General features: G+C 71.9%; 51 protein-coding genes (2 of these 51 only partly in view). 22 read left to right on the top strand and 29 right to left on the bottom strand.

The window, feature by feature from the left end; all coding sequences use genetic code 11:
• The 3 genes from HCK04_RS02980 to HCK04_RS02965 all read right to left on the bottom strand — a co-directional run.
• Positions 1–1,108 carry the 5' portion of a carboxyl transferase domain-containing protein gene (locus tag HCK04_RS02980; protein WP_142645331.1) on the bottom strand. The gene continues 491 nt to the left of window position 1, outside the view, so 1,108 of the gene's 1,599 nt are visible here — the first part of the coding sequence; it begins with the start codon at positions 1,106–1,108; its stop codon lies off the left edge, out of view.
• 168 nt (positions 1,109–1,276) lie between these two features.
• Positions 1,277–3,244, bottom strand: a complete 1,968-nt coding sequence (locus tag HCK04_RS40900) for a serine/threonine-protein kinase (protein WP_205829775.1) — start codon at positions 3,242–3,244, stop codon at positions 1,277–1,279.
• 50 nt (positions 3,245–3,294) lie between these two features.
• Positions 3,295–4,635 (bottom strand): FAD-linked oxidase C-terminal domain-containing protein, encoded by a 1,341-nt coding sequence (locus HCK04_RS02965; protein ID WP_260617056.1) that lies wholly within the window; start codon positions 4,633–4,635, stop codon positions 3,295–3,297.
• A 197-nt stretch (positions 4,636–4,832) separates the two neighbouring features.
• Between HCK04_RS02965 and HCK04_RS02960 the strand changes: the two genes are divergently transcribed.
• Complete coding sequence (locus HCK04_RS02960) at positions 4,833–7,586, top strand: immune inhibitor A domain-containing protein (protein WP_142645330.1); 2,754 nt, start codon at positions 4,833–4,835, stop codon at positions 7,584–7,586.
• Between the two features lie 143 nt (positions 7,587–7,729).
• A complete protein-coding gene (locus HCK04_RS02955) occupies positions 7,730–8,659 on the top strand; it encodes a diacylglycerol kinase family protein (protein WP_142645329.1) in 930 nt (309 codons plus the stop codon).
• A gap of 128 nt (positions 8,660–8,787) precedes the next feature.
• Here HCK04_RS02955 and HCK04_RS02950 read toward each other — a convergent pair whose 3' ends face one another.
• The 5 genes from HCK04_RS02950 to HCK04_RS02930 form a co-directional block, all read right to left on the bottom strand.
• A complete protein-coding gene (locus HCK04_RS02950; protein WP_142645328.1) occupies positions 8,788–9,675 on the bottom strand; it encodes an SWIM zinc finger family protein in 888 nt (295 codons plus the stop codon).
• Positions 9,676–12,864, bottom strand: coding sequence for a DEAD/DEAH box helicase (locus HCK04_RS02945; RefSeq protein ID WP_142645327.1), 3,189 nt, complete (start codon positions 12,862–12,864; stop codon positions 9,676–9,678). It abuts the gene before it with no gap.
• Between the two features lie 217 nt (positions 12,865–13,081).
• On the bottom strand, positions 13,082–13,489 hold the full coding sequence (locus HCK04_RS02940) for a VOC family protein (protein ID WP_142645326.1): 408 nt from the start codon (positions 13,487–13,489) through the stop codon (positions 13,082–13,084).
• Positions 13,486–13,926 carry a MarR family transcriptional regulator gene (locus tag HCK04_RS02935; protein WP_312845715.1) on the bottom strand — a complete coding sequence of 147 codons (441 nt, stop codon included), beginning with the start codon at positions 13,924–13,926 and terminating at the stop codon, positions 13,486–13,488. The genes HCK04_RS02940 and HCK04_RS02935 overlap by 4 nt, the downstream gene beginning before the upstream one ends.
• A gap of 67 nt (positions 13,927–13,993) precedes the next feature.
• On the bottom strand, positions 13,994–14,638 hold the full coding sequence (locus tag HCK04_RS02930; RefSeq protein WP_168065593.1) for a TetR/AcrR family transcriptional regulator: 645 nt from the start codon (positions 14,636–14,638) through the stop codon (positions 13,994–13,996).
• 90 nt (positions 14,639–14,728) lie between these two features.
• On the opposite strand from HCK04_RS02930, the gene HCK04_RS02925 reads away from it, so the two are divergent.
• Complete coding sequence (locus HCK04_RS02925) at positions 14,729–15,877, top strand: FAD-dependent monooxygenase (protein ID WP_142645323.1); 1,149 nt, start codon at positions 14,729–14,731, stop codon at positions 15,875–15,877.
• A gap of 53 nt (positions 15,878–15,930) precedes the next feature.
• Here HCK04_RS02925 and HCK04_RS44060 read toward each other — a convergent pair whose 3' ends face one another.
• The 3 genes from HCK04_RS44060 to HCK04_RS43350 all read right to left on the bottom strand — a co-directional run bounded on the left by HCK04_RS44060 (position 15,931) and on the right by HCK04_RS43350 (position 17,783).
• The gene (locus HCK04_RS44060) at positions 15,931–16,665 is read right to left on the bottom strand and encodes a GNAT family N-acetyltransferase (RefSeq protein ID WP_142645322.1); all 735 of its coding nucleotides are present in this window, start codon (positions 16,663–16,665) and stop codon (positions 15,931–15,933) included.
• A gap of 196 nt (positions 16,666–16,861) precedes the next feature.
• Positions 16,862–17,191: a GNAT family N-acetyltransferase gene (locus tag HCK04_RS40895; protein WP_205829774.1), complete on the bottom strand. Its 330-nt coding sequence runs from the start codon at positions 17,189–17,191 to the stop codon at positions 16,862–16,864.
• Between the two features lie 466 nt (positions 17,192–17,657).
• On the bottom strand, positions 17,658–17,783 hold the full coding sequence (locus tag HCK04_RS43350; protein ID WP_260617109.1) for a hypothetical protein: 126 nt from the start codon (positions 17,781–17,783) through the stop codon (positions 17,658–17,660).
• Positions 17,784–17,858: 75 nt separating this feature from the next.
• Between HCK04_RS43350 and HCK04_RS02910 the strand changes: the two genes are divergently transcribed.
• Positions 17,859–18,125: an MFS transporter gene (locus tag HCK04_RS02910; RefSeq protein ID WP_142645320.1), complete on the top strand. Its 267-nt coding sequence runs from the start codon at positions 17,859–17,861 to the stop codon at positions 18,123–18,125.
• Positions 18,126–18,229: 104 nt separating this feature from the next.
• Positions 18,230–18,493: a hypothetical protein gene (locus HCK04_RS02905; protein WP_142616906.1), complete on the top strand. Its 264-nt coding sequence runs from the start codon at positions 18,230–18,232 to the stop codon at positions 18,491–18,493.
• 154 nt (positions 18,494–18,647) lie between these two features.
• Here HCK04_RS02905 and HCK04_RS02900 read toward each other — a convergent pair whose 3' ends face one another.
• The 3 genes from HCK04_RS02900 to HCK04_RS02890 form a co-directional block, all read right to left on the bottom strand.
• Entirely contained in the window at positions 18,648–19,049 is a 402-nt protein-coding gene (locus tag HCK04_RS02900) for a cellulose binding domain-containing protein (protein WP_142645319.1), read from the bottom strand.
• 100 nt (positions 19,050–19,149) lie between these two features.
• The gene (locus tag HCK04_RS02895) at positions 19,150–21,564 is read right to left on the bottom strand and encodes a glycoside hydrolase family 9 protein (protein WP_142645318.1); all 2,415 of its coding nucleotides are present in this window, start codon (positions 21,562–21,564) and stop codon (positions 19,150–19,152) included.
• A 152-nt stretch (positions 21,565–21,716) separates the two neighbouring features.
• Entirely contained in the window at positions 21,717–24,170 is a 2,454-nt protein-coding gene (locus HCK04_RS02890) for a glycoside hydrolase family 48 protein (protein WP_260617054.1), read from the bottom strand.
• Positions 24,171–24,596: 426 nt separating this feature from the next.
• Between HCK04_RS02890 and HCK04_RS02885 the strand changes: the two genes are divergently transcribed.
• Together HCK04_RS02885 and HCK04_RS02880 are read left to right on the top strand one after the other, a co-directional pair.
• On the top strand, positions 24,597–24,995 hold the full coding sequence (locus HCK04_RS02885; RefSeq protein ID WP_142645316.1) for a phage holin family protein: 399 nt from the start codon (positions 24,597–24,599) through the stop codon (positions 24,993–24,995).
• Complete coding sequence (locus HCK04_RS02880; RefSeq protein ID WP_142645315.1) at positions 24,992–26,083, top strand: DUF3618 domain-containing protein; 1,092 nt, start codon at positions 24,992–24,994, stop codon at positions 26,081–26,083. The genes HCK04_RS02885 and HCK04_RS02880 overlap by 4 nt, the downstream gene beginning before the upstream one ends.
• A gap of 149 nt (positions 26,084–26,232) precedes the next feature.
• On the opposite strand, the gene HCK04_RS02875 is transcribed toward HCK04_RS02880, so the two are convergent.
• Positions 26,233–26,799, bottom strand: coding sequence for a CGNR zinc finger domain-containing protein (locus HCK04_RS02875; protein WP_142645314.1), 567 nt, complete (start codon positions 26,797–26,799; stop codon positions 26,233–26,235).
• 89 nt (positions 26,800–26,888) lie between these two features.
• Here HCK04_RS02875 and HCK04_RS02870 point away from each other — a divergent pair, with 89 nt between their 5' ends.
• From HCK04_RS02870 to HCK04_RS02805, 14 genes are all read left to right on the top strand, one after another.
• Positions 26,889–27,401: a carboxymuconolactone decarboxylase family protein gene (locus HCK04_RS02870; RefSeq protein WP_205829773.1), complete on the top strand. Its 513-nt coding sequence runs from the start codon at positions 26,889–26,891 to the stop codon at positions 27,399–27,401.
• Positions 27,398–28,303: a phosphotriesterase gene (locus tag HCK04_RS02865; protein ID WP_142645313.1), complete on the top strand. Its 906-nt coding sequence runs from the start codon at positions 27,398–27,400 to the stop codon at positions 28,301–28,303. Before HCK04_RS02870 ends, HCK04_RS02865 begins: the two co-directional genes overlap by 4 nt.
• Before the next feature lie 90 nt (positions 28,304–28,393).
• Complete coding sequence (locus HCK04_RS02860) at positions 28,394–28,912, top strand: MaoC family dehydratase (protein ID WP_142645312.1); 519 nt, start codon at positions 28,394–28,396, stop codon at positions 28,910–28,912.
• Positions 28,912–30,072 (top strand): acyl-CoA dehydrogenase family protein, encoded by a 1,161-nt coding sequence (locus HCK04_RS02855; protein WP_142645311.1) that lies wholly within the window; start codon positions 28,912–28,914, stop codon positions 30,070–30,072. The genes HCK04_RS02860 and HCK04_RS02855 overlap by 1 nt, the downstream gene beginning before the upstream one ends.
• Positions 30,069–30,503, top strand: coding sequence for an HIT family protein (locus HCK04_RS02850; protein WP_312845714.1), 435 nt, complete (start codon positions 30,069–30,071; stop codon positions 30,501–30,503). Before HCK04_RS02855 ends, HCK04_RS02850 begins: the two co-directional genes overlap by 4 nt.
• Before the next feature lie 25 nt (positions 30,504–30,528).
• The gene (locus HCK04_RS02845; protein ID WP_142645310.1) at positions 30,529–31,434 is read left to right on the top strand and encodes a haloalkane dehalogenase; all 906 of its coding nucleotides are present in this window, start codon (positions 30,529–30,531) and stop codon (positions 31,432–31,434) included.
• 173 nt (positions 31,435–31,607) lie between these two features.
• On the top strand, positions 31,608–32,786 hold the full coding sequence (locus HCK04_RS02840; protein WP_142645309.1) for a histidine kinase: 1,179 nt from the start codon (positions 31,608–31,610) through the stop codon (positions 32,784–32,786).
• Positions 32,787–32,886: 100 nt separating this feature from the next.
• Positions 32,887–33,483, top strand: a complete 597-nt coding sequence (locus tag HCK04_RS02835) for a Uma2 family endonuclease (RefSeq protein WP_142645308.1) — start codon at positions 32,887–32,889, stop codon at positions 33,481–33,483.
• Between the two features lie 110 nt (positions 33,484–33,593).
• Positions 33,594–34,343: a LytTR family DNA-binding domain-containing protein gene (locus HCK04_RS02830; protein WP_142645307.1), complete on the top strand. Its 750-nt coding sequence runs from the start codon at positions 33,594–33,596 to the stop codon at positions 34,341–34,343.
• An 18-nt stretch (positions 34,344–34,361) separates the two neighbouring features.
• Positions 34,362–34,796, top strand: coding sequence for a hypothetical protein (locus HCK04_RS02825; RefSeq protein ID WP_205829772.1), 435 nt, complete (start codon positions 34,362–34,364; stop codon positions 34,794–34,796).
• A gap of 7 nt (positions 34,797–34,803) precedes the next feature.
• Complete coding sequence (locus HCK04_RS02820) at positions 34,804–36,318, top strand: cation acetate symporter (protein ID WP_312845713.1); 1,515 nt, start codon at positions 34,804–34,806, stop codon at positions 36,316–36,318.
• A 195-nt stretch (positions 36,319–36,513) separates the two neighbouring features.
• On the top strand, positions 36,514–36,858 hold the full coding sequence (locus tag HCK04_RS02815; RefSeq protein WP_185948907.1) for a DUF485 domain-containing protein: 345 nt from the start codon (positions 36,514–36,516) through the stop codon (positions 36,856–36,858).
• On the top strand, positions 36,855–38,465 hold the full coding sequence (locus HCK04_RS02810; protein ID WP_142645305.1) for a cation acetate symporter: 1,611 nt from the start codon (positions 36,855–36,857) through the stop codon (positions 38,463–38,465). The genes HCK04_RS02815 and HCK04_RS02810 overlap by 4 nt, the downstream gene beginning before the upstream one ends.
• A gap of 186 nt (positions 38,466–38,651) precedes the next feature.
• On the top strand, positions 38,652–39,251 hold the full coding sequence (locus HCK04_RS02805; RefSeq protein ID WP_142645304.1) for a TetR/AcrR family transcriptional regulator: 600 nt from the start codon (positions 38,652–38,654) through the stop codon (positions 39,249–39,251).
• A gap of 21 nt (positions 39,252–39,272) precedes the next feature.
• Here the strand turns inward: HCK04_RS02805 and HCK04_RS02800 are convergent, their stop codons facing one another.
• The 13 genes from HCK04_RS02800 to HCK04_RS02740 form a co-directional block, all read right to left on the bottom strand.
• Entirely contained in the window at positions 39,273–40,844 is a 1,572-nt protein-coding gene (locus tag HCK04_RS02800; protein WP_142645303.1) for a wax ester/triacylglycerol synthase family O-acyltransferase, read from the bottom strand.
• Positions 40,845–41,135: 291 nt separating this feature from the next.
• Entirely contained in the window at positions 41,136–42,215 is a 1,080-nt protein-coding gene (locus HCK04_RS02795) for an LLM class flavin-dependent oxidoreductase (protein ID WP_142645302.1), read from the bottom strand.
• Between the two features lie 241 nt (positions 42,216–42,456).
• Positions 42,457–43,797: an NtaA/DmoA family FMN-dependent monooxygenase gene (locus HCK04_RS02790; protein ID WP_142645301.1), complete on the bottom strand. Its 1,341-nt coding sequence runs from the start codon at positions 43,795–43,797 to the stop codon at positions 42,457–42,459.
• Entirely contained in the window at positions 43,794–44,906 is a 1,113-nt protein-coding gene (locus HCK04_RS02785; RefSeq protein WP_142645300.1) for an LLM class flavin-dependent oxidoreductase, read from the bottom strand. The genes HCK04_RS02790 and HCK04_RS02785 overlap by 4 nt, the downstream gene beginning before the upstream one ends.
• Before the next feature lies 1 nt (position 44,907).
• The gene (locus HCK04_RS02780; RefSeq protein WP_142645299.1) at positions 44,908–45,939 is read right to left on the bottom strand and encodes an aldo/keto reductase; all 1,032 of its coding nucleotides are present in this window, start codon (positions 45,937–45,939) and stop codon (positions 44,908–44,910) included.
• A gap of 14 nt (positions 45,940–45,953) precedes the next feature.
• Positions 45,954–47,000, bottom strand: coding sequence for an aldo/keto reductase (locus tag HCK04_RS02775; protein WP_142645298.1), 1,047 nt, complete (start codon positions 46,998–47,000; stop codon positions 45,954–45,956).
• Positions 47,001–47,016: 16 nt separating this feature from the next.
• Positions 47,017–48,306 (bottom strand): acyl-CoA dehydrogenase family protein, encoded by a 1,290-nt coding sequence (locus tag HCK04_RS02770; RefSeq protein ID WP_205829771.1) that lies wholly within the window; start codon positions 48,304–48,306, stop codon positions 47,017–47,019.
• Complete coding sequence (locus HCK04_RS02765) at positions 48,303–49,325, bottom strand: LLM class flavin-dependent oxidoreductase (RefSeq protein ID WP_142645297.1); 1,023 nt, start codon at positions 49,323–49,325, stop codon at positions 48,303–48,305. The genes HCK04_RS02770 and HCK04_RS02765 overlap by 4 nt, the downstream gene beginning before the upstream one ends.
• A gap of 79 nt (positions 49,326–49,404) precedes the next feature.
• On the bottom strand, positions 49,405–50,643 hold the full coding sequence (locus tag HCK04_RS02760) for an LLM class flavin-dependent oxidoreductase (protein ID WP_142645296.1): 1,239 nt from the start codon (positions 50,641–50,643) through the stop codon (positions 49,405–49,407).
• Between the two features lie 10 nt (positions 50,644–50,653).
• Complete coding sequence (locus tag HCK04_RS02755) at positions 50,654–52,318, bottom strand: ABC transporter ATP-binding protein (RefSeq protein WP_142645295.1); 1,665 nt, start codon at positions 52,316–52,318, stop codon at positions 50,654–50,656.
• The gene (locus HCK04_RS02750) at positions 52,315–53,190 is read right to left on the bottom strand and encodes an ABC transporter permease (protein ID WP_142645294.1); all 876 of its coding nucleotides are present in this window, start codon (positions 53,188–53,190) and stop codon (positions 52,315–52,317) included. Before HCK04_RS02750 ends, HCK04_RS02755 begins: the two co-directional genes overlap by 4 nt.
• A gap of 19 nt (positions 53,191–53,209) precedes the next feature.
• Positions 53,210–54,154, bottom strand: coding sequence for an ABC transporter permease (locus HCK04_RS02745; RefSeq protein ID WP_142645293.1), 945 nt, complete (start codon positions 54,152–54,154; stop codon positions 53,210–53,212).
• 64 nt (positions 54,155–54,218) lie between these two features.
• Complete coding sequence (locus tag HCK04_RS02740; protein ID WP_142645292.1) at positions 54,219–55,934, bottom strand: ABC transporter substrate-binding protein; 1,716 nt, start codon at positions 55,932–55,934, stop codon at positions 54,219–54,221.
• Positions 55,935–56,332: 398 nt separating this feature from the next.
• Here HCK04_RS02740 and HCK04_RS02735 point away from each other — a divergent pair, with 398 nt between their 5' ends.
• Positions 56,333–57,403, top strand: coding sequence for an LLM class flavin-dependent oxidoreductase (locus tag HCK04_RS02735; RefSeq protein ID WP_142645291.1), 1,071 nt, complete (start codon positions 56,333–56,335; stop codon positions 57,401–57,403).
• A 57-nt stretch (positions 57,404–57,460) separates the two neighbouring features.
• On the opposite strand, the gene HCK04_RS02730 is transcribed toward HCK04_RS02735, so the two are convergent.
• Positions 57,461–57,671, bottom strand: the final stretch of a protein-coding gene (locus tag HCK04_RS02730; protein WP_142645290.1) for an SAM-dependent methyltransferase. Its footprint extends 605 nt past the window's final position; 211 of the gene's 816 nt are visible here — the last part of the coding sequence; its start codon lies beyond the right edge, outside the window; it ends in the stop codon at positions 57,461–57,463.

The raw sequence follows: 57,671 nt of genomic DNA, 5'->3' as shown, positions 1-57,671 counted from the left end.
GCAGGAAGACCAACGGCGTGCGCGTCTGGTTCGCGAGCTGGATGAACTGGGCCGCCTTCTGCGACTCCGCGCCGAACAGCACGCTGCTGGCGTTGGCGAGGACCCCGACCGGGTGGCCGTGGACGCTCGCCCACCCGGTGACCAGGCTCGGCCCGTAGAGCGGCTTGAACTCGTCGAAGTCGCTGCCGTCCACCACCCGGGCCAGGACCTCGCGGGGGTCGAAGGGGACCTTCAGGTCCTCCGGCACGATCCCCAGCAGCTCGTCCTCGTCGTACAGCGGCTCCGCGTAACCGGACGCGGGAACGTTCCCGGCCTTGCGCCAGTTGAGCCGCCGCACGATGCGGCGGCCGATCCGCAGCGCGTCGAACTCGTCGGCGGCGAGATGGTCGGCCAGCCCGGAGGTCCGCGCGTGCATCTCCGCGCCGCCCAGCGACTCGTCGTCGGACTCCTCGCCGGTGGCCATCTTCACCAGCGGCGGGCCGCCGAGGAACACCTTGGCCCGCTCCCGCACCATGACGACGTGGTCGCTCAGGCCCGGCACGTACGCGCCGCCCGCGGTGGCGTTGCCGAAGACCAGCGTGATCGTCGGGATCCCCTCGGCCGACAGCCGGGTGAGGTCGCGGAACACCTGGCCGCCGGGGATGAAGATGTCCTTCTGCGACGGCAGGTCCGCGCCGCCCGACTCCACCAGGTTCACGTACGGCATGCGGTTGCGCAGCGCGATCTCGGCGGCGCGCAGGGTCTTGCGCAGCGTCCAGGGATTGGACGCGCCGCCGCGCACGGTCGGGTCGTTGGCGGTGATGACGCACTCGACGCCCTCGATCACCCCGATGCCGGTGACGACGCTCGCGCCGACGGGATACTCGGTGCCCCAGGCCGCCAGCGGCGACAGCTCCAGGAACGGCGAGTCGGGGTCGACGAGCAGTTCGATGCGCTCGCGGGGGAGCAGCTTGCCGCGCTCCCGGTGCCGTTCGACATATTTGGGCCCGCCTCCGGCGACGGCCTTGGCGTGCTCGGCCTCCAGCTCGGCGAGCTTCGCCAGCATGGCCTCGCGCCGCGTGCCGTACTCGCCGCTGGAGGTCTCCAGCCGGCTCACGAGCACCGTCATCGCACCACCGAACCGAGTTCTGTCACCTGATGATCCTCCGTGGTGAGCCGCCGTCACGTCAACGGGCCGGGCCCGGCCTCCTGCCCGGCCCCGGTGGCTTCGGGACCAGGCCGTGTGGGTTCGGGATCAAGCCCTGTGGTTCCGGGATCAAGCCCTGTGGTTCCGGGATCAGGAGCAGTGCGACCACGCGCTGCTCCAGGAGGCGCTGCCGTAGCCGCCGCCCCAGATGACGCACTTGCTCTTCGCGGCCAGCCGGATCGGGCCGGCATACGTCGTGTAGCTGCCGGAGTCGCTGTTGGACGACCCGTTCTGGACCTTCAGCACCGCGCTCATCTTGATCTTCCCGGGCACGACGTACTTCGACATCGTGATCACACAGTTGTAGCCGTTGGACGCGTTGTAGAGCAGGTATGTCGTCGCCGAGCCGAAGGAGTGCGAGTCGATGACGCTGTAGCCGCTCCCGCACACGCCCGCGGCGGTGTACGGGTTGGGCTTGGGCGCCGCGGTGGTCTTCGCCGCGGTCGGCTTGGGTGCGGCGGTGGTCTTCGTCGCGGTGGGCTTGGGTGCGGCGGTGGTCTTCGCCGGGGCCGGGGTGGTCTGCGCGGGCAGCGGGTTGGTCTGCGTCGGTGTGGTGGCCTTGTGGGTGGGCTTGGCCTGGGCCCGTGCCGTGCGGGAGGGCGACGGCCGCGCCTGGCGGGTGCGCGCCGGGGTGGCGCCCGGCTTCGGCGCCACGGTCTGCCGGTGTGCCGAGGGGCTCGGCGAGGGCTTCCCGCCCTTCGGCCGCGCGGGTTCGGTGACCAGCTCGGACGGCTGCGGGAGGGGCACCTCGACGTCCTGGGACTCGATCACCGCGGGCGTCGCGGTGGGGCCGAGGGCGTCCTCGGACGAGATCTGCTTGGCGGACACCCACGTCGGCACGAGGAAGGCCGCCGCCGCGAGGGCCGACACGCCGACCGCGGCCGCCGTCCACGTCAGCACGGGCCGCCGCGTGGGAGATCCGGGCGGCGTGGGCGCTCCGGCACCCCGCGGCCCGGCAGCGGGCGCGTGAGGTCCGGGCGCCTGCGGTGCCTGTGGTCCGGGTGCATGCCCGGGTGCCTGTGGTCCGGGTGCCTGCGGCCCCGGCCCCTGCGCCCCGGCCGGCTGCGGTGCCTGCGGTGCCTGTGGTCCGGGTGCCTGTGGCCCCGGCGCGTGGGGTCCGGGTGCCGGTGCGGGGCCGTGCGGTCCCGGTATGGGGGCGTGCGGTGCGGCGGCCTGCGGTCCCGCCGGGGGCGCCTGCGGCCCGGTCGCGTAGGGTCCCGGCGCCTGCGGTGCGGCGGCCTGCCGTACGGGAACGGTGGGCTGTCCGGTGAGCCGCGCGACCACGTCCTCGGCCGAGGGACGCAGCGCGGGGTCCTTCGACAGGCACGCGGCGACGATGTCGCGCAGGGGTGCCGCGAGGTCGCCCAGGTCGGGCGGCGTGTTCAGGATCCGGGTGATCACCGAGGGGATCGAGTCCGCGCCGAAGGCGGGCCTGCCGGTGGCGGCGAACACCATCGTGACGCCCCAGGCGAACATGTCGGCGGACGCGCCCGCGGTGCCGCCGGAGAGCACCTCGGGGGCCAGGTAGGCGGGCGTGCCGATGGACGCGCCGGTCGCGGTTGACTGGGGCGAGTCGGGCGCCCTGGCCACCCCGAAGTCGATGACGACCGGGCCCTCGGGCCCCATCAGGACGTTGGCCGGCTTGAAGTCGCGATGGGTGATGCCCGCCCGGTGGATGGCGGCCAGCGCCGTCGCCGTGCTGATGGCGAGCCGTTCGAGCGCGGCGCCCCGGCGCGGCCCCTCCCGGTCGACGAGCTGCCGCAGCGAGGGCCCGGACACGAACTCGCTGACGATGAACGGCTGATTGCCGGCGAGGTCGGCGTACAGCACAGGGGCAGTGCAGAAGGGCGCGACCCGCTGCGCCAGCGCGACCTCGCGCAGGAACCGCTCCCGCGCCTCCGGATCGGCCGTCAGACGGGTGTGCAGCAACTTGACCGCGACCTGCTCGCCCGCCGGCCCGCGCCCGAGGAAGACGACTCCCTGGCCGCCTTCACCGAGCCGGTCGACGAGCGTGAACGGGCCCAGGCGGTCGGGATCCCCAGCCTCTAACGCCACCATCGCCCCCGATTACCACGCAACCTGACAATGGCACCAAACGCTACCAGTGGTCAGATGGCCTTACCGGGGTTGAGGATGTTCAAAGGGTCGAACACCTGCTTGATGCCCTGGTGCAGTTCGGCGGCCACCGGGCCGGTTTCGAGGCCGAGCCAGCGCTTTTTCAGCAGGCCGACGCCGTGTTCGCCGGTGAGCGTGCCGCCGAGGTCGAGCGCGGCGCGGAAGACCTCGTCGGCGGCGGCCCACACCTCTTCCGGCGGCTCGGCGAGGCCGCGGTCGAATATGAACACCGGGTGCACGTTGCCGTCCCCCGCGTGGGCGACCGTCGCGATCAGCACGCCGTGCCGTGCCGCGGCCTCCTCGATCGCGGTGATCATCTCGGGGAGCACCGAGCGGGGCACGCACACGTCCTCCACGAGGCACTGGCCCAGCCGCTCCTTGGCGTGGTAGGCCAGGCGCCTGACGCCGATCAGCTCGGCGGCCTCCTCCGGCGTGGACGACACCGCCACGAACGACGCGGCGCCGCACAGCGCGGCCATCTCGTCCGCCGAGCCCTCGGCCTGGGCGATGAGCATCGCCCTGGTGGACGGCTCAAGCCCGATGTTCTTCCAGTCGTCGATGGCCTGCAGCGTCGTGCGGTCCATGAGTTCGAGCATCGACGGCCGGCAGCCCGCGGCGACGATCGCCGAGACGGCCGCCGCGGCGTCGCGCAGCGAGGTGAACTCGGCGGCGATCGTGGCCAGCTCGCCCGGGGCCCGCCGCAGCCGCACGGTCGCGGCCGTGATCACGCCGAGCGTGCCCTCCGAGCCGACGAACAGGCCGGTCAGGTCATATCCGGCCACGCCCTTCATCGTGCGGCGGCCGGTGTTCAGCACCCGCCCGTCCGCCAGCACGACCTCGAGCCCGAGCGTCGAGTCGCGGGTCACGCCGTATTTCACGCACCGCAGCCCGCCCGCGTTGGTCGCCAGGTTGCCGCCGATGGTCGAGATCTCGTACGACGAGGGGTCGGGGGCGTACATCAGGCCGTGCTCGCGGGCCGCCCGGTCGAGGTCGGCGGTGATGACGCCGGGCTCCACGACCGCGATCTCGTCCTGCGGCGACAGCTCGCGGATCGCGGTCATCCGGGCGAGCGACAGGACGACGCAGCCGTCGACGGCCGTCGCCCCGCCGGCGAGCCCGGTGCCCGCGCCGCGCGGGACCACCGGCACGCGGTGCTCGGTCGCCCAGCGCATCGTGGCCACGACGTCGTCGCGGGACCGCGCGAGCACCACGCCGAGCGGCCTGCCCGGCGGCACGAAGGTGCGGTCCCTGGCGTACGAGTCGACGACGTCGGGATCGGTGAGGACTCGCCCGTCCGGCAGCGCCGCGGCGAGCGCGGAAGTCAGCTCGTTCACGTCTGGACTTTACGGCACTGTTCGGTATCAGGTCCCATCCGGAATTATTAACGGTTTTCGGTACAGATCACATTTTGACAACCATGCCGGATCGCTCTTTACCCGGCCTTTACCCCCTCGTTTAAGGTCCCGCATGCGCGCTCATCCCGGCGCGCTGTGCATGGGTGTCCGGGGAACCCGGACGGGAAGGGATCTCGTTGTCCAGAAGAATCCGGCGTCTCGCCGCGATCGTGCCCGCGCTCGGGCTGGCGGCAGGAGGTCTGGCCGCAGCAGGCGCGGCTGCGGCGCCCACGGCGGGCTACCAGCCCTCCGCCAAGGACCACTACATCAACTACGCGCCGCCGCGCGTTCAGGGCGACTTCACCACCACCGAGGAGAAGGTCCCGTCCCAGGGCGTCAAGCGCACCGCCGCGCTGGCGCGGGCGATCGACCACAAGTTCGCGAGCGGCAACCCGGTCGCGGCGCGGGTCCTGGCCAAGCATGAGAAGCAGGCGATCAGGACCGGGAAGAACCCCTTCGACTTCATCTACAAGAAGGCGAAGACGACCCGGACCGCCAAGCTCCTCACGCTGCTGGTCGAGTTCAACGACCAGGCCAACGACGACTTCTCCGGCTGGTCGCACCCGAGGACGATCGACGACGTCGACGACTGCATCACCGAGCCGCCGGGCACCAAGCTGAACGGCCCGCTGCACAACACGATCCCCAACCCCGCCACCGCCGGCGGTGGGGGCAAGGACAACAACTCCATGTGGGTGGCCGACTTCAACACGGCCCATTACAACAACATGCTCTACACCTCCAAGGGGATCACGACCCGGGTCCGTCCGGACCTGAAGGACCCCCGGGACGGCAAGAAGGGCATCGACATCTCCGGTTCGACCCTGAAGAACATGTACGAGGAGATGTCCAAGGGCGCCTACACCGTCACCGGTCAGGCCGTCGGCTGGCTCAAGGTGCCGCACTCCGAGGCGTGGTACGGCGCGGGCAAGTGCCACACCTACCCGCAGGACATGACCGGTCACCCGGACAACCCGCGCGGCCCCGCCCAGCTCGCGATCGACGCGGTCAACGCGCTCGTGCAGTCGAACCCGAACTTCCCGTGGGCCGACTACGACGTCGAGGACACCTCCGACGCCGACGGCGACGGCAACTACGACGAGCCGGACGGCGTCATCGACCACCTCGTGCTGATCCACGCCGGTGAGGACAAGTCCGGTGGCGGCGGCGCCGAGGGCACGTTCTCCCTGTGGGCCCACTCCAGCGACGTGGCCGGCGGATACACGGTGCCGGGCACGAACATCAAGATCTCCAACTACATCCTCCAGCCGGAGGACGCGGGGGTCGGCGTGTTCGCCCACGAGTACGGCCACGACCTCGGCCTGCCGGACCTGTACGACACCACCGGCGCCGGCGACTCCGACGTCGACTTCTGGGACCTGATGTCGAGCGGCTCGCACTCCGGGCCGATCTTCCAGTCCCTGCCCACCCACATGGGCCTGTGGGACAAGTGGGTGCTCGGCTGGGCCAACCCGAAGGTCATCGAGCCGGGCGGCAAGGACCAGCTCCTGGTGGTCGGCCAGACCTCGCGTACGCCCAAGGGCACCGAGGACGGCGTCCGGATCAACCTGCCGGACAAGCAGAACATCATGTCCGTCCCGCACAGCGGGACGAACATGTGGTGGTCCAACAGCGACCAGGACTGGGCCGACAACAAGCTGAGCAGGACCGTCGACGTCCCGGCCGGGTCGGACGCGAAGTTCTGGTGGTGGAGCGACTGGGGCATCGAGACCGACTGGGACTTCGGCTTCTTCGAGATCTCCACGGACGGCGGCGCCACCTGGACCGAGCAGAAGATCTACAACGAGGACGGCAGCCTCGCCACCACCGGTGACGACTACACCGACCCGAACGGCCGCCTGAAGGACTACGGCAACAAGAAGTACGGCCTCACCGGTGAGAGCGGCGGCTGGCACCACCTGTACGTCGACCTCGCGCCGTTCGCTGGCACGTCCGTCCAGATCCGCCTGCGTTACGCCACGGACGCGGCGTCCGTGCAGCGCGGCTGGTTCAACGACGACTTCTCGCTGAACAGCGGCGCCACCGCGGTCTGGACCGACGACGTCGAGGGCGGCGCCAACGGCTGGACGACCACCAAGGGCACGTTCACCGACACCAGCGGCGCCGGCTGGATCATCCACCCCGGTGAGGAGCAGGCGGCGCAGTACTACCTGGCCGAGTGGCGCAACTTCGACGGGTTCGACAAGGGCCTGGAGTACGCCTACGACACGACCTGGCTGCGCGACGGCGCCTGGAAGGTCGAGAAGGTCAAGTACAACGCCCCCGGTCTGCTCGTGTGGTACCGCGACACCTCGGTGTCCAACAACGACGTCTCGGGCCGCACGTTCGACCTGCCGTCGGTGGGCCCGAAGGGCGAGCTGCTCATCGTGGACTCGCACTTCGACCCGCTGCGCCGTACGGGTGCGGCGGCGCAGAAGGACCCGACCGTCCTGAAGAACCTGCCGTCCCGCCCGCAGTCGTCCAACGCGGCGTTCAACTTCGTCGGCACCTACCCGTTCAAGGAGTGCGTCGAGGGCGAGCCGTTCAAGGAGTACTGCACCTCGTTCGGCAAGCAGGCCGCGGTGAAGTCGTTCACGGACGCCAAGGGCTGGTACCCCGGTCTGGAGATCCGCGACGGCAGCCTCTACTACCGCCAGCGTGACTCCTCGGCGGTCGTCCCGTCGAAGGACAACCAGCCGTACACCACCCGGATCGTCCACCCGGACGGCACCCCGGCCAAGGAGCTGTACGGCACCGACATCGGCGGCGCGATCCTCGGCTCCGGCAACCCCGGTGACGAGGGCAAGCAGCTCGGCGTGCAGATCAAGCTGATCAGCCCGCTGCCGGCCAACCTGGCCGCGATCATCCAGGTGACCCCGGCCAAGAAGTAACCACCGCCAGGTGGTCCCCGTGCCCGGCCGCCGTCCGCTCCGGACGGCCGCCGGGCACACTCATGCCGGGGCCCGGCTATGCCGGGCGGGCGCGGTCACGCCGGGCCCGCGCGCCCGGGCGCGGCTGCCCCTAGCATGTGAGCGTGCGGACCAAGGCGGATCACACGGCGGCCATCCACCGGGAGCGGAAGGCCGCGGTCGTGGTGAACACCAAGTCCCGGCGGGGCCGCCGCCACTATGCCGAGGTGCTGCGGCTGCTGAAGGAGCGGGACTTCCGGCTCACCGGCGTCCACCCCGTGACCGACCCCTCACGGCTGCGCGACATCCTGACCCGCGCGCTCGACTCCGGCCCCGATCTGCTCGTCGTGGGCGGCGGCGACGGCACGCTGAGCAGCTCGTTCAGGCACGTGGCGGGCCGCGACATCGCCCTCGGCGTGCTGCCGCTCGGCACCACCAACAACTTCGCCCGCAGCCTGGGCCTGCCGCTCGACCTGCCCGGGGCGATCGGCGTGTTCACCGAGGGCAAGGTGGCCGACATCGACCTCGGCATCTGCGGCGACCGGCCCTTCGCCAACCTCGCGAGCTTCGGCGTCTCGGTCGAGGTGGCGGGCACCGTCAAGCCGTGGCTCAAGCGGATGCTCGGCCGGGCCGCCTACCCGCTGACCGCGATGACGATCCTGCCGAGGCACCGGCCGTTCCGCGCGTACCTGACTGTGGACGGCAAGCGCCACGAGCTGCTGACCCACCAGCTCAACATCGCCAACGGCCGCTTCCACGGCGGCTGGCAGATCGCCAAGGACGTCAGCATCGACAACCGCAAGCTGGTGGCCTATCAGCTCGGCTCGGGCAAGCGGCTGCGCCTGCTCGGGGAGACCCTCGTGCGGGCGACCACCGGCAAGTGGACCAGCCTCGCGGGCGGGCCGTTCGTGACCGGCCAGGAGATACTGCTGGAGACCGACCCGCCGATGGCGGCCGATATCGACGGCGAGGTGAGACTGCGCACCCCGCTCATACTCAGGACCGTCCCGAACGGCGTCCGCGTGATGGTCCCGCAGAGCTTCGAGGACACCTGATCAGTCCGGTCGCGGCGTCGCCAGAGCCAGGCGGAGTCGGTGACAGGGGCGGTGGCGGATCGGCATCCGGCGCAACAGGGCCGAGGACCCTCCCGCTCGGCCGTCTCGTTCTGCGCGGCCGTGAGGGATTACCCGGCCTCCTCGTCTCCCCAGGCGGCGAGGGTCCGGTACGCGGGCCGCAGCAGGTCGAGCAACGGGATGTGCCTGGCCTTGACCTGCGGCGGGTCCAGCGCGCGCAGCAGCAGGTCGGGAGGCGACCCGGGATCGGCCGGCGGGCCGAGGCGGGCCGCCGAGGCGCCGGACTCGTAGAAGTCGCCGATCCGCTCGGCGAACGGGACGTCGGCCACGCCGAGCAGCCCGGATGTCCCGCCTCCCGGTTCTATCCCGGCGCCTGCCGGCTCTGTCTCGCCTGGAGCCCGCCCGCCGCCGGTGGCGCGGAGGGCGTCGAGCAGCGCCTCCCTGGCCATGCCCCGCCAGGCCAGCACCAGGAAGGGGTCGTCGTCGAACGCCTCGGCCAGCAGGTAGAGCACGGCCGACAGGTGCTTGCACGGGAAGCCCCAGTCGGGGCAGGAGCAGTCCATGTCCAGGCCGCGCTCGCCGGGGAACAGCGGCAGCCCGCACGCCTCGAAGACCTGCTCGATCTCCGGTGGCATCTCCCCGGCCAGCAGCTTGGCCCGGTGGAGGGCCTGCGCGGCCAGCGCATCGACCAGCCCCGCCCACTCCCGCTCGCCGTACGCGGTGATGCGCACGCTCACGTCGTAAGGGGCCGGTCGCGAACCCTGCACCCGGGCCTTCACCAGGCCGGAGCCGAGGTCGAGGCCGAGCACCTGGCCGCGGCGCGCGTACGCGCGGCCCCGGCTCAGCCTGCCCGGGTCGCAGACGCGCTCCAGGATGTCGACGAACCGGCGCGACCACCACTGCTCGCCGATGGTGCCCCGCTTCGAGCGCGCCTTGATGCCGCCCTCGACCCTGATGGGCCGTGCGGCCTCGAACCAGCCGTCCCGACCGACCGGCATTCAGCTCACCGCCTCGGGGGACAGGCGGAACAGCTCGCGCAGCTCCGCCGTGGACAGGGTGGCGATCCAGTCCTCGCCCGTCCCGACGACACTTTGGGCCAGGGCCTTCTTGCGCTCGATCATCTCGTCGATCCGCTCCTCCAGCGTGCCCACGCAGACGAACTTCCTGACCTGCACGTTGCGGGTCTGGCCGATGCGGAACGCCCGGTCGGTCGCCTGGTCCTCCACGGCGGGGTTCCACCACCGGTCCACGTGCACGACGTGGTTGGCGGCGGTGAGGTTGAGGCCGGTGCCGGCGGCCTTGAGCGACAGCAGGAAGATCATCGGCTCGTTCTCGGTCTGGAACCGCTCCACCAGCGCGTCGCGGGTCTTCTTCGGCAGCCCGCCGTGCAGCCACAGCACCGGGCGGTCGAGACGCGCCGCCAGGTAGGGCTGCAGCATCGAGCCGAACTCGGCGTACTGCGTGAAGACCAGCGCCTTGTCGCCCTCGCTGAGGATCTCCTCGGCCAGCTCCTCCAGCCGGGCCAGCTTCCCCGACCTGCCGGACAGCCGGGAGCCGTCCTTGAGCAGATGGGCGGGATGGTTGCAGACCTGCTTGAGCCTGGTCATCGCGGCCAGGACGTTCCCGCGCCGCTCGATGCCCTCGCTGTCGGCGATCCGGCCCATCATGTCCTCGACCACCGCCTGGTAGAGGCTCGCCTGCTCGGGGGTGAGCGTGCACCAGACCTTCATCTCCATCTTGTCCGGGAGGTCGGAGATGATCGTCTTGTCGGTCTTGAGGCGCCGGAGCACGAACGGGCCGGTCGCCCGCTTGAGCGCGGCGGCCGCCGTCTCGTCGCCCCGCCGTTCGATCGGCTCCTGGTAGCGCTCACGGAAGGCCCGCGCCGATCCGAGCAGGCCGGGGTTGCAGAACTCCATGATCGACCACAGCTCGGCCAGATGGTTCTCGACCGGGGTGCCGGTCAGCGCCAGCCGCGTACGCGCCGGGAGCGAGCGCACCGCCTGGGCCTGCCGGGCGGCGGCGTTCTTGACGGCCTGGGCCTCGTCGCAGACGACCCGGGCCCAGGTGAACCCGGCCAGGGTGTCGCGGTCGCGTAACGCCGTGCCGTACGTCGTGAGGACGAGGTCGGCCGCGCCGATCCGCTCGGCCAGCTCCTCGCCGCGCAGGCGGCCCGCGCCGTGATGGAGGTAGACGTCGAGCGAGGGCGCGAAGCGGGCGGCCTCCTTCTGCCAGTTGCTGAGCAGCGACATCGGGCACACCAGCAGCGTCGCCCCGGACCGCTCGCTCGACTCGCGCTCTTTCAGTAGGAGTGACAGCGTCTGGGCGGTTTTGCCCAAGCCCATGTCGTCCGCGAGGACGGCGCCGAGGCCGATCTGGGACATGAAGCTGAGCCAGGCCAGGCCGCGTTCCTGATAGGGCCGCAGCGTGCCGTGGAAGGCGGCCGGGGTCGCGACGGGTTCGAGGCGGCGGTCGGCCTCGCCCGACAGCAGGTCGCCGAGGAGGCCGTCGGCGTCCACCTCGACGAGCGGAAGGTCGTCGTCCCCGCCGTGGACGAGCTCCTGGACGACCTCGCCGATCGTCATCTGACCGGAGCCGCGGCGCTCCACCGCCTTGAGCGCGGCCCCGAGCTGCCGGGCGTCCAGCTCGACCCACTGCCCGCGCAGCCGCACCAGCGGCACCTTGAGCCGGGCCAGCTCGGCCAGCTCCGCCTCGCTGATCGTCTCGTCGCCGACGGCCAGCTCGGCCCGGAAGTCCACGAGCTGCGCCAGCCCGAACCCCTGGTCGGAGGCGGCGCCGGGTCCGGAGCGGGACCGCGTGGTGAGCTTCAGGCCGAGCCGGGTGCGGCCCGCCCACGCGGGCAGTTGCACGCCGAAGCCGGCCGACTGCAGGAGAGGCGCGGCGTGCCGGAGGAAGTGGAAGGCCCCCTCCACGTCGAGGCCGACGTGCGTCGGCCGGGGGCCGCGGAGTGCGTCGTCGATCTTCGGGTAGAGACGGGCCGCCCGGCCCAGCCCGGCGAGCAGCGTCTCGTCCGGCCGTCCCGGCAGCCCGGGCATGCTCTCGCCCGCCCAGACGAGGGGAGCGGGCACGTAGAGGCTCGGGTCCTCCGCCGACTGGAGGGCGAACTCGACCCGCCACGCGCCGGCGCCCGTGGCCTCGCCTCCGGCGCCTCGACGTACGTCACCGGCCAGGCCCCCCGCAGGAGGCGGCGCTGCCCTGCCTCCCGGTCCGGAATACGCGGTGTCCGTCCGCGCGGTGGTGTTCGTCTGCGTGGCGGCCCGCTCGGCTGTCTGACCCGGGTTCGCGCTCGTCTCGTGATCCGGCTGATCCTCGGGCGGGAGGGGCTCGACGAGGCGGAAGCACACCCTGACCGGGCCGTCGAGCTGGTGAGCCGCCCTGAACCAGTCCTCCAACGGCCGGGCCAGCGCCTCCGCCTCTTCCTGGCGGGCGCCGGGGAGGGCAGCCGTGTCCCCGGTGAGCGCCACCGTCCACCGGTCGGCCAAGGGGCCGCGCAGCCCGGGACGGTGCCCGCCGAGCAGGCGCTCCGGCAGCGCCTGCCGTACGGCGGCGTCGGCCAGGCACGCCAGCGCCTCGGTCAGCAATCGGGCGGACGGCCGCTCCTGCCCCACCGCCCGGCAGACCGGCGGCATGGCGGCGGCGAGCTCGCGGAAGCGGTCGGCGTGCGCGCCGGTCAGCACCGGCCGCCAGCGCGCCGCGTAACCGCCGGCCTCGGTGACGAGCTGGGGCAGCACCCGGCCACGCCGCACCAGGTCACGGGCGTGGATGGCGACGACCGCGAGATAGCGCAGGGACGGCCCGGCGACGGGTGGCGGTTCGAACGCCTCGGTCAGCAGGCCCAGCGCGGGCCCCGGCTCGACCAGCAGCGCGGGCACCCGCCACGGGCTGATCCTCGGGCGGCGCGCGGCGATCCGCAGGCCCGTCTCCGGAGAGGGGAGGGGACTCGTCGCCGAACTCGGCAGCAGCAGCACGGCGTCGCCGGCCACGGCCTTGCCGGCCGCCTCGGCCGCGGCGTCCCCCCAGCGCGGCAGCTCCGCGGCCAGGACGCTCGCCGGGACGGCGAAGGGATGGGGACGCACCTCGGCACGGGAGACCACAGGCTCCGCGCCGGACGTCTGCTCCGCCCAGAGCACGAGTCTCCCGCCGTCCCAGGCGGCGTGGATCACGACCATGCGGCCTCCTCCGCCCGGCTTCGGGCGGCGTGCATCACGAGCACGCCGTCTCCGTCACCCAGGGCGCGGACCGCCCGCCGCCGCAGGCCGTGTCGAATCACCGGCACACCGTCTCCTCCCGCCAAGTCGGAACGCTAGCAGCGGTGACGGGGCTCCCCGGCCGCTCCGCCGCCGCCTGTGGACAACGCTCCGTTGGGGTCGCGGGTTCGGGAGGGCGTCAGGCGCCGCGGCCTCGCTCGGGCATGGTGGTGTAGTCCGTGAAGCCGAGCACGTTGCCCCAGGGATCGGCGACCTCGACGGTCCAGCCGGTCGCGACCGGGAAGGGGTCGGCGAGGGCGGCGACACCCGCCTCCCGCAGGGTCCGCGCGACGGCCCGGGCGTCGGCCACCTCCAGCCACAGCCGCGGCCGCCCGTCGCCGGAACCCGCGGAGACATCGCCGCGGCGTACGAGCAGCCCCGCCGGCTCGCCGCCCAGCCGGAACAGCGCGATGCCGCGCTCGTCCATCCGGAAGGCGAGCGGAAGACCGAGCGTGGTGTAGAACCTCACGGCTTCGTCCAGGTCGCCGATGGTGAACAGGACGTTGTCGACGCCGAGCACCGTGATGCCGTTCTCCGGTGAGGTCATGTGGCGTAATCCTCCAGTCCGAACAGGACGACCGCGTCGTCGAGAGCGGCCGCCAACCGGCGCAGGCGTTCGGCGTCCGCGGGGGCGTGGCGCAGCCGCACCGGACCGGACAGCGGGGCCTCCTCCGCGACGCGGCGGCCCTCCGGCGTCAGGCTCACGATGCGGCGGCGGCGGTCGTCGGGATCAGGGGTCAGCTCCACCAGGCCGCGGGCGGCCAGGCGGTCCAGGAGCTGGCCGATGGTGGCGGGGTGCATGACCAGCCGGTCGCGCAGGTCGGCCAGACGCACCCGCGGCCCCCATTCGGCCACCAGCCGGAGGATCGCCAGTTGCGCCCCGGTAACGCCGAACCGCGCCTCCACCCGCCGGTTGAACGCGGTGATCGCCTGGTCGAGCCGTGTCCAGGACCTGATCGCCGCGACGGCCTCCTCGCTCACCACGCGATTATTATGCGGCACATAATAATTCTGCGACAGCCCCTGCCGGAGGCTCGCCGTCGCCCGGGCGTCACTCGTCGGGCGGGAACCGTACGGCGATGTAGTGGCTCAGCTCGTCCTCGCCGAGCCGGGTTCCGGGGAGGGGTGATCCCGCGTCGGAGCGCAGGCCGTTCAGCATGATCTCGACCACGCGTTCCATGGCCTGCTCGCTGTGCATGCCCGGCGGCGTGTACACGTTCAGGGTCATCAGCAGCGCGACGTCGACGGGACCGATGTCGGCGCGCAGCGCGCCGTCCGCCTGCGCCTGCTCGACCATGCGCAGGACACCGGCGATCACCTGCTGCCGCATCGCGTTCAGGCCGGGGCCGGTGCGCAGTTGCTGGTGCAGATGCGGCTGGAGCTTCGCCGCCAGCACGCCGATCCGCAGGGCGACCGAGCCGCGCAGGAAGCGGCACAACGCGTGCCAGGCGTCCGGCTCCTCGCGCCAGGACGTCTCCACCAGGTCCACCAGGCGGCGGAGGTTCTTCTCGCCCACCGCCCGGAGCAGCGCGTCCCGGTCGGGGAAGCGGCGGTAGAGCGTGCCGACGCCGACGCCGGCGCGGCGGGCGACCTCCTCCAGCGGCACGTCGATGCCCTCTTCCAGGAACAGCTCCTGGGCCGCGGCGATGATCAGGTCCCGGTTGCGGCGCGCGTCGGCGCGCAGCCCCTTCTCCACGGCCACCTCATCAGAAGGATCTGGACGATTTTCCTCCGTTTAGGATACCGTCGCTTATGTGGAGGAAAATCCTCCGGTTAGGGGTGTGTCATGAGCACTGTGCTGATCTCGGGGGCCGGGATCGCGGGGCCGACGCTGGCCTACTGCCTGGCCGGGCACGGATTCCGGGTCACGGTCGTGGAACGCGGGGGACGGCTCCGGTCCAGCGGCAACCCGGTGGACGTCCGGGGGCCGGCCGTCCCCGTCGCGGAACGCATGGGCGTCATGCCCCGGCTGCGCCGGGCCGCCACCGGCACGACGGGGGTCGGCTTCGTCGACGCGGCGGGCAGGCGGGTCGGCCGGATGGACATGCGCGCCGTGCAGCGGCCGGACGAGGTCGAGGTGCCGCGCGGCGACCTCGCGTCGATCCTCTACGAGGCGAGCCGCGACCGCGCCGAGTTCCTCTTCGACGACTCGATCACGGCGCTCGACCAGGACGAGCACGGGGTGGACGTCACCTTCGAGCGCGCCGCGCCCCGCCGCTTCGACCTGGTGATCGGGGCCGACGGCCTGCACTCGGTGACACGGCGCCTCGCGTTCGGCCGGGAGACGGGGACGCCGCAGAGCGGGCTCGTGCGGCACATGGGCCTGTACGTCGCGACGACGCCGCTGCCCGAAGGGGCCGCCGGGGGCGGCCGGGACATCCTCATGCACAACACGCCCGGCAAGGCGGTCGCCGTCAATCCCCGGCCCGCGGGCGCGTTCTTCCTCTACCGGAGCCCCGAGGAGCCCGGCTTCGACCACCGCGACACCGAGCAGCACAAGCGGATGCTGATCGACGCCTTCGCCGGTGTGGCCTGGCGGGCGCCGGAACTGCTCGATCACGTGCGCGCCGCCGACGACCTCTACTTCGACTCGGTCAGCCAGGTGCGCCTGCCCCGCTGGTGGAATGGCCGCGTCGCGCTCCTCGGCGACGCCGCGTCCTGCGTGTCACTGTTCGGGGACGGCTCCACCCTGGCCATGGCGGGGGCGTTCACCCTCGCCGAGGCGCTGGCCGCCCACTCCGGCGATCCCGCGGCGGCCTTCCGCGCGTACGAGGCGGCGCACCGGCGCCTGGTGGACCCCAGGCAGCGCAACGTCGCGCAGGCGTCGGCACTCCTGGTCCCCGCGACGCGAGGCGGCATCGTCGCCAGGAACCTGGCCACCCGCCTGTGGCCCGCCGTGGCCGCCGCCACGCGGCTCAGGCACGCCCTCGCATGATGAGGGGGCGTGGCGAGCGGCTGATCCTCACTCCGTACAGGTGACAGATGACGCTAGGCGGGGAAGGCGAAGAGGCGGTACTGCGCGACTTCGACGAAACCGAAGCGCCGATACAGCGGCTCACCGGCCGGGCTCGCGGCGAGTGCTGCCAGCCGCGTGCCGCGGTCCTGTCCCGCGCGGAGCGCCGCCGCGGTCAGTGCCGCGCCGATGCCGCGCCAGCGATGCGTGTCCGCGACGTGGACGAGGAAGATCCCGGCCACGTCGTGGGCTGCGATCACTGTGGCCGTCCCGACCACACGGTCCTCGAGAACCGCCGCCAGGCGGACGATGTCCGCGTTGTCCCGGCGTCGCGACTCGATCCGTACGATGCCGGGTTCGAGGTCCGGCGCGATGCCCATGGAAGCGCTGTAGGTGCGTACCAGTTCCGGCAGCCGGTCGTGACCGGTCACCGCCTCGATCCGCAGGCCGGCTGGTTGATCCATCGGATCCACAGCCTGGTCGAGCGATCTGGCCATCACGGGGAGCGTTGTGAGTTCCTGTGCTCCGAGCGTGGTCAGGGCGGACGACGTGCCCGCGGGGCTGTCCGGGCCGATCCACCACCACCAGGGCACTCCCGCGAGCCGGTCCCGTGCGGTGGCAGCGATCTGCTCGACCGCATCCAGGGAGCGGACCCGGACCACTCCGTTGAACTGCGGCTGAGCCAGCCCGCTGCGGAAGTAGTCGAGGTCGCCCTCACCACGGTCCGCCACGCCCCAACCGGTGAGGTACTGGCGGAAGTTGGCGGTCACGCGGGCCATGCTCCCGGGGTGCCACAGGGCTCGCGGGGCACGGCCGCCCGGGGACGCGGCCGCCGCGAGCTGTTCATCGGCTCCGCCTGACACGTTCGTCATGGGTGTCACCTCTGTCTGGAAGCCTCGGGCCTGGGCGGCCGAGGGTGTCTCGTGTCCTGTCCCGGCCGGCTCGCACCGGCAGCCGGCTGCGGTGTCAAGGCACCACGATCCGGTAGTCGGAGACGGGGCGGTATCCGATGCGCTGGTAGACGCTGTTGCTCGTCGCGTCGGCGAGGTCGGTGAAGAGGAGCACGTGTTCCGCGCCGGCGTCGAGAGCCGCCTGGGAAACGGCCGCGGTGACGGCCGAGCCGTGGCCCCGGCCGCGGTGTCCGGGCAGCGTGTAGACGGGAGTGATGCGGGCCGTGCCGGCCACCACCGACGTCATGGCGGCCATGGCCACAGGTTCGTCCCCGACCGTCCACAGCCGCCAGCCGCCCTGGCTCAGCCGCTCGTCGACGAACACGTCGAGATCGGCTCCGAGCAAGCCGGCTTCCGTGACGAAACGGGTGCACCAGTCATGAAGAAGAGCCCGGTCATCGCCGGTCGCCGCCCGCGGCGCCCCCGGCGGTGCGACGTCAGGGCGCACAAGCCGGTCGAGACGGTGGAGGCGCAGGTGCGGTCGGAACGACCCCGCCTCGGAGCGAAGCACTTCGGGGTCGTCCGTGATGAACCAGCTCAAGGGATCGGTCTCCTGCTCGCCAGAGGGCGGGATAGCCATGCACCACGCCGCAGGGGTGGGTCGGGCCTCGTGATAGATGCCGTCAGTGATCTATACGGCCCGACCGAATCACCCCACCGTGGGACAAATCCCTCCTGGCCTGCCGGATGCTACTCGAAGGCGCCGGTCACTCCTCCACGGGCCGCACCGTGGACCTCGCCGCCGACTTCGGGATCGCGCGGGTGCTGAACGCCACCGGCACCGTGTCGAGCGCGGTCGTGGGCACCCCCGCCTACATGGCGCCCGAGCAGATCGCCGGGCAGACGGTCGGTCCCGCCGCCCAGCCGCCCGGGAGATCCTGCTGCGCCTCCTCGGCGCCGGGCACCCCGCCGACACCCTGCTCGCGGAAGGCGCCCACGCCGCCGGCGCTCCCGGTCCCGAGGCCGCTCCGCCGCCGTACGACGGGCGGCCGTCCGACGCCCCGCCGCCGCACATGCTGGCCGGGCCCGTCGTCGCGGGCGCGGTCATCAACGCGCTGTCCTGGCGGTGGATCTTCTTCCTCACCGTCCCCTTGTTGCTGCTGACGAGCATCCTGTCGGCCGTGCTCCTGCCCTTCGCCGCGGCGTTCGCGGTGCCGCTGTATTTCCAGACGGTCGACGGCATGCCGCCCGGGCAGGCCGGGTGGCTGTCGCCGCACAGGGGGCGGGCATGCTCGTCGCGGTGCTCCTGGCCGGAAGGCTCGACGACGGCTCCCATCTGAGGGGGTGCTGTGAAACAAATGTTGCATATGGGCAATACTTATGCCTCGGGGGGGCAGGGGGGTCTTTCTTAGCGGAGGTCCCTCCGCGACATGAGAGGTGTGCAATGACCGCGACCGCTACCGAGCGCAGTACGACTGACGGGCTTCGTCAGCCCTGGCCGGATGACCGCTACGAGGTCAGGTGCGACAGGGAGAGCCCGTTCACCGGTAGCCGTGACCGTTACCACTACGCCAAGAACGCCGTCGAGTCGGCGAAGGCGCTGGAGCGAGCGGGACTCGCCCGCCGTGTCATGGTCGTCAGGCTGGAGGACGAGACCGTCATCTACGACCGTGTCGGCGACGTGAACCTGCCTCCGGAGTCGTGGTGATCCGGCATGTCGTGATGTGACATGTCCGGCCGCGTCAGGTCCATATAACGCGAGACGACGATCCCCCGGGAATGTGTCCCGGGGGATCGTCGGCGTCCGGATCAACGTGCGTGAGACCCGCCTGCTTGAGAGGGGGCCGTGCAGCGCCCGCAGATCAGGCGGGCGTGCAGGTCACCTCGGGGGCCCTTCCGCCGCCCAGGCGGGCGGCGAAGCCGAAGACGGTCGAGCCGCCGATCGGCAGCTCGCCGTTGTAGGTCTCGTTGCCGAAGGCGTACGACCCGACGGTGCCGATCACCGGGAGGGGCACTGCCCCCCACACCTGGGTGATCACGCTGCCGTCGGTGTAGCGCCACGACACACGCCAGCCCTTGATCGCCCACGAGCCGCTGTTGGTCACCGTGACCTGCCCGAGCGAGACGGCGTCCCGCGTTCCGGGCCACTGGCTGGTGACCGTGTAGACCGCCTTGCAGCCGATCGAGTCCGCGGATGCGGGGGCGGCCGTGATCCCCGCGGTCGCCAGGATGAGGCCTGTCGCGGCGATCGTCCTTCTGATCATCGATCTCTCCCTTGCTCGGCGCTTACGTGGATGCCCGCCTCCCCCAGAGAGGGGTCCGTCTGGGGAAGGCGGGCGACTGGGGCGAGCCCGGGAACGCGGGCTACGCGGGGGTGCAGGTGACGGTCGACGGGGCGGTGCCCGAGCCGTTGCCGGTGAAGCCGAAGTTCGTCGTGGCGCCGGAGCCCAGGTTGCCGTTCCACGACAGGTTCGTCACCGTGACGTTCGATCCGCTCTGGCTGACCGTGCCGCTCCAGAGCTGGGAGATGGTCTGGCCGCTCGGGAACGACCAGGTCACCGTCCAGCCGGAGATGGCCGAGGCGCCGGAGTTGCGTACGGTGATGTCCGCCTGGAAGCCGCCCTGCCACGAGTTGACCAGCGTGTACGTCGCGGTGCACGCCTTGCCGGTCGCCGGCGACGGGCTGGGCGACGGCGACGGGCTGGGCGACGGAGACGGGCTGGGCGACGGCGAGACGGACGGGCTGGGCGACGGCGACGGGGACGGGGACGGGGACGGCGAGGCGGAGGGCGACGGGCTGGGCGACGGGGACGGGGACGGCGACGGCGAGACCGAGGGGCTGGGCGACGGGGACGGCTCGGCCCCGGGCGCATTGCCCCAGATCTTGGTCGATCCCGAGTACAGCGTCATGTTCTGCACCGTCACCGGCGTGGACGGGGTGGTGGACACCCCCGTGTACGACCAGTCGTTCGACGGGTCCCACGAACCGGAGCTGGCGATGCGGAACTGCACCTCACGCCGCGACTCCGACTGTCCCTGCGGAGCGATGACCTGGCCGGAGCAGTCGATCGTGACGTAGTAGACCCTGCCGGAGAACTGCGTCGGGCCGGTCGGCGGCTTGCACTGGTTGTAGTTGGCCGTCAGCGTGATCTGGCTCGGCGTGGTGTCGCCGTCCAGGGTGAAGTAGTAGCGGAACGAGCCGTCGGTCAGGGCGCGGGCGGGCCAGGCCGAGTGGTTGTAGACCAGGGTCTTGATCTCGGTGAAGTTCTGGCCGCTGGCGTTGACCGCCGCCTGGAGGTAGATCTCCGGGCCGTCGGGGGTCTCCGCGACGGGGAAGTTCGACAGCGGGGTGCCGCCGTACTCCTTGTAGAGCCGCACCAGCGCGCTGGTGAAGCCGGCGTTGTAGTCGGTGGCGACCTCGTTCATCGTGTAGTCGGCGCGGCTGTCGGTGTAGGCGTCGTCGGCCGACTTGGGGCCGCCGACGAGCGCGCCGTACAGGATGTGGCGGCTCTGCGCCGGCTCACCGTTCAGGTTGTTGGTCCAGGTGCCGTGCGCGGTGCGGTGGTGCGGGTTGCGCGGCGGGTTGTTCCCGAAGCCGATCTCGTACGACGACTTGCGCGGGTTGTCGCCGAGCGCGTAGTTGATCTGCCGTACGGCGAAGTCGTGGTAGCGGGCCTTGCGCGTGGAGTCGGTGAGCCAGTCGCTGTAGTAGAGCGCGACGAACGCGGTGTTGGCGGCGTAGCGGAGCGATCCCCAGGAGTCGAGCACGGCCTGGCCGCCGGGGGAGTAGTTCACCCGCTGCCCGTTCACGCCGACCGTCCACCAGTCGAGCCACCGGTTCGCGTCGTCGGCGTACTGCTGCTTGCCGGTCAGCTTCGCCAGCAGCACGTAGCAGCCGTACGACTTGTCGTCCCAGGCGATCGTCCACTTGTACGACTTGGTGGTCGACTGCGGCTCGGTGCCGAGGTTGGCGTAGTACGACTCGGCCTTGGCGAGGTAGGAGGAGTCCTGGGTGGCGCGGTAGAGCCAGATGGCCCCCCACACCAGCTCGTCGTTGTAGCCGCTCCAGGACTTGTAGAAGTTCTGCGCGTCGGTGATGCAGTCGCTGTACTTGCCCCGCACGGTGTCGGCGAACGTGTAGAGCTGCTTGGCGTGGGTGAGCAGCTTGTCGGCGTACGACGGGTCGGTGGGCCGGAAGACGATCGAGGAGGCCGCCATCGCGGCCGCCGTCTCACCGGCCAGGTCGGATCCGCCGCACGAGGCGTCGATCTTGTACGAGGGCCTGCTCATCGGCAGCACCTCGGCCGCCCCCCACCAGGCGTGGTCGGCGTTGCCGTTGCCGACCTGGCCGTACAGGACGTTGGAGGAGGGGTGCGCCTTGACGAAGTAGTCGTTGACGAAGCGCAGGCTGTTCATCAGGTAGGTGAGCTGCCCGGACGAGGCGTAGGCGTCGCGGTAGTCCACCGCGCCCCATGCCAGCATCGTCGCGCTGAACGCCATCGGCAGGCCGAACTTGACGTGGTCGCCCGCGTCGTACCAGCCGCCGGTCAGGTCGAGACCGACGTCCTTGCCGTCGTTGAGCGCCGAGTCGCCGCGCCAGGTGACGCGGTTGGTGGACGGCAGTGTGCCGGACTGCTGGGCCTCATAGAAGAAGAGCGACTTCTGCAGCGCCTCGCCGTAGTTGAACGCCGGGGCGGCGGAAGCCGACTGGGGAACGGCGGCCGGGACGACCGCGGTGGAGATGATCAGCGCCGCAAGTACAGGGAACGTACGCCGCATGGGGATGAGCCTCACAGAGGTGGGGGGTCGGGGGCGCGGCGGCGGGTCAGGCGCCGCCGCGCCCCGGCTTACTCGGTCGTGTCCCGGAGGGACACTTCCTTGGGGTGCGGTGAAGGGTCAGGCGACACCGCACCCCGGCTTACGGGGCGTGCTCAGCCGTTGGGGAAGAGCAGGCCGTACTGTCCGTACGCGGTGGCCACGTCGGTCTGCGCCCAGAAGCGGTGGTAGTGGAAGACCGGAGGGGTGCCGCCGTTCAGGTACGACTGGACCTTCGGCCAGTCCGGGTCGTTCTTGTACCAGGACCGGATGGAGATGAAGGTCGAGTTGCTGTTGATCGGGTCGCCGTTCGGCATCGTGCCGCTCCAGCCGGACGGGACGTAGATCGGGTCGTCCAGGCGGTTGTAGTCGGTCTTGGTCTCCGCGACCGACACGCCCTTGTCGTCCTGGTTGTTCTGCCAGATGCCGTCGAGCAGGGCCTTGGCCGTGCTCTTGGCCTGGGCGTTGCCCGACCTGGCCGCGTAGAACATCAGGGTCTTGGCGTACGAACCGGCCACGCCGATGTCGTCGGTGTAGTCCTGGATGGTCACGTGCAGCCCGGTGTTGGCCGGCGGCATCCCCGAGCCGCTGAAGCTGGCGTCCGGCTGGCCGCTCCAGTGCAGCGTCGACGGGATCTGGAAGGTGCCGTCGGAGTTGATCGTGGTGCCCGACAGCGCCCAGGCGACCCACTTGTCGAGGATGCTCTTGGCGTCGCTGTTGCCCGTGGCGTAGTAGAGCTCGGCCACGCGCTCCATCGACCACGCCTGGAAGCCGAACCACTGGTTGGACGGCGGGTCGTGGTAGACGGGCTGCCAGTCATAGGCCATGCCGAAGAACTTCGGCAGGCTCGACGGCGGGGAGGCGTAGTGGCCCTCCCAGCTGTTGGTCGCGCCACCGGCGATGGCGCCCTCGGCCGACTGCAGCCACTTGTAGAACTGCAGCTGGCGGGTGAGGCTGGTCGACCAGTCGCTGACGGCGGTCGAGCCCTTGGGCTTCAGCGCGTTGACGTTCGACAGCGCCCAGGCCGCCATCGGGTTCTGGTAGCCGCCGTGGTTGTGGCTGGAGCCGATGCGCCAGGCCCATCCGGCCGACGTGTCGTACGCGCCGCCCCAGGCGTAGTACCAGGACAGCAGGTAGTTCGACGAGTTCTTGCCGGTGCCCGCCGGGCAGGAGGTGCTGGTGCAGTTCGGCTGCTTGAAGTACTTGTCGTACATCGCGTAGCGCAGGTAGTCGCCCATCTTGGCGGCGTTGGCCACCGCGGTGGAGATCTGCCCCTGCTTGCCCTGCTCGGTCGCCCAGGTCAGCGCCCAGTAGGCGGCCTGGACGGCGCGGGCGTCGGCGTCCGGCGCGTTGGTGTACTTCCACTGCTTCGCGTACGACGCGTCACCGGTGAACAGGTCGAGGTACCCGTTCGGACCGCCGAATGCGAAGGTGTCGCACGACGGCTGCGGGATGGTCTCGAAGACCGACTCCTCGGGCCCGCGCTGGTAGGTGTTGATGTACGCCGGCTTGGTGGTGCCGTCGCCACAGCGGCCGTAGCCGTAGGTGTTGTCGACGTCCAGCAGCCAGTGCATGCCGTAGATGTCGGACGTGCCGTACGCGCTCTTCAGCTCGTTCGCGATCGGGTCGCTGCCGACGCTGACGCTGCTGTCGAGCCGGGACGGGTACTGGCTGATGTCGTTCCACTCACCCGCGTACGTCGCCGGCTTGCTGGGGTCGTACTTGTCGTTGGTGGGCTGGTCGGCGTGCGACGGGATGATGTACTTCTCCATCGTCGTCCACGCGGTGTTGAACTTCGTCCAGTCACCGGTGATCTTGCCGTACATCGCCTCCAGCCACAGGTAGTAGCTGAACGCCTCGGACGTCGTCTCGTGGCCCTGGTCGGGAGCCTCCACGAGCAGCGTCTCGACCGAGTGGTAAGGCACGCCCTCGGGCGAGAAGTACCCGTTGGCCGGGTCGTGGATCTTGTTGTACATCGTCATGAAGTTGTCGATGTACTCGTTGCCCGTGCCCGGAGTGGGGCTCGCCGATGGGGACGGGGACGCGGACGGCGACACCGAGGGCGAGGCGGAGGGGGACGCCGACGGCGAGGCGGAGGGGGACGCCGACGGCGAGGCCGACGGGCTCGGCGAGGGCGAGGGCGAGGGAGACGGGCTGGGTGAGGGGCTCGGTGAGGGGCTGGCGGTCGCGCCGCAGGTCACACCGTTGATGGAGAACGAGGTGGGCTTGTTGTTGCTGCCGTTCCACGTTCCCTGGAAACCGATGTTGGTCGTCGTGCCGGTGCCGAGGCTCGCGTTCCACGGCATGTTCGTGGCCGTGACGGTGGCGCCGCTCTGGCTCCAGTTCGCCGACCAGCCGTTCGACAGCTGCTGCCCGTTGGGGAAGTTGAACCGCAGCGTCCAGTTGTTGATCGGATCGCCCAGGTTCTTGATGTCGAGGCTGACGGTGAAACCGCCCGATCCGGAACCCCAGGAGTTGAGCGCGTACTGCACGTCACAGGACACGGCGGCGGACGCAGGAGTCTGCGCCAGCCCGACGAGGAGGCCGCCGGACACGGCGGCGGCCGCCACAAGGGCGATCCGTCTCCGCGATCGTGGGAGCGCTCCCGTACTCAGAGCTCTCGTTCGCATTTGAGGAGGGTCTCCAAAGTGGGTTGGGGGTGGGAGCATCGGGTGAAGAAATGCCAGGTAGCGGATTTCGTGACCGATGCAGGCAAGGGTGGATCTGAACCGATACGATGGGAGCGCTCCCACATCAGGATTGTCGATTGGGCCCCCGGTATGTCAATCACGGGTTGCAATCGCCTCACGCCGTGGCCCGATCGGGCGGTGAGCCGGGGCCCCTTACTGGCCTTTTGCCACCCTCTGGCGGACGTGGCGCTGTTTCATAACTGAAACTTTCACGTGTAACAGCCTGGCCGTTCACCCCGCCGGGGCCCGTGGTTAGGGCTCTCGGCTGCGGGTAGGCGCTTCCCAACCCTGGAAGGGAGGCAGGCCATGACCATCCAGAAGGAGTCGCTTTCAACGGGCGAACTCGTCCGCCGCCTGTCCGAGGACGTCTCCCGGCTGATCCGCGACGAACTGCGCCTGGCGCGGCTGGAAATGACCCGCAAGGGCAAACGCGCGGGAATGGGCGCGGGCCTGCTCGGCGCCGCTGGTCTCATCGCGTTCTACGGCGGAGGCGCCCTCGTGGCCACGGCGATCCTGGCCCTCGCGCTCGTGCTGCCGGCCTGGGCGAGCGCCCTGGTCATCGGCGCCGCGCTGCTGGCGCTCGCCGGACTGCTCGCCCTGGTGGGCAAGGAGCAGGTGTCCCGCGCGACGCCGCCCACTCCCGACGAGGCGATGCGCAGCCTCAAAGCGGACATCGACGTCATGAAGGAGAGTGCGCGCAGATGACCGAGACCGACCCCAAGGCGGCCCGGCCGAAGGCCGGGACCGTGGGTGTGCACAGACAGGACGTGTCAGAGCCGGTCACCGACCCGGAGTCGCTGAACGCCGTACGGCAGGCGCAGCCCGGCCCCGAGCCCGTCGCCGAGGCCCGGGACACCGAGACCAGGGGCGCGGGCGAGCGGAGGAAGGGCCACGACGAGATCGCCGAGGTCCGTCAGGAGATCGAGCGGACCCGCGACGACCTCGGCGACACGATCGAGGCGCTGGCCGCCAAGGCCGACGTGAAGGCACGGGCGCAGCAGCGCGTGCACGCGACCACCGCGGCCGCGCGGGCCAGGGTGGCCGGTGTCACCGGACGCGTGCGCGAGGTCACGCCGGAGCCGCTGCGCGGAGCCGCGGCCAGGGCCGGCGAGCAGGCCAGGCGTCGTCCCGGCGTCGTCGCCGGGGCCGGAGCCATGGCGACGGCGCTGCTGGTGTTTCGCCGGATCTCCCGGAGCCAGGGCCGTACGACGAGGTCCGGCATGGCGAGGTCCGGCATGGCGAGGTCCGGCATCACGAGGTCCGGTATGGCGGGCATGCCGCGGATGCGCGGCGCGGGCGGAGCCCGCATGGGCAGCGGGATGTTCGGCGGGATCTTCGGCGGGATGTCCGGCGCCTCCCGCAGGACCGGGATGACCGGCGGCGGAACGCGGCCGTTCGGTTCCGGCATGTCCGGCACGAAGAGTAGAGCCGGGGCCACGAGCATGTTCGGCCGCGGTGCGCGCCTGTTCGGTGCCAGGGGCAGGGCAGGCACGAGGGGCATGTTCGGCGCCAGGGGCAGGGCCGGCGGCATGGGCCCGCTCGGCGGCAAGGGCGTGTTCGGCGGGAAGAGGACGCCCGGGGGTATGAGCATGTTCGGCGGGAAGAGGACGCCCGGGGGCATGAGCATGTTCGGCCGCAGGGGGATGTCCGGCGGGCCGGGCCTGTTCGGCCGGAAGAGCGCGCGCGGCGGAACGGGCGTGCTCGGCATGCTCGGCCGGTCCCGCATGTTCGGCGGCCGGCGGCTGTTCCCGCAGCCTCGTCGCTCGGTCATGCGGAGGTTCGCGCATCGATGACCGGCCCGAGGCGGGCCTGAGCGAGGTGCCCGGGGCGTGGCGCGAAGCGCGCCGGGCGCCCGCGCGCCACCAGGGCTCCCCGGGGGTCGGCGAAGACAGGACGCGAAGGCCCGACGCCGAGCCTTGCTCATGCGGCGCCGGGCCGTTTCTCATGACTGGCCGGCGTTGCGGCGGGCGCGGAGCGCGCGGACTCTTCCCCGGCTCGCGCACGCGGGATTCGGGCACCAGCGCCGGCGTCCGGGCGGGTCGATGAAGACGCCCCTGCAGTCACTTTCGGGGCAGCTCTTCAGGGCCAGCCGGTCGGATCCGGTCATCTGGTCCACCGCCTGGCGGGCGATCCGGGCCAGGGCGTGCGCCGTGGTCGCCGGGGGCTCGCGCCGCAGCCGGTCGTCCGCGCTCAGCCGCACCGGATCGTCATGCTCGCCGAGGAAGGCGGCCAGGCCGGCCACGGCGTCCGCCGGCGGCGGCCGTTCCTCGACCGTGGCCAGCGCGAGCGCACGCAGCGTCTCGCGCAGCGCCCACGCGAGGTGCAGGTCGTCCTGGCCGGGTGGCCGGGCGGGGGACAGCTCGCACCGCTCCAGCCACTCCGCCAGGCGGGCGGGGGTGGCCAGCCGTTCCACCGGCGCCGCGCTGAACGTGCGGCCTTTGGTGGCGAGCAGGTTCAACCAGACCGCGCCGCAGTCGAAGCGGAAGGCGAGCTTGTCCTCGGTGGTCACAAAAACAGGGTAACGCTTCAGCCGTTACGTCCAGTACAGTCCTCCATGTAACGCACAAAGCGTTACACCTATCAAAGGAGGATCGGGGCATGACGATGAGGCGGCCGTCTGTGGAGGGACTGACGCGGGCCCGGCTGGACCGTGAGGAGGGCTACCGGCTGCTCGGCCTCCTACAGGACGAGTCCTACCAGCGGTCCCTTCTGCCGGGGCTTGAGGAGATCGTCCCTGGATTCCCCGACTGGCTGGTCACGGCGCTGTTCGGCGGCACCTATCTGCGTGAGGGGCTGTCGCTGCGCGACCGGCAGCTCGTCAACCTCGCCGCCCTCACCGCCGTCGGTGGCGTCGACCCGCAACTGGCCGGCCACGTGAGGACTTCGCTGCGCGTGGGGATGAACCGGCAGGAGATCCTCGAGGTGTTCGTGCATCTGGCCCCCTACATCGGCGTGCCGAGGGCGCTGGCCGGGCTGCGCGTCGCCGTCGCGGCGTTCGCGGACACGGAGACGGACACGGAGACGGACGCGGACGCGGACACTGAGACGGACGCGGAGACGGACGCGGAGACGGAGACGGACACGGAGAGGGAAGGGGAAGGCGGCCGATGACGGCGGCCGTCAGGACCGTGCTGGGGGACATCCCGCCCGGGGAGCTGGGGGTCTGCGACGCGCACGATCATCTGTTCCTCGCCTCGCCGGCCCTGCCGGGCCAGGAACTGGACGACGCCGAGGCCGCGCTCGCCGAGCTCGACACCTTCGCCGCGCTCGGCGGCCGTGCGGTGGTGCAGTGGACCCCGTGGGGGCTGGGGCGGCGGGCAGAGGAACTGCCGGGCCTGTCCCGGCGGTCCGGCGTGCACCTCGTCTCCGCCACCGGCCTGCACCAGGCGCGGCACTACGACCCGGAGGAGTTACGCCGGGTCCGCAGCGGACTGGCCGGCCTGTTCGTCCGCGAGCTGACCGCCGGTCCCGTGAAAGCGGGCCTGATCAAGGTCGCCGGCGCCTATCACCGGCTCGACGAGCACGCGCGGCACGTCATGGCCGCCGCGGCCGAGGCGCACCACGCCACCGGCGCGCCCATCGGCGTCCACCTGGAGGCCGGAACGGCGGCCATGGACGTGCTCGACCTGCTGTGCCGTACGCACGAGGTGCCCGCGCACCACGTGATCCTCGGGCACCTCCACCGGTTCCCGGACCCGCGCGTCCACCGGGAAGCCGCGGAGGCGGGCGCGTACCTGGCGTTCGACGGTCCGTCGCGGGCGCATCACGCCGCCGACTGGCGTCTGCTGGACTGCCTGGAAGCGCTCGCCGCCGCGGGACACTCCCGCCGGATCCTGCTCGGCGGCGACACGGTCACCGCGGCGGCGAGGTCCGGCGCCGACGGACCGGGCATGCCGTTCCTGCTCGGCGGCCTGCGACCGCGGATCGAGCGGGAGCTCGGGCCCGAGGTCGCAGCGGCGATCTTCGTGGAGAACCCGGCCCGGGCGTTCGCGGTCCACTGGCGGCGGCCGTGACTGCGGGCGGATCCGGAACGACGGAGCATGCGGACGGCGTCGCGGGCCGGGCTCACCCCGCGCGGAGCTGATCCAGAATAGTATTCTGGTGTGACGGTCCATGAAGCCCGCATCGGGCGCTACTACGAGGACTTCGTGGTCGGCGACGTCTACCAGCACCCGCTCGGCCGGACGATCAGCGAGGCCGACAACACCTGGTTCACGCTGCTGACGATGAACACCAACCAGAACCACTTCAACGCGCACTTCGCCGCCCGGGCTCCGGTCGGGAAGATCATCGTGAACTCGGGGCTCTCGGTGGCGATCGTGCTCGGGCTGTCGGTCATCGACGTGAGCCAGACGGCGATGATGAACCTCGGCTGGGACGAGATCCGGCTGACCCATCCGGTCTTCGTGGGCGACACCCTGTACGCCGAGTCGATCGTGGTGGACAAGCGCGAGTCGAGGTCACGGCCGTACGCCGGGATCGTCACCTGCCGCACGCGGGGCCTGAACCAGGACGGCGACGAGGTGATGTCGTGGCGGCGCGCGGTGATGGTCTACAAGCGCGACGCGCCCCACGACAAGGGGTATTTCCCGCGTGCCAAGACCGGCCCGATGGAGGCGTAGTGGACTTCGAGCTGAACGAGGACCAGCGGCTGTTCCGGCGGACGCTGCGGGAGTTGGTGGACAAGGAGATCGTCCCCGTCGCCTCCGAGTGGGAGCGCACCGGGCGCTATCCGGAGGAGATCGTCCGGCGGTTCGCGCAAATGGGGCTGTTCGGCATGACCATCCCGGAGGAGTACGGCGGCCTCGACCTCGACCGGGTGTCGTTCGCCCTCGTCTTCGAGGAGATCGCCCGGGGCTGGATGGGCGTGGCGGGAATCCTCGGCTCCCACTCCCTGTCGACCTGGATGATCGCCGAATACGGCACGGACGAGCAGCGCCGCCACTACCTGCCCGGCCTGGCCGGCGGCGCCCGCCGTACGGGGATCGCGCTGACCGAGCCGGGCGCGGGCACCGACCTGCAGGGCATCGCCACCCGGGCGGTCCGCGACGGCGACCACTACGTCGTCACCGGCACCAAGACGTGGATCACCAACGCGCGGCACGCCGACCCGCTGCCCGTGCTGGTGAAGACCTCGATCGAGACGCCCGCCCATCGGGGGATGTCGGTGCTGCTGGTGGACGCCGCCAGCGAGGGCCTGACCATCAGCCGCGACCTGCCCAAGCTGGGCTACAAGGGCACCGAGACGTGCGAGGTCGTCCTCGACGGCGTACGCGTGCCGGTGTCGCGGCTGCTCGGCGGCGCCGAGGGGCGCGGCATGCAGCAGGTGCTGTCGGCGCTCGAACTCGGCCGTCTCAACATCGCCGCCCGCGCGGTCGGCGTCGCGCAGTGCGCCTACGAGGCGGCCCTCGGCTACGCCCGCGAACGGCACGCGTTCGGGCAGCCGATCGCCGATTTCCAGGCGATCCAGCTCAAGCTGGCCGACATGGCGACCGAGATCCAGGCGGCCAGGCTCATGACGTACTGGGCCGCCGTGCGGTCGGAGGCCGGGCCGGTGCGCAGCGAGGCGGCGATGGCGAAATACTTCGCCTCCGAGGTGGCGCTCAGAGCGACGATGGAGGCGATGCGGATCCACGGCGGCTACGGCTACTCCCAGGAGTTCGTGGTCGAGCGCCTCTATCGGGACGCGCCGCTCATGGCGATCGGGGAGGGCACCAACGACGTGCAGCGGCTGATCATCGCCAGGGCCCTCATCGAGGGCGACGCCACGCTCGGCTGGTGACCGTGGACGGCTGCGTGTTCTGCGAGATCGCGGCGGGCGAGCGGGCCGCCCACATGGTGCTGGACGACGAGGTCGCGGCGGCGTTCCTCGACGTCCGGCCGGTGTTCAAGGGGCACGTGCTCGTCGTGCCGCGCGGCCACGTCGAGACCCTGACGGACCTTCCGGCCGAGGAGATCGGGCCGTTCTTCTCCCGCGTCCAGGCCGTCGCGCGGGCGGTCGAGGCGGGCACGGGCGCGGCCGGCACGTTCGTCGCGATGAACAACCGGATCAGCCAGAGCGTGCCCCACCTGCACGTCCACGTCGTGCCGCGCAACCGCAAGGACGGCCTGCGCGGCTTCTTCTGGCCCCGGGTCAAGTACGACGGCGACGCCGAGATCGAGGACTACGCGGCCCGCATCCGCGCCGCGCTGGACGAATCCCTCCACATGTGAATCTACAACGTAAAGGTGCCCCTCCATGGACTTCCTCCGCACTCCTGACGAACGCTTCGCGGACCTGCCCGACTTCCCGTACGAACCCCGCTATGCCGAGGTGACCGGCGGCGCCCGGATGGCGTACGTCGAGGCGGGCCCGGCGGACGGGCCGCCGGTGCTGCTGCTGCACGGGGAGCCGAGCTGGTCGTTCCTCTACCGGCACGTGATGGCCGTGCTGGCCGAGGCGGGCTGCCGGGCCGTAGCCCCCGACCTCATCGGCTTCGGCCGGTCGGACAAGCCGTCCCGCCCGGAGGACCACACGTACGCCCGGCACGTGGAGTGGGTGCGGTCGCTCGCCTTCGACGCGCTCGGCCTGCGCGGCGTGACGCTGGTCGGCCAGGACTGGGGCGGGCTGATCGGGCTGCGGCTCGTCGCCGAGCACCCTGACCGCTTCGCCAGGGTCGTCGCCGCCAACACCGGCCTGCCGACCGGCGACATCCCGATGCCCGAGGTGTGGCACCGCTTCCGGCAGGCCGTCGAGAACGCGCCCGTGCTCGACATCGCCCGGTTCATCCAGTCGGGGTGCGTCACCGAGCTGCCCGAGCCCGTACGGCGGGCCTACGACGCGCCGTTCCCCTCCGAGGAGTTCAAGGCGGGGCCGCGGGCGATGCCGGGCCTGGTGCCGATCACCCCCGACGACCCGGCCGCGCCCGCCAACCGCGCCGCCTGGCAGACCCTCGTCACGCTCGACCTGCCGCTCCTCGTCGCGTTCTCCGACCGCGACCCCATCACCGGGGGGATGGCGCCGATCCTGAAGAAGTCGATGCGCGGCGCGGCCGGGCTCGACCACCCCGTCATCACCGGCGCCGGTCACTTCCTGCAGGAGGACGCGGGCCGCGAGCTGGGCGAGGCCGTCGCCGCCTTCGTCCGCGCGACGGCCGCACGGTAGGCCCGGCGAGAGGCCCGGCGGAAGGCCCGGTGAGAGGCCCGGCGGAAGGCCCGGCGAAGAGGCCCGGAGAGAGACGCGGCTCAGCGGCGGCCGGGGGCGGTCCGGCGCGCGATGGGGACCGTTCGCCGCCGCGCGAGCGGACGGGCGGCGCGCGCCGGGTAGGCTGCGGCGGCGTGGAACCGGTCGTGACAGTGCTCGTCGTCGCCGTGCTCGTGGCCGTGCCGGCGGTCGTGCTGTGGCGGGTCCTGCGCGGGCGGCGCGACCTCGGCAGCAGCCCCGCCGAGCGCGCGACGTTCGAGACGCTGCACACCGCCTCGCTGGCCGCGCCGCCGCTGCGCGCCGGGCTGACCCAGGCGGGGGCGCTCAAGGCGTCGCGGCACCTGCGCGAACTGCTCGGCTCCCCGGCCATCGCCATCACCAACGGCGAGGAGCTGCTCGTCTACGACGGCGTGGGCGACCACCACGCGGCCGAGGCGTTCGAGCACGCCGCCGAGACGCTGAAAGACGGCCGCACGCAGGTGCTCGCGCTCGACTGCCTGCGCCCCGAGTGCCCGATCAGGCACGCCGTGGTCGTCCCGCTCACCACCGACGACCGGGTCGTCGGCTCGCTCGCGGCGTACGGCGACCACGCCTCGGCCGGGCTGGTGCGGGCGGCGCAGGAGGTCGCGCGGTGGGTCGACTCCCAGCTTGAGCTGGCCGAGCTCGACCGGTCCCGCACGATGCTGATGGAGGCCGAGGTCCGGGCGCTGCGGGCGCAGATCTCGCCGCATTTCATCTACAACTCGCTGACCACCATCGCGTCGTTCGTCCGCACCGACCCCGAGCGGGCCAGGGAACTGCTGCTGGAGTTCGCCGACTTCACCCGCTACTCCTTCCGGCGGCACGGCGACTTCACGACCCTGGCGGAGGAACTGCGCTCGATCGACCGCTATCTCACGCTCGAACGGGCCAGGTTCGGCGACCAGCTCCAGGTCACGTTGCGCATCGCGCCCGAGGTGCTGCCGGTGGCAGTGCCGTTCCTGTGCCTGCAACCGCTGGTCGAGAACGCCGTACGGCACGGCCTGGAGGCCAAGCCGGGCGTCGGCCGCATCACGATCGTCGCCGAGGACGCGGGCGCGGAGTGCGTGATCACGGTGGAGGACGACGGCGTCGGCATGGACCCCGACCGGCTGCGCCGGGTGCTCGCGGGGGAGGACCGCTCGGGCGCGGGCGGCATCGGCGTGGCCAACGTGGACGAGCGGCTGCGCCAGGTCTACGGCGACGAGTACGGCCTCGTGGTGGAGACCGGAGAGGGCGCCGGCACCAAGGTCGCCGTACGCGTCCCCAAATATCACCCCGGCGTCCGGACCTGATCCTTCACGCCCTGACCATTCGGAAAGCTATGCGTATCCCTATGATTACTGTTAGCTTTCACGCCGGTCAGGCCGCCCCTCGCCCGGAGGTTCCACGCCGATGAGTGTGACGATCACGTTCGGCCGGCAGGGGAGCCGGTGTCCGTGGCCCCGGGACGACACGCGCGACCTGCCGGAAGGATTCCGCTACGAGATCGAGGACGGGAACCTCCTGGTCGAGAACTCCCCCGCACCCGAGCACCAGTACGTCGCCTATCGGCTCATGCGCCTGCTGAATGACGCGGCCGAGGACGCCGGGCTGGATCTGATCACCATCGGGCCGGTCGACGTCGACGTCCCGGGGCCGCTGCCCGGCTACCGCAGTCCTCCCGATCTCGTCACCGTGCCGGGCAAGCTGGCCGAGGGCGGCTATGACCTGCTCAAGGGGCACGACACACTGATCGCCACCGAGATCACCGGCAAGGACGCGGTCACCCGCGACATGATCACCAAGCGGCAGGTCTACGCGAGCATCGGCATCCCGTTCTCCTGGGTGGTCCGCCTCGACCAGCCGGAGCCGCGCGTCATCGTCTTCGAGCTCGTCGCGGGGGAGTACCGCGAGCGTCACGTAATGCGGACGGGCGAGCCGGCGACGCTCGACGAGCCGTTCCGGGTGACGCTCGACCCCGGGGCGCTGCTGCGCCGCCGTCCGGGCTGACCCCCGGGCCGGCGCGATCCCAGCCGTGATGCGGTCGTGATGGGGAGGCGTTGACTTCCACACGTTTCGGTCATCACTCTCTAGGGGATCGGTCGGTGAAAGGGGTGATCGTGAGCGGTCTGCGGGTTCTGGCGGTGGACGACGAGCAGCCCGCGCTGGAGGACGTCGCCTACCTGCTGCGCGCCGACCCCCGCATCGGTGACGTGCTCACCGCCCGCGACGGGGCCGCCGCGCTCCGGCTGCTCGACCGCGCCATCGCGGACGGCAGGCCGATCGACGCGGTCTTCCTCGACATCCGCATGCGCGGCCTCGACGGCGTGGTGCTGGGCCGGCTGCTGACCCAGTTCACCCGCCCACCGAAGATCGTTTTCGTGACGGCGTACGAGGACCACGCCGTGGACGCCTTCGAGCTGAAGGCCGAGGACTACCTGCTCAAGCCCGTACGGCCGGAGCGGCTCGCCGAGGCGATCCGCCGGGTGTGCGGCAGCCGGGGCGAGCCGGGGGAAGGGCCGCAGGCGGACACGATCCCGGTCGAGCTGGGCGGCGTCACCCGGTTCGTGGCGAGCACCGAGGTGCGGTACGTCGAGGCGCAGGGCGACTACGCGCGGCTGCACACGGCGACCGGCAGCCACCTGGTGCGCATCCCGCTGGCCACGCTGGAGGAGCGCTGGGCGTCGGCGGGGTTCCTGCGCGTCCACCGCAGTCATCTCGTCGCGGTCAAGCACATCGACGAGCTGCACATCGACTCGGGCAAGTGCGTGGTGCGGGTGGGGGAGACCGAGATCCCGGTGAGCCGGCGCCACACCCGGGAGCTGCGCGACCTGCTCGTCCGCCGGGCCCGCCGGGGCCAGGCCCAGTGAGCGGGCGGTGAGGGCACGATGAGCGGCAAGCCCCGCAAGGCGGCGGCGTCCGGCACGCGCGGACAGGGCGAGGGCGCGGCGACGGGCGGGAAGCCCCGCAGGGTGGTGGTCACCAGCCCGCGCACGGCGGCGGCGCCCAGGCCACGGCACCCGCTCACCCGGGAGATCGACGAGCAGACCCGCCTCGGCGAGGTCTACATGGGCTCCCTGGTGCGCACCCAGTTTCGCCTGGCGTTGTTCGTGTGCAGCCTGCTCGCCTGCGTCGTGGGCGGGTTGCCGCTGCTGTTCCTGCTGGCCCCGGAGCTGCGCGCGGCCGAGCTGCTCGGGCTGCCGCTGCCGTGGGTGGTGCTGGCGGGGCTGATCTATCCGGCGCTCGTCGGGGGCGCCTGGCTGTACGTGCGGCAGGCCGAACGCAACGAACGCGACTTCGCCGACCTCGTGGAGCGCCGATGAAGACCGTGTGCCGGCCGCGGGGAGTGCCGACGAGAACGGCGCACCGGTGAACCAGATCGTCGCGGTCGTCCTGGTGATGCTGGCGACCGTGCTCATCGGCGCGTTCGGCATCCGGGTGTCCCGCACCACGTCGGACTTCTACGTCGCCTCCCGCACGGTCTCGCCCCTGTGGAACGCCTCGGCCATCGGCGGGGAGTATCTGTCGGCGGCATCCTTCCTCGGCGTCGCGGGGCTGATCCTCACCTTCGGCGCGGACATGCTGTGGCTGCCGGTCGGCTGGACCGGCGGCTACCTCGTGCTGCTGGTGCTGGTGTCGGCGCCGCTGCGGCGGTCGGGGGCCTACACGCTGCCCGACTTCGCCGAGGCGCGGCTGGAGTCGATGGCGGTGCGGCGGCTGTCGAGCGTGCTCGTCGTGCTGATCGGCTGGCTCTATCTGATGCCGCAGTTCCAGAGCGCCGGGCTGGTCTTCCGTACGATCACGGGGGCGCCGCCGTGGACGGGGAGCCTGCTGGTGGCGGCGGTGGTCGCGACCAACGTGCTGTCGGGCGGCATGCGGTCGATCACGTTCGTCCAGGCGTTCCAATACTGGCTGAAGCTGACCGCGCTCGCGGTGCCGCTGGTCTTCATGCTGATGGCCTGGTGGTCGGACGGACGGCCGGGGCTCGCCCCGGGGGACGAGTGGGTGCTGCCGCTGCACGGCCAGGAGCATCCGGTCTACGAGACGTACTCGCTGATCCTGGCGACGTTCCTCGGGACGATGGGGCTGCCGCACGTGCTCGTCCGCTTCTACACGAACCCGGACGGGATGGCCGCCCGCCGCACCACGCTCGTCGTGCTGACCCTGCTCGGCGCCTTCTATCTGATGCCCGCCGTGTACGGCTACCTCGGCCACGTCTACGGCATGCCGGAGAGCGACACCGTGGTCATCGCCCTGCCGGGCAGGCTGGTCGGCGGGCCGGTGGGCGAGTTCCTGACGGCGCTGGTGACCGCGGGGGCGTTCGCGGCGTTCCTGTCGACGTCGTCGGGGCTGACGGTGTCGGTCGCCGGGGTGATCGCTCAGGACATGCTGCGCGGCGGGGTGCGCGCGTTCCGGGTCGCGACCCTGCTCGCGGTGCTCGTGCCGTTCGCTCTGGCGGGCGTGGCCCGGTCGCTGCCGGTGGCGACCGTGGTGGGGCTGGCGTTCGCCGTGGCCGCCTCGTCGTTCTGCCCGCTGCTGGTGCTCGGCATCTGGTGGCGCAGGCTGACGACGGCGGGGGCGATGGCCGGCCTGCTGGCCGGGGGAGGGCTGGCCTGCACGGCGGTCGTGGTCACGATCATCGGCGGCCCGCACAGCGGCTGGGCGGGGTCGCTGCTGGCGGAGCCGGCGGCCTGGACGGTGCCCGTGTCGTTCACGGTCATGGTGGTGGTGTCGCTGCTGACGCCGTCGCGGGTGCCGCGTGGCGTGGCGCGCACGATGGTCCGCCTGCACACGCCCGAGACGCTGAACGTCGACCGGGGCGACTGGCGGCCGCGTTTCATGTAGCCGGGCGTTTGCGGTCGCGTTTCATGTAACGCATGGGTGACCGCTCAGCGCGTGCAACCGACCATTCGTCGCAGGGATGCGCCATGTGAACGAGCGGGCGCTACGGCTGGGCGACTCGGCGGCTCCCGGGACTCGTCGCCGCGCAGGGCGCGCTCCTACGTTGAAGTGATCCAGATCACTGCCGAAGGAGATCTTGTGACCGTCCAGCACGATCCATCGGTCTATGAACGTATACAGGCGGGTGAGCAGTTCCAGGAGCTGCGCCGCCGCTACCGGTCCTGGGCGTTCCCCATGACCATCGCCTTCCTGGTGTGGTACCTGCTCTACGTGGTGCTGTCGGGCTTCGCCCGGGACTTCATGGGCGCCAAGTTGTTCGGCAACATCAACGTCGCCCTCGTCTTCGGTGTGCTGCAGTTCGTGTCGACGTTCCTGATCGCGTGGGCGTACTCGCGGCACGCGGAGGCCAAGCTCGACCCGATCGCCGACGAGCTGCGCGGCGGGGCCGAGACCCACGACGAGGTCGGGGAGGGCGCGAAGTGAGTCACGAGACGCTGTCCACGATCCTCTTCGTGATCTTCGTTGCCGGCACACTGGCGATCACGTTCTGGGCCAGCCGCCACACCAAGAGCGCGGCGGACTTCTACGCCGGCGGCCGGTCGTTCAGCGGCCTGCAGAACGGCCTGGCGATCGGCGGCGACTACATGTCGGCCGCGTCGTTCCTCGGCATCGCCGGCATCATCGCGCTGTCGGGCTACGACGGCTTCCTCTACTCCATCGGCTTCCTCGTGGCCTGGCTGGTGGCGCTGCTGCTCGTCGCCGAGCTGATGCGCAACTCCGGCAAGTACACGATGGCCGACGTGCTGGCGTTCCGCATGTCCCCGCGCCCGGTCCGTACGGCGGCCGGCGTGTCCACGATCGTCGTGAGCATCTTCTACCTGCTCGCGCAGATGGTCGGCGCGGGCGCGCTCGTCGGCCTGCTGCTCGGTGTCCACTCCGAGGCCGGCAAGATCTGGACGATCATCTTGGTCGGCCTGCTGATGATCATCTATGTCGTGTTCGGCGGCATGAAGGGCACCACCTGGGTGCAGATCGTCAAGGCCGTCATGCTGATGGTCGGCGCCGCGCTGATCACCCTGCTGGTGCTCGGCAAGTTCGGCTTCAACCTGTCCGGCCTGCTCGGCGACGCCGCCAACGCGAGCGGCAAGGGCGACGCCTTCCTCAAGCCCGGTCTCAAGTACGGCACCGAGGCCCAGGGCGTCTGGGGCAAGATCGACCTGATCAGCCTCGGCCTGGCCCTGGTGCTCGGCACCGCCGGCCTGCCGCACGTCCTCATCCGCTTCTACACCGTGCCGACCGCCAGGGACGCCCGCAAGTCGGTCATGTGGGGCATCGGCATCATCGGCGTGTTCTACCTGCTGACGCTGGTGCTCGGCTTCGGCGCCGCGGCCCTGGTGGGCTCGAAGACGATCGCCGAGGCCGACAAGGCCGGCAACACGGCGGCCCCGCTGCTCGCCCAGCAGGTGGGCCAGGACATCTTCGGCGACGTCGGCGGCACGGTGCTGCTGGCGGTCATCGCGGCGGTCGCGTTCGCCACGATCCTCGCGGTCGTCGCGGGCCTGACCCTCGCGTCGTCCTCCAGCTTCGCCCACGACCTTTACGCGCACGTGTTCAAGCGGGGCGGCGCCACCGAGCGCCAGGAGGTCGTGGTCGCCCGGATCGCCGCGTTCGTGATCGGCGCGGTCGCGATCGCGCTGAGCATCTTCGCCCAGTCGCTCAACGTGGCCTTCCTCGTCTCGCTGGCCTTCGCGGTCGCCGCGTCGGGCAACCTTCCGGCGATCCTCTACAGCCTGTTCTGGAAGAGGTTCAACACGGCGGGCGCGGTCTCGGCCATCTACGGCGGCCTCATCTCCGCCGTGGTGCTGGTGATCTTCTCGCCGGTCGTCTCCGGCGCGCCGACGGCGATGTTCCCCGACGCCGACTTCCACGTGCTCCCGCTGTCGAACCCGGGCATCTTCTCGATCCCGATCGGCTTCCTGTGCGGCTACCTCGGCACGATCCTGAGCAAGGAGTACAACGGCTCGAAGTACGCCGAGATCGAGGTCCGCTCGCTCACCGGCCTCGGTGCCGAGAAGGCCACGAGCCACTGACACCGGTTTCCGGCCACACGTCGCCGGCCCCAGGCGCCGCCTCCCACCGCCGCCGAGGGCCGGTGACCCCGGTGCGCCCGGCCGCGGGCGCTGTGCCACTCGGCACGGGGCTCGCGGCCGGGCGTATGCCTGCCCTCTCCCTCGCGTCATGGTGTTGGGGCACCCACTGTGGTTAAGGTTCGGTCCGTGGACAGCCCTCTCCAGACCGCCAAGGCGTGGTCGCGCTCGCGGAGAAGGAAGCAGCCGCCCGACGGCGACGCCCGCACCCGCATCCTCGACGCCGCCGAGGAACTGTTCGCGGGCGGCGGCTACGAGGCCACGCCCACCGCGCGCATCGCCGAGCTCGCCGGCGTGCCCAAGGGCCTGGTCTTCCATTACTTCCCCCGCAAGATCGACGTGCTGATCTCGCTGGTGGACGAGCGCACCGTGGTGATCGAGGAGGAGGTGGAGGCGGTGCCCGGCGACGCGGCCGGCGCGCTGTCGCGGCTCGCCCGCAGGCTGCCGCTGCACGCGTCCCCCGCGATGCGGCGCATCCTGTTCCGGGAGGCCGACACGCACCTGTCCGTACGGGAGCGCCTGGGCCGCCTGAACACCGAGATCATCCGCCGGGCCAGGTTCGCCCTGGAGCTCGCCCTGCCGGGCGGGCGGGGTGACGCGGCCCGCCTGGAGGCCGCCGCCGCGACCTTCGCCGCGGTCCTGCTCTACCAGGAGAGCATCTGCCTGCTCACCGGCCATCACATCGATCCCGACGCGGTCGCCGAACTGATCGCGGGCGCCCTGCGCTGACCGGGGCCGTGACCCCCGAGGTCAGGCGGGCACCATCTCCCCCTGCTCGTTCCCGGGCCGTACGGCGGAGTCTTCAGCGGGGTCTTCAGCGGGGTCTTCAGCGGGGTCTTCAGCGGAGTCTTCGGGGGAGTCGTCGAGCAGGGCCAGCAGCTCGTCCATCGCCTCGCGCAGGTGACCGATCATGCTCCAGACGTCGGGCAACCGGGCCGGGCAGGCGACGACGCCGAAGTCCAGCCGCCCGTCGTACGACGCGCAGGTGATGCTGATCCCCCCGGTGGCGTCGGTGACCACCGACAGCGGGTGGTAGGCGATCATGCGGGCGCCGCACAGATACAACGGCAGGCGGGGCCCCGGCACGTTCGACACGATGAGGTTGACGCCCGCCCCCGCGACCCCCGCGAGGCGGAACACCACCGGCGTGGCCAGCGCCGCGAAGGCATTCGGCACCATGGCGCACACGTCGTCGAGCCAGGTGCGGTGGGAGACGGCGAAGCGCCGCTTGGCGGCGGCCAGGGCCGAGCGCACCGCCGCCAGGCGTTCCGCGGGAGAGGCGACGTCCGTGGCCAGCGGTGTGATCATCGCGGAGATCCGGTTGCCGACCCAAGCGGCGTCCCGGGACGGGTCGCCCGCCGGCCGCCGCGAGCGCAGCGTCACCGGCACGGCGGCCACCAGTGGCCGGGCGGGCAGCGCGTCGTGGGCGAGCAGCCAGCGCCGCAGCGCCGACGCGCACAGCGTCATCACCACGTCGTTCGGGCCCATGCCGAAGGCCCTGGCCACCCTCCTGATCTCCGCCAGCGGCACGGAGCCGAGGGCGACCTCCCGCTCCGCGGAGATCGGGCCGTTGAACGGCGTGCGCGGCGCGACCAGCGGAGGCGTCGCGGGCAGCGGGCGCGCGTCTCCGGCGATCACGCGGGCGGCCTGGGCCAGGCGCCGGGCGTCGGGCAGCGCCGCCACCACCGGGATCGCGTCCAGGTCGGCCGCCGCGCGGGCGAGCGAGCACAGCGTCTCCACCGGCTGGACGATCGACCGGGTGATCGCGCCGGCGAGCATCGCGAGCGTCCCGGGCACCTGCGGCGACACCGGTGCGGGAGGCGCCTCCACCCGGCGCGGCTGCGGCGACGGGTCGAGCAACGCGGTCAGGATCTCCGAGCCCGACACGCCGTCGATCGCGCAGTGGTGCACCTTCGTGTAGAGCGCGCACCGGCCGCCCTCCAGGCCGTGGATGAGGTGCGCCTCCCACAGCGGCCGGCCGCGGTCGAGCCGCCGCGCGTGGACGCCCGCGACATAGGCGGCCAGTTCGCGTTCCCCGCCGGGCGCCGGGAGCGTGGTCTCGTGCACGTGCGCGTCGAGGTCCACGTCGGGGTCGTCCACCCAGTACGGCCGGTCGAGCCCGAAGGGCACGTCGGCCAGCCGCATCCGCAGCGGCGGGGCGAGGTGCAGCCGCTCGCGCAGCAGGGCGATCAGCGCATCCCTGGTCAGAGCGCCGGAGGGCGAGGCCGACGGGTCGAGTATGGCGACGCCCGCCACGTGGGTCGCGGTGGTCGCCGACTCCACGCTCAGGAACTGCGCGTCGAGTGCCGTCAACTGGCGCATCTCGTCATCCTCCCCGCTCACGCCGCCGCCCGGTCCGCCGTGGGGCCGTTCGCCGGCATCCAGGGATTCGCCGAGACCGGAGCCGGGGCCCCTGGCGCAGGATGAGCGCCCGCACGCGCACCGTGACCATCATCGCCGCGGGGTGTTTCCACCGCGTGTCTCCCGCGTACCGCCGGGGGATGTCCAGCCGAATCCCTGACCTGCGGGAGACGGTCGGCCCCCGGCGGTCCCGCGCGGCGCGCGGGACCGCCGGGCCGCGTCGAGGGGCCGGAGGCGACCGAGCCGCGGGGGTCAGGCCGTCACGAGGGATCGGAGGCGGGGGACGACGTATTCGCCGACGCGGTACGCCTCCTCCAGGTGAGGCCAGCCGGAGAGGACGAACTCGTCGATGCCCACCGCGGCGTACTCGCGCAGCAGCGCGGCGACTTCGTCGTAGGAGCCGACGAGAGCGGTGCCCGCGCCTTCGCGCACCAGGCCCACACCGGCCCACAGCCCCGGGTGGATCTCCAGGTCGCGCGTGCCGCCGTGGTGGAGCTCGACCATGCGGCGCTGCCCCACCGAGTCGTAGCGGGCGAAGCGCCGCTGCGCCTCGGCGATGCGGGCCGGGTCCATGCCGGCGAGCAGGCGCTCGGCCTCCGCCCAGGCGGCGGACGCGGTGTCGCGGGCGATGACGTGCACGCGCAGGCCGTAGCGCAGTTCGCGGCCCTCCGACGCGGCCAGGCCGCGCAGCCGGTCGATCCGCGCCGCTATGGCCTGCGGTGGTTCGCCCCACATGAGCGCGACGTCGGCGCGGCGGGCGGCGACGCGTTCTGCGGCGGGGGAGGCGCCGCCGAAGTAGACGTCCGGCACCGGAGTGATCGGCTCGGCCAGCCCGCCCGCCTCGACCCGGTAGTGCTCGCCGTGGTGGTCGAAGGGCACGCCGTCCCAGGCCAGACGCAGCACCTGGAGGAACTCGTCGGTTCTCGCGTAGCGGGCGTCGTGGTCGAGGAAGTCGCCGTACGCGCGCTGCTCGACCGGGTCGCCGCCCGTGACGACGTTCACCAGCAGCCGCCCGCCGGAGACCTGCTGGAACGCCTGCGCCTGCTGGGCCAGCAGGGTGGGCAGGGTGTAGCCCGTGCGGAACGCGACCAGCGTCTTGAGCCGCTCGGTGTGCTGGGTCAGCGCAGCGCACACGATCCACGGGTCGGGGCAGCCCGCGCCGACCGGGGTGAGCGCGGCCTCGAATCCGGCCTGCTCCGCGGCTGCGGCCACCTGGCTCAGATAGGCGATGGTGGCGGGACGCGCGGTGGGCCGGAAGCTGTCGGTGGTGGTGATGGCGGAGCGGACGTCGTGCCCGTCGCCGGTCGTCGGCAGGAACCAGTGGAAACGCATCAGTTCACCTCGTCAGCGGACGCGGACCGGCGCACGGCCGCCGAAGACGCCTCGCCGGCCGACGCGGAAAACCAGTAAAACCACCTGATTCAGTGGGAAATGTAATGCTCTTCCGATCGCCCGCGCAAACCCGGCACGCCCGGCCCCGGCGTCCGGCCCCCCGCGTCCGGGCCCCCGCGCCCGGAGCCGGCACCGTACGGCGGGGCCGCCGTGTGGACGGCCCCGCCGAGAGGGCGCGGCTTCAGGCCGGAACGCCGTCCGTCACGGCCCGCGGCCGGACCGGGAAGCGCAGCCCCAGGCGGCCGCGCAGAGTGGGATGGCTGTACTCCCGCTGGAACAGCCCGCGCTCCTGGAGGATCGGCACCACGAGCCTGGCGAAGCTCTCCAGGTCGACGGCGGTGTCGGCCGGCATGACCGTGAAGCCGTCCGCCGCACCCGCCTCGAACCACGCCTGCAGGTCGTCGGCGACCTGCTCGGCCGAGCCCACCAGCAGCCGGTGTCCCGACCCGCCCGCGCTGCGCTGGACCAGCTCGCGGGGCGTGCGCGGACCCTCCGCGAGCAGCGCCCGCGTGGAGGCGCCGAAGCCCGCGGAGAAGGCGTCGCCGGGGATGGAGCCGGGCAGGTCGCCGACGCCGATCGGGTCGTCGGGACCGAACCCGTCCTCGGGCAGGCCCAGGTTGCGCAGCAGCACCCTCGTCAGCCGCTCGATCGGCAGCGTGGCGTACAGTTCGCGCTCCCGGCGCCGGGCCTCCTCCTCGGTCGCCGCGATGAGCACCACCACGCCGAGGGAGACCTTCACGTCGTCGGGGTGGCGGCCGGCCGCGACCGCGCGGCGGCGGATGTCGTCGCGGAACGCGACGGCCCTGGCCCGGGTCTGCGCCACGGTGAACACGACGTCGGCGAAGCGACCGGCCAGGGCGAGCCCGCCCTCGGAGCCGCCCGCCTGGACGACGACCGGACGGCCCTGCGGCCCCGGGCCGACCGGGAGGGGCCCGGCCACCGAGAAGAACTCGCCCACGTGGTCGATCCGGTGGATGCGGGAGGGGTCGGCGTAACGGCCGCTCTGCTTGTCGGCGACGATCGCGTCCGGCTCCCAGCCGTCCCACAGCCGGGTCACCACGTCGAGGAACTCGTGCGCCCGGCGGTAGCGGGTCTCCTTGCCGGGATGCTCGGCCAGGCCGAAGTTCGCCGCCGCGGCGGGCGTGCCGGTGGTGACGACGTTGACGGCCGCGCGGCCCCTCGTCACGTGGTCGAGCGTCTGGAACCGCCGGGCCAGGTTGTACGGCGAGTTGTACGTCGTCGAGCTGGTGGCGATCACCCCGAGGTGCGTGGTGATCGCCGCCAGGTTGCCCAGGAGCACGAGCGGGTCGAGCCCGGTGCCGGGCGCCTCCTCGATCTCGCCGCCCAGCGCGGGGGCGTCGCCGAGGAAGACCGCGTCGATCTTCGCCTCCTCGGCGATCCGCGCCAGCCGCTGGAAGTGGCCGATGTCCAGGTAGGCCAGCGGGTCGGCGTGCGGCAGCCGCCAGGCGTGCCGGAAGTGGCCGGGCGTCATCAGCGACAGGGCGAGATGGAACCCGCTCATCGCGTGCCGCCCGGGACCGTGACGGGCTGCCGCGCGGGACGCCAGCCGAGCAGGGGGGCCAGCTCTCGCGCGGCGGAGGTGAGCAGCCGGAGGTGTTCGCCGGACTCGGGCACGCCGGGGACGAAGTTCACCAGCAGGTCGGTGACCTGACGCAGCGCCGGATCGGCGGCCAGCTCGGCGGCGAGCGCCTCCGGCGGGCCGAGCAGGGCGTGGTCGGCCTCCAGATACTCCTCGACGCCGAGGTTCGCGACGTCCCTGCGGGAGGACAGCCAGCTCTGCCAGCGCCGGACGCCGGGCGTGACCAGGCGTACGGCCTCCGCCCGGTCGGGGTGGGGATAGACGGCCCGGGAGACCTGCACGCGGGGCGCGCGGCCGGGATCGGGCCATGCCTCCTCGTGGGCCTCCTCGTGGGCCGCGCGGTAGGCCGCGATCCACTCGGCCTGCTGCCGCTGCGCCTCGCGCACGGTGCCGCCGCGCCAGGCGGTGGCGCGGGAGAGCTGCAGCCCGTCGCCGGCGCGTCCGGCGGCGGCGGCCGCCGCGTGAGCCAGTTCGGGGTCACCGGTGGTGGCCTGCCACAGCCGCCGCCGCAGCCCGGGCGCGGGCGGGTGGAGCACCTCGCCGAGGCTGTTGAGCGTCGTCCCCTCCAGCACCTCGTGCAGCCGCGCCACGGAGGCGTCGAAGAGCCGGTGCCGGTCGGCCAGGTCCTTCCCGAACGCCTCCCAGGCGCCCGGGAAGGGACCGGAGCCCACACCCAGTTCGAGGCGGCCGCCGCTGAGCTCGTCGAGCGTCGCCGCGTCCTCGGCGGTCTTGAGAGGGTCCTCCAGCGGGAGCACCAGCACACCGGTGCCCAGCCGGATGCGCGTGGTGTGCTCGGCGATCGCGGCGAGCACGACCAGGGGTGCGGAGACGTGCTCGTTGCCCTGGCGGAAGTGCCGCTGGATGACCCATCCCGAGTCGTAGCCCAGTTCCTCGGCGGCCACGAACAGGTCGATCGCCTCCCGGTAGGCCCGGCCCGGCGGCAGGTCGCCGTCGAGGTGCAGCAGGAAGCCCAGGCGGAAGGGCCGGCCGTCCTCGACGCCGGCCCCGATCGTCGTGGTGAGGTCGCTCACGTCAGAGCCTCAGTCCTGTTCCGTGCACGCCGTGCTCGTCGATCAGCGCCAGCTCCTGCTCGGTGAGCGGCGGGAAGCCGAGCGTCTTGACGTTGTGGTCGAGCTGCGCGGTCGAGCTGGCCCCGATGAGCGCCGAGGTCACCTGCGGCTGCCGCAGCACCCACTGCAGCGCGAGCTGCGCGAGCGACTGACCGCGCTCCCTGGCGATGTCGTTGAGCGCGGCGGCCCGCCGCCGGTAGGTGCCGTCGATGACGTCGGGAGACAGGAACGCGCTGTTGCCGGCCCGCGCGTCCGCGGGGATGCCGGAGAGGTACTTGTCCGTGAGCAGCCCCTGGGCCAGCGGCGAGTAGACGACGAGACCGAACCCGTCCTCGGCGGCCAGCTTGAGCAGGCCGTTGAGCTCGGGGCGGCGGTCGAAGATCGAGTAGCGCGGCTGGTGGACCAGCAGCGGCACCCCCGCCCGGCGCAGCAGCTCGGCCGCCTCGTGGGCCCGCTCCGGAGCGTAGTTCGAGATGCCCACGTACAGCGCCTTGCCCTGCTGCACGGCGCTGACGAGGGCGCCGACGGTCTCCTCCAGCGGCGTCGCAGGGTCGGGGCTGTGGCTGTAGAAGATGTCGACGTGGTCGGTCCCCAGGTCGCGCAGGCTGTGCTCCAGCGAAGTGAGCAGCGACTTGCGCGAGCCGCCCTTCAGATAGGGACTGGGGCCGATCGGGTTGCCGGCCTTGGTCGACAGGATCAGCTCGTCGCGGTACGGGGCGAGCTCCCGCCGCAGCAGCGTGCCGAAGAACTTCTGCGCGGCCCGGTGCGGCGGGCCGTACCTGTCGGCGTTGTCGAAATGGGTGATGCCCAGGTCGAAGGCGTGCAGCACGATCTCGCGCTGGGTCTCGTACGGGCGGTCGAGACCGAAGTTCTGCCACAGCCCGAAGGAGATGGCCGGCAGGTCGAGACCGGAGTTCCCGGCACGCCGGTATTCCACCTTCTCGTAGCGGTCCTCGGCCGCCGCGTAGGTCGTGTCGTAAGCGCCGTAGCTCAAGTCGATGCCCTTTCTCAGTGGTCGGTGCCGTGCGCGCGGGCGCGGCGGAGCGCGGACGGCTGCAGAGACGGGGTGTCGCTGCCGGTGTCGCGCTCGACGAAGTGGGTGCCCGGGGCGACGATCTCGTCGATCCGGTCGAGGACGTCGTCGCTCAGCTCGACGGTGGCCGCCTTGAGGTAGGCGTCCAGGTGCTCGATCGTCCGCGGGCCGATGATCACACTGCTCACCGCCGGATGGTTGAGCGCGAACGCCAGGGCCAGGTCGACCAGGGTGAGGCCGCTGTCCTCGGCGAGCCGGGCCAGCGCGTCGGCGGCGGCGAGCTTGCGCCGGTTGCGTTCGAGGGTGACGTCGAACCGGCCGGGGATGAGGTCGGCGCGCGCCGACTCGGGCTGCTCGCCGCCGACGCGGTACCTGCCCGACAGCCAGCCCGCGGCCAGCGGGCCGTACGTCAGCACGCCGAGGCCGTACTTGCGCGCGACGGGGAACACCTCGCGCTCCGCGCCGCGGACGAGCAGCGAGTATGGCGACTGCTCGGTGTGCGGGGCGACGAGCCCGTGCCGGTCGGCCAGCCACTGCGCCTCGACGAGCTGGTGGGCGGGGAAGACCGAGGTGCCGTAGTAGAGGATCTTGCCCTGGCGGACCAGGTCGTCGAGCGTGCGCAGCGTCTCCAGCAGGTCGGTGCGCGGGTCCGGCCGGTGCGCCTGATAGAGGTCGATGTGGTCGGTGCCGAGCCGGCGCAGGCTGTCCTCGACCGCGCGGACGATCCAGCGGCGCGAGTTGCCCGCGTCCCGGGGGTCGTCCCCGATCTGCCCGTGGAACTTGGTGGCGAGGAAGACCTCGTCGCGGCGGCCCTTGATGGCCTTGCCGACGATCTCCTCCGACACGCCCTGGGCGTAGACGTCGGCGGTGTCGACGGATGTGACGCCGGCGTCGAGGGCGGCCCGGATGATCTTGATGCTCTCGCCCTCCTCCTGCCATCGGCCGAAGTTCATCGTGCCGAGCGTGAGCGGGCTGACCAGGACGCCGGTGCGTCCGAGCGTCCGGTTGGCCTTGTCGGTCATGGTGTCCTCTCGATGTTCAGAAGAGCCCGCTCGTCGGCGGTTCCTCTCCGGTCAGGTGGTAGGCGCCCGCCACGGCCGCCTTCCACTGGCGGGGGTTGTGGTTGGCGACCGTGCGGGCGTTGCGCCAGTGCCGGTCGAATCCGAGGTCGCGGTTGGTGATCGAGCCGCCCGCGACGTCGAAGAGCAGTTCGGCGGCCCGCAGGGCGGCCTCGATGGCGATCACACCGGTCTGCGCCACGGTGACCGCGGCCTCCGCGCCCGCCGCCCGCGCCCGGGAACCGGTCAGGCCGCGCACCCCGTGCACGACCTCGGCCGCCAACAGCACCGCGGAGCGGGCAGCCTGGGCCCGGGCGGCGATCTCGCCGACGGTCTGGCGCACGTAGGGGTCGTCGACGCTCCTGGCCGCCGTGCTGTGTTTGATGGGCCGGGCCTTCTCCCGGACGAACCAGACCGCGTCGTCGAGCGCCGCGGCGGCGATGCCCGCCTCGACCGCGGCCAGGTAGAGCTGCGCGAACGCGCCCAGCCACGGGTTGTCGAGCAGGCTGTTGTCGCGGATCACGACCTCGTCCTCATGCGCCCGCACGTTCACCAGGCGGGTGGTGCCGCTCGCGGTCAGCCGCTGGCCGACCGCGTCGAAGTCGTCGAGCCGCTCCACGCCCTCGCGATCCACCGGAACGGTGAAGCCCAGCACGGTCCCGGACTCGTCCTTGGCCAGGCCGGAGAACCACGAGGCGTACAGGCCGCCCGTCGAGTAGTACTTCTCGCCGTTGATGACGTATCCGCCGCCGTCACGCCGGATGGTGGTGTTGACCGACCCGCTGGCGCCGCCGGTGCGCTCGTTGGAGGTGCCGGCGAACAGGTCGCCGTCGCGCAGCCGCCGCAGGGTCGTCTCCCGGCCGGGCAGGTCCGGCCGGCTCGCCACCTGGTTGGCGGTGAGGAAGCTGCTGCGCAGCGCCTGGGCCACATTGGAGTCGGCGCGGGCGATGGCGATGACCAGGTCGGCCACGTCGCGCACCGACCCGCCCGCGCCGCCGTCCTCCTTCGCGACGCCGATCAGCGTGATCCGCTCGCGGGCGAGCGCCCGCACGTCGTCGAACGCGTACTGGCGGGTGAGCTCGCGCTCGCGCGCGCCCGCGCTCAGGCGCCGCAGGATCGGGGAGACGGCGGCGCGGATGCCGTCCACGGTGTATCCGCTGCCCGCGTGGTCCGCGGCGGCGTGGTCCGTGCCCGCGTGGTCCGCGGCGGTGTGGTCCGCGGCGGTGTGGTCCGCGGCGGTGTGGTCCGCGGCGAGCGGCCGGGGGGTCACGCCGCCACCGCCGCGGGCTCGGGCAGGCCCAGCGCGGCCCGCAGCGTGAGCGGGCGCGGAGAGGCGGGCGCATCGGCGGGGTCGGTCAGCCGAGGCGTCAGCGCCCGGACCGCGGTGACCACCGCGTCGGCGCTTCCGGTGGGCACCAGCTCGAAGCCGTCCAGCCGGTGCTCGCCGGCCCAGTCGCGCAGCTCGCCGGCGAGGGCGGCCGCCGTCGCGGCGCCGCCGGGGCCGAGGTCGTCCCCGGCGATCTCGACGCGGCCGAGCAGCGCCACCTCCTGCCTGGAACGGCCGGCTCGCCGCAGCGCCTCCGTCAGCGCGGCGTCCGCACCGGCGGCCCGCTTCCGGCCCACCACGACGACGTCCGCGGACCGCGCGACCGCCGTCACGTCCAGGACGTCCAGGTCGCCGAGGTCGGCGACGACGACGGGGCGTCCCTGCACGGACGAGGGACCGTCCAGCGGGCCCGCGACGCGGTAGAAGGCACCCTCGTGGCCGATGGGCCGGACGAGGGCGTCGTCGACGACGACGCCCGCCTGCTGGTCGCCGATCAGGGCCGCGCGCGGGAACGACTCCCACAGCCGGGTCAGCACGTGGGCGTACTCGGCCCACCGCGCGGCGGGGCCGGCGGCGCGGGGTGCGGGGGCCGTGGCCCGGCTGACCTCGTCGCCGCCGCCCGCGCGCAGCGCGACACCGGCCAGGCCGCCGGTCGCCCGGTCGAGGGAGAGCACACGGCGCGCGGTGTTGTACGGCGCGTTGTGCGTCGTCGGCACCTCGGCGATGTAGCCGAGACCGTCGTGGAGACCGGCGAGATACGCCGCCACCACGGTCGGATCGAGGGCGTGGCCCGCGGCCACCTCGTCGAGCAGACGTATCGCCGCGATCCCGGCCTCTCGCGCGGCCGCCGCGACGGCGACCGCGCCGGTGAGCGGCACCGGCACCGGCCCCCGCGCCGGTCCTGCGGCCGGCGGGGCGGCCGGTTCACCGACCGCGAGGGCGAGCTGGATGACTGGACTCATGACAAGACCGCCTTCGGTTGTGGGACGGGACGTCGCGGGGCGTTCACAGGGCCGTACAGAGCGCCGTTCACAGCGCCGTTCACAGTGCAGGCTCCAGCGGGCGGAGCTCGTACGGCCCGGCGTCGGGGAGGCCGAGCCCGAGGTGGTCGCGGAGGGTCGTCCCCTCGTAGTCGGTGCGGAACAGGCCGCGCCGCCGCAGCTCGGGCACCACATGGTCGGCGAAGTCGTCGAAGCCCGACGGAAGGACGTCGGGCATCACGTTGAAGCCGTCCGCCGCGCCCGTGCGGAACCACAGCTCGATGTCGTCGGCGATCTGCTCGGGCGTCCCCACGACGATCCGGTGACCGCCGCCGCCGGACAGCTTCTTCAGCAGCCGGCCGAGCGTCGGCCGCTCCGTTTCGATGATCGTCTTGACCACGCGGTAGAAGGTCTGGGAACCACCGGCCTCGTCGGGGGCGACGAGCAGCTCGGGCGGGATCGGCTCGTCGTCGGACAGACCGTCGAGTGAGATGCCGAGCTGGCCGGCGAGCCGGTTCCGGGCGTACTCGCCGGGGAGGATCTCGTCCAGCAGCTCGCGCCGGGCCCGCGCCTCGGCCTCGGTGCCGCCCACGACGGTCGACAGCCCGGGCAGGACCACGACGTCCTCGGGCCGTCGTCCGAACGCGGCCGCCCCCTCGCGGATCTCGGCGCGGAACGCGCGGGCGTGCTCGATGTCCTGGTCGGCGGAGAAGATCACCTCGCCGACCCGAGAGGCGAGCCTGCGGCCGTCGCTGGAGCCGCCGGCCTGCACCACGACCGGCCTGCCCTGCGGGGAGACGAGCGCGGTGCGAGCCGCCCAGGAGGCGACGACCTGCTCGGTGAACTCGGCGGCGCGGCGGTAGCGCAGCGCGTGGCCGGGCTCACTCGTGCGGCCGAAGTTGCGCGCCGCCACGGCTCCCGCCGTGGTCACCACGTTCCAGCCGAAGCGGCCGCCGCTGACGTAGTCGAGGTCGCCGAGACGGCGTGCCAGCTCGACGGGGTCGTTGTAGGACGACGACAGCGTCCCGATCAGGCCGATCCGCTCGGTCTGCGCGGCGATCCGCGCCAGCACCGTCGTCGGCTCCAGGTTGTTGGACGTACGGTGCCTGATCTGCGGGTCGAGCGACGGGCCGTCGGCGAGGAAGACCGCGTCGAGCTTGGCCTGCTCGGCCTTCTTCGCGATCGAGGTGTAGTGCTCGATCGTGTAGCTCGCGGTGCCGTCGGTGCCGGGGAACCGCCATGAGCCCCCGAAGACGCCCGCGTTGAGGATGTTGACGTTGAGGTGCAGTCGGCGTGACACGGCGATCTCCTTAGCGTGCGCCTGCGACGGCGAGCCCGGCTCCCGGGATCGCCTCCAGCAGTTGCCGGGTGTAGTCGTGCCGCGGTGAGCGGAACACCTGCTCGACCGGGCCGGTCTCGACCACGACGCCGTCCTTCATCACCGACACGTCGTCGGCGATCAGGCGTACGACGCCGAGGTCGTGGGTCACGAACACGTAGCTGAGGCCGTACTCGGCCTGCAGGTCCACCAGCAGCCGCAGGATCTGGGCCTGGACCGACACGTCCAGCGCGCTCACCGCCTCGTCGAGCACCAGGATCCCGGGGTTGAGCGCCAGCGCCCTGGCGATCGCCACCCGCTGCCGCTGGCCGCCCGACAACTGCCCCGGCAGCCGGTGCAGGTGCCTTTCGTCCAGCGCCACCGCCTTGAGCAGCTCGGTCACCCGGTCCGTCCGCTCCCGCCTGCCCCGCGCGAGGCCGAAGGCGCGCAGCGGCTCGGCGACGATCTCGCTCACCGTGAACCGCGGGTCGAGGGAGGTGAAGGGGTTCTGGAACACGAACTGCAGATCCCGGCGGATCTCCCGCAGCCGCCTCCGGGACAGTCCGGTCAGCTCCCGGGCGCCCAGGTGCACGGTGCCGCTGTCGGGGGAGGCGAAACCGGCCAGGATGCTCGCCAGCGTCGACTTGCCCGCGCCGGACTCGCCGACGATCGCGTGCGTGGTGCCCTCGCGTACGACCAGGTCGACGCCGTCCAGGGCGCGCAGCTCACGCCGCGGGCCCCGGCCGCGCAGGCGGTAGGTCTTGGTGAGCCCGCGCGCCCGCAGCACCTCACGGCCGGGCAGCGGGCGCGGGCCCGACGCCGGCTCCAGCCGCCCGGCGTGCCGGGCGGGGGCCGCGTCGAGCAGCCGGCGGGTGTAGTCGTCGGCCGCGTTCTCCAGCACCCGGCGGACCGGGCCCTCCTCCACGATCTCGCCGTCGCGCATGACCAGGATGCGGTCGGAGCGGTCGAGCGCGACACCGAGGTCGTGGGTGACCAGGAGGATGCCGATGCCGAGCTCCTCGCGCAGCCGCACGAGGTGATCGAGGATGACCTTCTGGACGGTGACGTCGAGCGCGCTGGTGGGCTCGTCCGCCACGATGATCTTCGGTTTGCCCGCCAGCGCGATCGCGATGAGCGCCCGCTGCTTCATGCCGCCGCTGAGCTCGTGCGGGTATTGGTGGAACACCCGCTCGGCGTCCTTGAGACCGGCCGTGCGCAGGCTGTCCAGCGCGGCCTGCCTGTGGTGCGCGGCATCGCGGGCCTCGGGCTCGTTGAACCGGACCGCCTCGATCACCTGCCGGCCGATCTTCTTGACCGGGTTCAGCGACGTGTTGGGGTCCTGGGGGATGAAGCCCACGTAGTTGCCCCGCACCAGCGCCATGCGCCGGTCGTTCCAGCCCGTCACGTCGACGCCGGAGTAGGCGATCGAACCGGCCCGGATCCGCGCGGACTCCGGCAGCAGGCCGAGCGCGCCCTGGACCAGGGTGGTCTTGCCCGAGCCCGACTCGCCGACGAGCGAGACGAACTCGCCCGGCCCGACGTGCAGGGTGGCGCCGCGTACGGCCGGCGTCCACCGGCGGCGTCCGGTCCGGTAGTCGATCGCGAGACCGGCGATCCGCAGCAGCGGGTCCTGTCTGTCCGCATGTGGGTCGGTCATCGGCGGTGGTCCTTCCGGTAGGAGGTGCTGATGCGGTGGGTGGCGATGACGACGACGGCGAGCGCCGCGCCCGGCAGGATCGAGGCCCAGGGGTGGACCGCGACGTAGTCGCGGCCCTCGGCCACCAGCAGCCCCCATTCCGGCTGCGGCGGAGGCGCCCCGTAGCCGAGGAAGCCGAGCGAGGCGACGGCGAGCACTGCCGTGCCGATCTCCAGCGCCGCCAGCGCGATCACGGAGCTGAGCGAGTTGGGGACGACGTGCCGGAGCATCACGCCCAGCCGGCCGACGCCGAGGCCGTAGGCCGCCTTGACGTAGTCCTGGGTCACGACCGAGAGCACCTGGGCTCTCATCACCCGCGCGAACGACGCGATGGAGGAGATGCCGACCGCCAGGGCGATGTTCTGTGTGGAGTAGCCGAGGACCGAGACCACGACCATGGCGAGCAGCAGGCTGGGGATCGCCAGGAACACGTCGATCACCCGCATGACGGCGGTGTCCACGATCCCCCCGGCGAAGCCGGCGATCAGCCCCACGAGGGTGCCGACGCCGAAGGCGATGAGGACGGCGAGCAGGGTCGCGGTCAGCGTCGTCTGCGCGCCGTACACGCTGCGGGCGAACAGGTCGCGGCCCAGCCGGTCGGTGCCGAACCAGTGCTCGGCGCTCGGCGGCAGGAAGCTCGCGGACGCGTCGCCGGTGTAGGGGCCGTACGAGGTGAACAGGCCGGGGACGACCGCCCAGCCGATCACGACCAGCACGACGAGCCACGAGGCCACCAGGATCGGCTGCCGCGCGAGCTCGCCGAGCCGCCTGGCGATCGGGCGGGCGAAGCCGGCCCGGCGGCCCGCCGCGAGCGCGTCGAGTTCGACGGTCATCACTTCCTCCTCACGCGGCTCAGCCGGCGGCGAGCGCGGCCCGCAGCCGCGGGTCGAGCAGCGGATAGATCAGGTCGACGATCAGGTTGATCAGGGCGAAGCCGGCCGCCACGAGCACGACGGTCCCCTGCACGAGCGGGACGTCCAGCGTGTTGATCGCCGCCTGCGTCATCCGGCCGACGCCCTGGCGGGCGAAGACGGTCTCGGTGATGACCGAGCCGGCGATCAGGTTGCCGAACGTGATGCCGGCGATGGTGAGCGCCGGAAGGCCGGCGTTCCGGAAGACGTCGCGGACGATGATGCCGCCGCGGGTGGCCCCCTTCGCCCAGCTCGTCGTGACGTAGCCGGAGCGGAACTCGGTGGCGAAGCTGCGGACGAGGAGCTGCGCGATCGGGCCGGACACCGGGATGGCCAGCGTGATCAGCGGCAGGACGAGGCTCCGCGCGCCCGTGTCGCCGAAGGCGGGGAACCAGCCGAGCCGGAACGAGAAGATCTGCAGCATCAGGATGCCGGACAGGAACACCGGCACCGAGACCGCGCCCGACGGCAGTGCCTCCAGGAGGTCGCGCAGCCAGGCGCGGCGGGCCGAGGTCGCGGCGAGCGCGATCACGAAGGCGATGACCAGCGCCAGTGCGAGCGCGCCCGCCGCGAGGAGGAGAGTGCTCGGCAGCACGTCGAGGATCGTGGCGACGACCGGCCGCCCCGACTGCACCGAGGTGCCGAAGTCGCCGCTCAGCGCGTGCCCGAGCCGGGCCAGATACTGCAGGATCAGCGGCCTGTCGAAGCCGTAGCTCGCCGCCACCTGCTCGCGGACCTCGGGCGGCACGGTGTTGACCTCGGCGGGGTCGAAGAGCAGGTCCACCGGGTCGGCGGGCAGCACGAACAGCAGGACGAAGGTCAGGGTGAACGCGGCCCAGACCACGAACAGGGCCCGGCCGGTCTTCAGCGCGAGGTAACGCAGCACGACGTTCCTTCCGCGGGAGCGGGCCGCCGGCCGCCGGGCGCGGGGGCGCGGCGGCCGGCGGCCGTCACTTCCCGTTGCTCTTCCACGTGTCCACGAAGTGGTTGCGGGACTGGGCGTCGAAGATGATCCCGTGGACGTAGTCCGCGTGGGCGATCACCTGTGAGGGGTTGTAGACCGGGTTCACCAGCGCGTACTTGTCGAGCAGGAGGTCCTGCGCCGCCTTGGCGTACTGCTTGCGCGTCGCCGGGTCGAGGGTGAGCTCCAGCGCGCCCAGGGTCCGCGTGACCTCGTCCACGTCGATCCCGGGGGAGTCCTTCGTGACGTACGAGCCGTTGCCGAGCGCCGGGCCGTACTGGAGGTTGAGGACCGCGGGGTCGTTGCGCGAGCGGTTGGCCGCGACGATGTTCCAGTCGGTCTTGGCCTTGGTGAGCAGGGCGGTGTAGTCCGGGATCGGGACGACGGTGAGCCGCAGGTCGATGCCGATCTTCTTCAGGTCCTGCTGGATCGACTCGTACGCCGGCTTGTTCGCCACCAGGTTGCTGATGCCGAGCAGCTTGACCACGAGCTTCTTGCCGTCCTTGACCCGGATGCCGTCCGGGCCCTCCTTCCAGCCGGCCTCGTCGAGGAGGCGCCCGGCCTTCTCGGGGTCGTACCTGAGCACGGTGCCGCTGTAGTCCACGTAGCCGGGGACCGAGGGGGCGAGGACCGAGGTCGCCACGGAGTAGGAGTCGGTGAGCACCGTCTTCCTGACCGCCTCGCGGTCCCAGCCGAGCTGGATCGCCCGGCGCACCGCGATGTCGTCGGTCGGGAAGAGCTGCGAGTTGAGGTTGAAGAAGATGGAGGTGCCGGAGACGCCCCGGTAGATGATCTTGAATCCCTGGTCGGCCAGCGGCTTCTCGTCCGTGGTGCCCACGTCGAGCGTGGCGTCGATGGCCCCGGACGTGAGCGAACCGGTCCGGACGCTGGCCTCGGGGATCGTGTTGAACACGATCCTGTCGAGATAGGCCTCGCCCTTGTGCTTCAGCGCCGGCGGCGCCCAGTTGTAGCCCTTGCGCCTGACGAGCACGGTCTTGACCTGCGGCTGCCACGACTCGTACACGAACGGACCGGTGCCGATCACCTTCTTCGGGTCCGTACGCTCCTCCGCGCTGAGCTTCAGCGTCGACAGCGACAGGAAACCGGGCTGCGCGTTGGCGGTGAAGGACGAGGCCTGCAGGAAGCTCGCGAGCGGCTTCTCGAAGCGGACGACGGCGGTGTAGCGGTCCGGGGTCAGCGTCTCGATGTAGCCGGGCAGCAGGATGGCGCCGTTGGGGTTGATGCCCAGCTTCTCGTCGCCGTGCACGTACTGGTCGAAGTTGGCCTTGACCACCTCGGAGTCGAACGGGCTGCCGTCGCTGAAGGTGACGTCCTTGCGCAGGTGGAAGGTGAACTCGGTGAGGTCCTTGTTGTACTCCCAGGACTCCGCCAGCCACGGGGTGATCTCTCCGGTGTCCGGGTCCTGCCAGGTCAGCTTGTCGGTGATGTTGTTGCCGATGAGCGATTCGGCGTAGTTGGTGCCCCACTGCGGGTCGGGGCTGCGCTGGTAGTCGATGAGGGCGAACTGCAGGGTGCCGCCGCGGACGGGGGCGCCGGCGGTGGCGGACCGGCCGGTGGAGGCGTCCCCGCGGGTGAGGGCGAACCCGCCTCCGGCGACCAGGAGGACGGCGACGGCCGCGGCGACCCAGGGCCATCTCTTGCGCCTCGGGGTGGCGCGCTCGATTGCGGTGCGAAGGTCTGACATGAACGTTCCTTGTGCTTGGCGGGGCAAAGTCCAGGCGCCGTACGGGGGCGAGGGGGAGGCGCACCGCTCCGGGTGCGCGGGTGTGGCAGGGCTCGCGGACGATGACGTGGATGACGGTCGCGGCCGCCTGACGCATGGCCGGCGACGTGGGTCAGGGCCGCTGGTGCGGCCCTGACGGCAGACGGGCTTCGCGAAAACCGGCGCGGGCTGTCCCGCGAACGGCGCGAGAGCCGTTCAGCGCTTACAGAGCGCGCCGGCGAAGAAGGCGAAGTCGATCTCGCGCCTGGAGTACCGAAGCAACTCGATCACGAACTACACTTTACCTACTTGAGAACTAGGTTTTTATGTGATCTGGGTCACAGTCACATCCGCCCGCCCACAGGACAGGGAGATCGTCGATGAGCCTGCAGTTCCTCTGGTACATCCCCAACCAGGCCGAGCCCGGTCACCGAGGCGACGACGTCGTCGAGAACCACAACAGCCTGGACACCTTGACCAGCCACGCCAGGGCCCTGGAGGAGCACGGGTGGGGCGGAGCGCTCATCGGCACCGGCTGGGGACGGCCCGACACCTTCACGGTCGCCGCCGCCCTCGCCGCGCGGACCACGACGTTCCAGCCGCTGATCGCGATCCGTCCCGGCTACTGGCATCCGGCCAACTTCGCCTCCGCCGCCGCGACCCTGGACCATCTCACCGGGGGACGGGTGCTGGTCAACGTCGTGTCGGGCAGGGACAACCTCGCCGCATACGGCGACAGCGAGGGCGACCAGGCCCACCGCTACGCCCGCACCAGGGAGTTCATGCGGATCGTGCGCCGGCTGTGGACCGAGGAGAACGTCACCTATGAGGGCGAGCACTTCTCCGTCACCGGCTCGACCGTGGTGCCGCGGCCGGTGGTCCGGGGCGAACGCCGGCATCCCCGGCTCTACTTCGGCGGCGCCTCGGAGGCCGCGGAGAAAGTGGCCGCCACCGAGGCCGACGTACAGCTCTTCTGGGGTGAGCCGCTCGACGGCATCGCCGAGCGGATCGACCGGCTCAGGCGGCTCAGCGACCGGCTCGGCCGCGAGCACCCGCCGCTGGAGTTCGGGCTGCGCATCACCACGCTGGTGCGGGACACCACCGAGCAGGCCTGGGCCGACGCCGAGGCCAAGGTCGCGCAGATGGCCAAGGGCGCCATCGAACGCGACCCGAACAGGCACGCCGCCGTCGGCCAGCAGCGGCTGCTGGAGCTCGCCGCGCGGGGCGAGGTGCTCGACGACAACCTCTACACCACGCCCGGCAAGTTCGGCGGGGGCGGCGCCGGCACCACCTGGCTGGTCGGCTCGGCCGAGGACGTGGCGAAGTCGCTGCGCAAGTACGAAGCCCTCGGCATCACCCACTTCGTGCTCTCCGACACCCCCTATCTGCCGGAGATCAGGCGCCAGGGCGAGCAGTTGCTCCCTCTGCTGACGGCCGGCCGTGCCGCCTGATGGAGGAACGCGCGGAGGAGATTCGGAGGGGCACGGCCGGCGGCCCGGCCGTGCCCGTCAGGGCTTGCGCGCCAGGCCGCCGAAGCAGGCCACCTCGCGGGGCTCGCCCCACGGGTTGTCCTCCGCCCGCCACCGCGACACCGAGACGATGCCGGGATCGAGCAGCTCGAGGCCGTCGAAGTAGCCCCTGATCAGCTCGGGGCTGCGCGGCGTGTAGGGGGTGGCGCCGCTGCCCGCGTTGTAGCCGCCCAGCGCCTTGACGTACGCC

The organism is Microbispora sp. CL1-1 (genome assembly GCF_012034195.1).
GTDB lineage: Bacteria > Actinomycetota > Actinomycetes > Streptosporangiales > Streptosporangiaceae > Microbispora.
This window is presented reverse-complemented; position numbering and strand designations above follow the sequence as displayed.

Excerpts from the sequence above, each read along its gene's own strand:
- HCK04_RS40900 (WP_205829775.1), bottom strand. The coding sequence starts at position 3,244 with ATGGTGGCGTTAGAGGCTGGGGATCCCGACCGCCTGGGCCCGTTCACG.
- HCK04_RS02950 (WP_142645328.1), bottom strand. The coding sequence starts at position 9,675 with ATGCCGGTCGGTCGGGACGGCTGGTTCGAGGCCGCACGGCCCATCAGG.
- HCK04_RS02945 (WP_142645327.1), bottom strand. The coding sequence starts at position 12,864 with ATGGTCGTGATCCACGCCGCCTGGGACGGCGGGAGACTCGTGCTCTGG.
- HCK04_RS02940 (WP_142645326.1), bottom strand. The coding sequence starts at position 13,489 with ATGACCTCACCGGAGAACGGCATCACGGTGCTCGGCGTCGACAACGTC.
- HCK04_RS02925 (WP_142645323.1), top strand. The coding sequence starts at position 14,729 with ATGAGCACTGTGCTGATCTCGGGGGCCGGGATCGCGGGGCCGACGCTG.
- HCK04_RS02910 (WP_142645320.1), top strand. The coding sequence starts at position 17,859 with ATGCTGGCCGGGCCCGTCGTCGCGGGCGCGGTCATCAACGCGCTGTCC.
- HCK04_RS02905 (WP_142616906.1), top strand. The coding sequence starts at position 18,230 with ATGACCGCGACCGCTACCGAGCGCAGTACGACTGACGGGCTTCGTCAG.
- HCK04_RS02900 (WP_142645319.1), bottom strand. The coding sequence starts at position 19,049 with ATGATCAGAAGGACGATCGCCGCGACAGGCCTCATCCTGGCGACCGCG.
- HCK04_RS02895 (WP_142645318.1), bottom strand. The coding sequence starts at position 21,564 with ATGCGGCGTACGTTCCCTGTACTTGCGGCGCTGATCATCTCCACCGCG.
- HCK04_RS02885 (WP_142645316.1), top strand. The coding sequence starts at position 24,597 with ATGACCATCCAGAAGGAGTCGCTTTCAACGGGCGAACTCGTCCGCCGC.
- HCK04_RS02880 (WP_142645315.1), top strand. The coding sequence starts at position 24,992 with ATGACCGAGACCGACCCCAAGGCGGCCCGGCCGAAGGCCGGGACCGTG.
- HCK04_RS02870 (WP_205829773.1), top strand. The coding sequence starts at position 26,889 with ATGACGATGAGGCGGCCGTCTGTGGAGGGACTGACGCGGGCCCGGCTG.
- HCK04_RS02865 (WP_142645313.1), top strand. The coding sequence starts at position 27,398 with ATGACGGCGGCCGTCAGGACCGTGCTGGGGGACATCCCGCCCGGGGAG.
- HCK04_RS02845 (WP_142645310.1), top strand. The coding sequence starts at position 30,529 with ATGGACTTCCTCCGCACTCCTGACGAACGCTTCGCGGACCTGCCCGAC.
- HCK04_RS02835 (WP_142645308.1), top strand. The coding sequence starts at position 32,887 with ATGAGTGTGACGATCACGTTCGGCCGGCAGGGGAGCCGGTGTCCGTGG.
- HCK04_RS02825 (WP_205829772.1), top strand. The coding sequence starts at position 34,362 with ATGAGCGGCAAGCCCCGCAAGGCGGCGGCGTCCGGCACGCGCGGACAG.
- HCK04_RS02800 (WP_142645303.1), bottom strand. The coding sequence starts at position 40,844 with ATGCGCCAGTTGACGGCACTCGACGCGCAGTTCCTGAGCGTGGAGTCG.
- HCK04_RS02795 (WP_142645302.1), bottom strand. The coding sequence starts at position 42,215 with ATGCGTTTCCACTGGTTCCTGCCGACGACCGGCGACGGGCACGACGTC.
- HCK04_RS02790 (WP_142645301.1), bottom strand. The coding sequence starts at position 43,797 with ATGAGCGGGTTCCATCTCGCCCTGTCGCTGATGACGCCCGGCCACTTC.
- HCK04_RS02775 (WP_142645298.1), bottom strand. The coding sequence starts at position 47,000 with ATGACCGACAAGGCCAACCGGACGCTCGGACGCACCGGCGTCCTGGTC.
- HCK04_RS02765 (WP_142645297.1), bottom strand. The coding sequence starts at position 49,325 with ATGAGTCCAGTCATCCAGCTCGCCCTCGCGGTCGGTGAACCGGCCGCC.
- HCK04_RS02755 (WP_142645295.1), bottom strand. The coding sequence starts at position 52,318 with ATGACCGACCCACATGCGGACAGACAGGACCCGCTGCTGCGGATCGCC.
- HCK04_RS02750 (WP_142645294.1), bottom strand. The coding sequence starts at position 53,190 with ATGACCGTCGAACTCGACGCGCTCGCGGCGGGCCGCCGGGCCGGCTTC.
- HCK04_RS02740 (WP_142645292.1), bottom strand. The coding sequence starts at position 55,934 with ATGTCAGACCTTCGCACCGCAATCGAGCGCGCCACCCCGAGGCGCAAG.
- HCK04_RS02735 (WP_142645291.1), top strand. The coding sequence starts at position 56,333 with ATGAGCCTGCAGTTCCTCTGGTACATCCCCAACCAGGCCGAGCCCGGT.